This is a genomic window from Pseudonocardia sp. Ae331_Ps2, assembly GCF_001932405.1.
In the GTDB taxonomy this organism is placed as follows: domain Bacteria; phylum Actinomycetota; class Actinomycetes; order Mycobacteriales; family Pseudonocardiaceae; genus Pseudonocardia.
This window is the reverse complement of sequence record NZ_MCIM01000001.1, coordinates 1,513,531-1,570,248: the sequence shown is the minus strand read 5'-3', so window position 1 is coordinate 1,570,248 and position 56,718 is coordinate 1,513,531. Positions and strand designations below refer to the sequence as shown.

51 protein-coding genes and 2 pseudogenes (1 of these 53 only partly in view) are annotated in these 56,718 nt (G+C 74.7%); 37 read left to right on the top strand and 16 right to left on the bottom strand.

All coding sequences use genetic code 11. From position 1 onward, the window contains the following. On the bottom strand, positions 1-292 hold the start of the coding sequence (locus Ae331Ps2_RS07425; RefSeq protein ID WP_075309887.1) for a LacI family DNA-binding transcriptional regulator. Its footprint begins 686 nt before the window's first position; the window shows 292 of its 978 coding nt (coding positions 1-292); the start codon lies at positions 290-292; its stop codon lies off the left edge, out of view. Positions 293-434: 142 nt separating this feature from the next. Between Ae331Ps2_RS07425 and Ae331Ps2_RS07420 the strand changes: the two genes are divergently transcribed. From Ae331Ps2_RS07420 to Ae331Ps2_RS33085, 6 genes and pseudogenes are all read left to right on the top strand, one after another. Next, complete coding sequence (locus Ae331Ps2_RS07420) at positions 435-1,256, top strand: ABC transporter permease (RefSeq protein ID WP_075309889.1); 822 nt, start codon at positions 435-437, stop codon at positions 1,254-1,256. After that, positions 1,253-2,047 (top strand): ABC transporter permease, encoded by a 795-nt coding sequence (locus tag Ae331Ps2_RS07415; RefSeq protein ID WP_075309891.1) that lies wholly within the window; start codon positions 1,253-1,255, stop codon positions 2,045-2,047. Before Ae331Ps2_RS07420 ends, Ae331Ps2_RS07415 begins: the two co-directional genes overlap by 4 nt. Continuing rightward, positions 2,044-3,111, top strand: a complete 1,068-nt coding sequence (locus Ae331Ps2_RS07410) for an ABC transporter ATP-binding protein (RefSeq protein ID WP_139318907.1) — start codon at positions 2,044-2,046, stop codon at positions 3,109-3,111. Before Ae331Ps2_RS07415 ends, Ae331Ps2_RS07410 begins: the two co-directional genes overlap by 4 nt. Next, a complete protein-coding gene (locus tag Ae331Ps2_RS07405; protein ID WP_075309892.1) occupies positions 3,111-4,175 on the top strand; it encodes an ABC transporter substrate-binding protein in 1,065 nt (354 codons plus the stop codon). Before Ae331Ps2_RS07410 ends, Ae331Ps2_RS07405 begins: the two co-directional genes overlap by 1 nt. After that, positions 4,139-5,168: pseudogene (locus Ae331Ps2_RS07400) on the top strand (nucleoside hydrolase). Before Ae331Ps2_RS07405 ends, Ae331Ps2_RS07400 begins: the two are co-directional and overlap by 37 nt. Further along, positions 5,165-6,856 (top strand): adenine deaminase C-terminal domain-containing protein, encoded by a 1,692-nt coding sequence (locus Ae331Ps2_RS33085; protein WP_075309894.1) that lies wholly within the window; start codon positions 5,165-5,167, stop codon positions 6,854-6,856. Before Ae331Ps2_RS07400 ends, Ae331Ps2_RS33085 begins: the two are co-directional and overlap by 4 nt. A 12-nt stretch (positions 6,857-6,868) precedes the next feature. On the opposite strand, the gene Ae331Ps2_RS07390 is transcribed toward Ae331Ps2_RS33085, so the two are convergent. After that, positions 6,869-7,999 (bottom strand): alkaline phosphatase family protein, encoded by a 1,131-nt coding sequence (locus tag Ae331Ps2_RS07390; protein ID WP_075309896.1) that lies wholly within the window; start codon positions 7,997-7,999, stop codon positions 6,869-6,871. Positions 8,000-8,096: 97 nt separating this feature from the next. On the opposite strand from Ae331Ps2_RS07390, the gene mftF reads away from it, so the two are divergent. The 7 genes from mftF (at position 8,097) to Ae331Ps2_RS07355 (ending at position 16,029) form a co-directional block, all read left to right on the top strand. Further along, positions 8,097-9,590 (top strand): mycofactocin biosynthesis glycosyltransferase MftF, encoded by a 1,494-nt coding sequence (gene mftF / locus Ae331Ps2_RS07385; protein WP_075309898.1) that lies wholly within the window; start codon positions 8,097-8,099, stop codon positions 9,588-9,590. A gap of 384 nt (positions 9,591-9,974) precedes the next feature. Beyond that, positions 9,975-10,493, top strand: a complete 519-nt coding sequence (locus tag Ae331Ps2_RS07380) for a (2Fe-2S)-binding protein (protein WP_020626510.1) — start codon at positions 9,975-9,977, stop codon at positions 10,491-10,493. A 1-nt stretch (position 10,494) separates the two neighbouring features. Then, positions 10,495-12,978, top strand: a complete 2,484-nt coding sequence (locus Ae331Ps2_RS07375; protein ID WP_075329707.1) for a xanthine dehydrogenase family protein molybdopterin-binding subunit — start codon at positions 10,495-10,497, stop codon at positions 12,976-12,978. Continuing rightward, positions 12,975-13,826, top strand: coding sequence for a xanthine dehydrogenase family protein subunit M (locus tag Ae331Ps2_RS07370; protein WP_075309902.1), 852 nt, complete (start codon positions 12,975-12,977; stop codon positions 13,824-13,826). Before Ae331Ps2_RS07375 ends, Ae331Ps2_RS07370 begins: the two co-directional genes overlap by 4 nt. A gap of 85 nt (positions 13,827-13,911) precedes the next feature. Further along, a complete protein-coding gene (locus Ae331Ps2_RS07365; protein WP_075309904.1) occupies positions 13,912-14,631 on the top strand; it encodes an SRPBCC family protein in 720 nt (239 codons plus the stop codon). A 76-nt stretch (positions 14,632-14,707) separates the two neighbouring features. Continuing rightward, entirely contained in the window at positions 14,708-15,724 is a 1,017-nt protein-coding gene (locus tag Ae331Ps2_RS07360) for a P1 family peptidase (RefSeq protein ID WP_020626514.1), read from the top strand. After that, positions 15,721-16,029 carry a hypothetical protein gene (locus tag Ae331Ps2_RS07355; protein WP_020626515.1) on the top strand — a complete coding sequence of 103 codons (309 nt, stop codon included), beginning with the start codon at positions 15,721-15,723 and terminating at the stop codon, positions 16,027-16,029. The genes Ae331Ps2_RS07360 and Ae331Ps2_RS07355 overlap by 4 nt, the downstream gene beginning before the upstream one ends. Before the next feature lie 82 nt (positions 16,030-16,111). Here Ae331Ps2_RS07355 and Ae331Ps2_RS07350 read toward each other — a convergent pair whose 3' ends face one another. After that, complete coding sequence (locus tag Ae331Ps2_RS07350) at positions 16,112-16,609, bottom strand: PepSY domain-containing protein (protein WP_075309906.1); 498 nt, start codon at positions 16,607-16,609, stop codon at positions 16,112-16,114. Between the two features lie 146 nt (positions 16,610-16,755). Here Ae331Ps2_RS07350 and Ae331Ps2_RS07345 point away from each other — a divergent pair, with 146 nt between their 5' ends. The 4 genes and pseudogenes from Ae331Ps2_RS07345 (at position 16,756) to Ae331Ps2_RS07330 (ending at position 25,004) form a co-directional block, all read left to right on the top strand. Then, positions 16,756-18,216, top strand: coding sequence for a hypothetical protein (locus Ae331Ps2_RS07345; protein ID WP_075309908.1), 1,461 nt, complete (start codon positions 16,756-16,758; stop codon positions 18,214-18,216). Next, positions 18,213-18,950: pseudogene (locus tag Ae331Ps2_RS30280) on the top strand (hypothetical protein); the annotation flags it as partial. The gene Ae331Ps2_RS07345 and the pseudogene Ae331Ps2_RS30280, both read left to right, overlap by 4 nt. Before the next feature lie 490 nt (positions 18,951-19,440). Further along, positions 19,441-23,982: a hypothetical protein gene (locus Ae331Ps2_RS07335; RefSeq protein WP_075309916.1), complete on the top strand. Its 4,542-nt coding sequence runs from the start codon at positions 19,441-19,443 to the stop codon at positions 23,980-23,982. A gap of 2 nt (positions 23,983-23,984) precedes the next feature. Further along, positions 23,985-25,004 carry a hypothetical protein gene (locus Ae331Ps2_RS07330; RefSeq protein WP_083695314.1) on the top strand — a complete coding sequence of 340 codons (1,020 nt, stop codon included), beginning with the start codon at positions 23,985-23,987 and terminating at the stop codon, positions 25,002-25,004. An 87-nt stretch (positions 25,005-25,091) separates the two neighbouring features. On the opposite strand, the gene Ae331Ps2_RS07325 is transcribed toward Ae331Ps2_RS07330, so the two are convergent. Continuing rightward, on the bottom strand, positions 25,092-26,375 hold the full coding sequence (locus tag Ae331Ps2_RS07325) for a HAMP domain-containing sensor histidine kinase (protein ID WP_075309918.1): 1,284 nt from the start codon (positions 26,373-26,375) through the stop codon (positions 25,092-25,094). Beyond that, entirely contained in the window at positions 26,375-27,085 is a 711-nt protein-coding gene (locus tag Ae331Ps2_RS07320; protein ID WP_020627636.1) for a response regulator transcription factor, read from the bottom strand. The genes Ae331Ps2_RS07325 and Ae331Ps2_RS07320 overlap by 1 nt, the downstream gene beginning before the upstream one ends. A 104-nt stretch (positions 27,086-27,189) precedes the next feature. Here Ae331Ps2_RS07320 and Ae331Ps2_RS07315 point away from each other — a divergent pair, with 104 nt between their 5' ends. Then, complete coding sequence (locus Ae331Ps2_RS07315; protein WP_075309920.1) at positions 27,190-27,672, top strand: hypothetical protein; 483 nt, start codon at positions 27,190-27,192, stop codon at positions 27,670-27,672. Between the two features lie 50 nt (positions 27,673-27,722). On the opposite strand, the gene Ae331Ps2_RS07310 is transcribed toward Ae331Ps2_RS07315, so the two are convergent. The 3 genes from Ae331Ps2_RS07310 to Ae331Ps2_RS07300 all read right to left on the bottom strand — a co-directional run bounded on the left by Ae331Ps2_RS07310 (position 27,723) and on the right by Ae331Ps2_RS07300 (position 30,492). After that, positions 27,723-27,995 carry a MoaD/ThiS family protein gene (locus tag Ae331Ps2_RS07310; RefSeq protein ID WP_043281880.1) on the bottom strand — a complete coding sequence of 91 codons (273 nt, stop codon included), beginning with the start codon at positions 27,993-27,995 and terminating at the stop codon, positions 27,723-27,725. 2 nt (positions 27,996-27,997) lie between these two features. After that, positions 27,998-29,122, bottom strand: a complete 1,125-nt coding sequence (gene moaA / locus Ae331Ps2_RS07305) for a GTP 3',8-cyclase MoaA (RefSeq protein WP_020627633.1) — start codon at positions 29,120-29,122, stop codon at positions 27,998-28,000. A gap of 152 nt (positions 29,123-29,274) precedes the next feature. Further along, positions 29,275-30,492 (bottom strand): acyl-CoA dehydrogenase family protein, encoded by a 1,218-nt coding sequence (locus Ae331Ps2_RS07300; protein ID WP_075309922.1) that lies wholly within the window; start codon positions 30,490-30,492, stop codon positions 29,275-29,277. A gap of 95 nt (positions 30,493-30,587) precedes the next feature. Here Ae331Ps2_RS07300 and Ae331Ps2_RS07295 point away from each other — a divergent pair, with 95 nt between their 5' ends. From Ae331Ps2_RS07295 to Ae331Ps2_RS07280, 4 genes are all read left to right on the top strand, one after another. Then, the gene (locus Ae331Ps2_RS07295; protein ID WP_020627631.1) at positions 30,588-30,992 is read left to right on the top strand and encodes a molybdopterin-binding protein; all 405 of its coding nucleotides are present in this window, start codon (positions 30,588-30,590) and stop codon (positions 30,990-30,992) included. Positions 30,993-31,087: 95 nt separating this feature from the next. Beyond that, positions 31,088-31,861, top strand: coding sequence for an ABC transporter permease (locus Ae331Ps2_RS07290; RefSeq protein ID WP_075312735.1), 774 nt, complete (start codon positions 31,088-31,090; stop codon positions 31,859-31,861). Continuing rightward, positions 31,858-32,973: a sulfate/molybdate ABC transporter ATP-binding protein gene (locus Ae331Ps2_RS07285; RefSeq protein WP_369804856.1), complete on the top strand. Its 1,116-nt coding sequence runs from the start codon at positions 31,858-31,860 to the stop codon at positions 32,971-32,973. The genes Ae331Ps2_RS07290 and Ae331Ps2_RS07285 overlap by 4 nt, the downstream gene beginning before the upstream one ends. Positions 32,974-33,148: 175 nt before the next feature. Continuing rightward, on the top strand, positions 33,149-34,339 hold the full coding sequence (locus Ae331Ps2_RS07280; protein ID WP_083695312.1) for a S8 family peptidase: 1,191 nt from the start codon (positions 33,149-33,151) through the stop codon (positions 34,337-34,339). Here the strand turns inward: Ae331Ps2_RS07280 and Ae331Ps2_RS07275 are convergent. Next, positions 34,336-35,013: a hypothetical protein gene (locus Ae331Ps2_RS07275; protein WP_075309924.1), complete on the bottom strand. Its 678-nt coding sequence runs from the start codon at positions 35,011-35,013 to the stop codon at positions 34,336-34,338. The genes Ae331Ps2_RS07280 and Ae331Ps2_RS07275 overlap by 4 nt on opposite strands. Before the next feature lie 48 nt (positions 35,014-35,061). Here Ae331Ps2_RS07275 and Ae331Ps2_RS07270 point away from each other — a divergent pair, with 48 nt between their 5' ends. The 4 genes from Ae331Ps2_RS07270 (at position 35,062) to Ae331Ps2_RS07255 (ending at position 39,949) form a co-directional block, all read left to right on the top strand. Further along, positions 35,062-36,693, top strand: a complete 1,632-nt coding sequence (locus Ae331Ps2_RS07270; RefSeq protein ID WP_075309926.1) for a phosphatidylserine/phosphatidylglycerophosphate/cardiolipin synthase family protein — start codon at positions 35,062-35,064, stop codon at positions 36,691-36,693. Between the two features lie 90 nt (positions 36,694-36,783). Continuing rightward, on the top strand, positions 36,784-38,445 hold the full coding sequence (locus tag Ae331Ps2_RS07265; protein ID WP_233147805.1) for an AMP-binding protein: 1,662 nt from the start codon (positions 36,784-36,786) through the stop codon (positions 38,443-38,445). A gap of 105 nt (positions 38,446-38,550) precedes the next feature. Next, positions 38,551-38,937, top strand: a complete 387-nt coding sequence (locus Ae331Ps2_RS07260) for a cold-shock protein (RefSeq protein ID WP_043281879.1) — start codon at positions 38,551-38,553, stop codon at positions 38,935-38,937. An 88-nt stretch (positions 38,938-39,025) separates the two neighbouring features. Next, positions 39,026-39,949 (top strand): MsnO8 family LLM class oxidoreductase, encoded by a 924-nt coding sequence (locus tag Ae331Ps2_RS07255; RefSeq protein ID WP_233147672.1) that lies wholly within the window; start codon positions 39,026-39,028, stop codon positions 39,947-39,949. Between the two features lie 40 nt (positions 39,950-39,989). Here Ae331Ps2_RS07255 and Ae331Ps2_RS07250 read toward each other — a convergent pair whose 3' ends face one another. The 3 genes from Ae331Ps2_RS07250 to Ae331Ps2_RS07240 form a co-directional block, all read right to left on the bottom strand. Further along, complete coding sequence (locus Ae331Ps2_RS07250) at positions 39,990-40,499, bottom strand: DUF2771 family protein (protein ID WP_075309930.1); 510 nt, start codon at positions 40,497-40,499, stop codon at positions 39,990-39,992. Between the two features lie 43 nt (positions 40,500-40,542). After that, on the bottom strand, positions 40,543-42,072 hold the full coding sequence (locus Ae331Ps2_RS07245) for an MFS transporter (protein WP_075309932.1): 1,530 nt from the start codon (positions 42,070-42,072) through the stop codon (positions 40,543-40,545). A gap of 76 nt (positions 42,073-42,148) precedes the next feature. Next, on the bottom strand, positions 42,149-42,973 hold the full coding sequence (locus Ae331Ps2_RS07240; protein ID WP_233147671.1) for a glutaminyl-peptide cyclotransferase: 825 nt from the start codon (positions 42,971-42,973) through the stop codon (positions 42,149-42,151). Between the two features lie 39 nt (positions 42,974-43,012). Between Ae331Ps2_RS07240 and Ae331Ps2_RS07235 the strand changes: the two genes are divergently transcribed. Genes Ae331Ps2_RS07235 through Ae331Ps2_RS07220 form a run of 4 tightly spaced genes read left to right on the top strand, consistent with a single transcriptional unit; the run spans position 43,013 to position 48,436 of the window. Next, positions 43,013-43,846: a DUF3027 domain-containing protein gene (locus tag Ae331Ps2_RS07235; RefSeq protein WP_337819452.1), complete on the top strand. Its 834-nt coding sequence runs from the start codon at positions 43,013-43,015 to the stop codon at positions 43,844-43,846. Next, positions 43,744-46,686, top strand: a complete 2,943-nt coding sequence (locus Ae331Ps2_RS07230) for a sacsin N-terminal ATP-binding-like domain-containing protein (RefSeq protein WP_369804883.1) — start codon at positions 43,744-43,746, stop codon at positions 46,684-46,686. Before Ae331Ps2_RS07235 ends, Ae331Ps2_RS07230 begins: the two co-directional genes overlap by 103 nt. Next, positions 46,683-47,957, top strand: a complete 1,275-nt coding sequence (gene mshA / locus Ae331Ps2_RS07225) for a D-inositol-3-phosphate glycosyltransferase (RefSeq protein WP_075309936.1) — start codon at positions 46,683-46,685, stop codon at positions 47,955-47,957. The genes Ae331Ps2_RS07230 and mshA overlap by 4 nt, the downstream gene beginning before the upstream one ends. Further along, complete coding sequence (locus Ae331Ps2_RS07220) at positions 47,954-48,436, top strand: YbjN domain-containing protein (protein ID WP_020625459.1); 483 nt, start codon at positions 47,954-47,956, stop codon at positions 48,434-48,436. Before mshA ends, Ae331Ps2_RS07220 begins: the two co-directional genes overlap by 4 nt. Before the next feature lie 3 nt (positions 48,437-48,439). On the opposite strand, the gene Ae331Ps2_RS07215 is transcribed toward Ae331Ps2_RS07220, so the two are convergent. Then, positions 48,440-49,018: a helix-turn-helix domain-containing protein gene (locus tag Ae331Ps2_RS07215; RefSeq protein ID WP_075309938.1), complete on the bottom strand. Its 579-nt coding sequence runs from the start codon at positions 49,016-49,018 to the stop codon at positions 48,440-48,442. Between the two features lie 91 nt (positions 49,019-49,109). On the opposite strand from Ae331Ps2_RS07215, the gene Ae331Ps2_RS07210 reads away from it, so the two are divergent. The 4 genes from Ae331Ps2_RS07210 to Ae331Ps2_RS07195 all read left to right on the top strand — a co-directional run bounded on the left by Ae331Ps2_RS07210 (position 49,110) and on the right by Ae331Ps2_RS07195 (position 53,696). Beyond that, positions 49,110-50,228 carry an aryl-sulfate sulfotransferase gene (locus Ae331Ps2_RS07210; RefSeq protein ID WP_075309940.1) on the top strand — a complete coding sequence of 373 codons (1,119 nt, stop codon included), beginning with the start codon at positions 49,110-49,112 and terminating at the stop codon, positions 50,226-50,228. Further along, positions 50,225-51,565, top strand: a complete 1,341-nt coding sequence (locus tag Ae331Ps2_RS07205; protein WP_075309942.1) for a uracil-xanthine permease family protein — start codon at positions 50,225-50,227, stop codon at positions 51,563-51,565. Before Ae331Ps2_RS07210 ends, Ae331Ps2_RS07205 begins: the two co-directional genes overlap by 4 nt. Positions 51,566-51,761: 196 nt before the next feature. Then, positions 51,762-53,339 (top strand): AMP-binding protein, encoded by a 1,578-nt coding sequence (locus tag Ae331Ps2_RS07200; protein WP_075309944.1) that lies wholly within the window; start codon positions 51,762-51,764, stop codon positions 53,337-53,339. A gap of 168 nt (positions 53,340-53,507) precedes the next feature. Further along, a complete protein-coding gene (locus Ae331Ps2_RS07195; RefSeq protein ID WP_075309946.1) occupies positions 53,508-53,696 on the top strand; it encodes a hypothetical protein in 189 nt (62 codons plus the stop codon). Positions 53,697-53,758: 62 nt separating this feature from the next. Here the strand turns inward: Ae331Ps2_RS07195 and Ae331Ps2_RS07190 are convergent, their stop codons facing one another. Continuing rightward, complete coding sequence (locus Ae331Ps2_RS07190; RefSeq protein WP_139318911.1) at positions 53,759-53,986, bottom strand: hypothetical protein; 228 nt, start codon at positions 53,984-53,986, stop codon at positions 53,759-53,761. A gap of 108 nt (positions 53,987-54,094) precedes the next feature. On the opposite strand from Ae331Ps2_RS07190, the gene Ae331Ps2_RS07185 reads away from it, so the two are divergent. The 3 genes from Ae331Ps2_RS07185 (at position 54,095) to Ae331Ps2_RS07175 (ending at position 55,751) form a co-directional block, all read left to right on the top strand. Next, on the top strand, positions 54,095-54,373 hold the full coding sequence (locus tag Ae331Ps2_RS07185; RefSeq protein WP_020621658.1) for a metalloregulator ArsR/SmtB family transcription factor: 279 nt from the start codon (positions 54,095-54,097) through the stop codon (positions 54,371-54,373). Further along, positions 54,373-54,762 (top strand): VOC family protein, encoded by a 390-nt coding sequence (locus tag Ae331Ps2_RS07180; RefSeq protein ID WP_075312747.1) that lies wholly within the window; start codon positions 54,373-54,375, stop codon positions 54,760-54,762. The genes Ae331Ps2_RS07185 and Ae331Ps2_RS07180 overlap by 1 nt, the downstream gene beginning before the upstream one ends. Before the next feature lie 146 nt (positions 54,763-54,908). Next, positions 54,909-55,751, top strand: a complete 843-nt coding sequence (locus Ae331Ps2_RS07175) for an IS5 family transposase (RefSeq protein ID WP_075305978.1) — start codon at positions 54,909-54,911, stop codon at positions 55,749-55,751. 123 nt (positions 55,752-55,874) lie between these two features. On the opposite strand, the gene Ae331Ps2_RS07170 is transcribed toward Ae331Ps2_RS07175, so the two are convergent. Together Ae331Ps2_RS07170 and Ae331Ps2_RS32430 are read right to left on the bottom strand one after the other, a co-directional pair. After that, positions 55,875-56,312, bottom strand: a complete 438-nt coding sequence (locus Ae331Ps2_RS07170) for an SMI1/KNR4 family protein (protein ID WP_075309950.1) — start codon at positions 56,310-56,312, stop codon at positions 55,875-55,877. A gap of 30 nt (positions 56,313-56,342) precedes the next feature. Continuing rightward, positions 56,343-56,718: helix-turn-helix domain-containing protein (locus Ae331Ps2_RS32430; RefSeq protein WP_217695639.1), on the bottom strand; the 376-nt coding region annotated here is incomplete at its 5' end.

Sequence of the window (56,718 nt, the reverse complement as noted above, 5' to 3'; positions counted from 1 at the left end):
CGGCCGAGGAGATCAACGAGTGGCCGCCGGCCGTGGACAGCTCTCGCTGCGCCCCGGCCAGGATCGGGCCGAAGTAGGGGTTGGTGAGCGACGGGACGACCATCGCGATGGTCCCGGTACGCCCGGTGAACAGGGCCCGTGCCGCCGGGTTGAGGCTGAGCCCCATCTCCGTGGCGAGGCGCTGGACGCGTTCGCGGGTGCCCGCGGCGACGAGATCGGGCCGGCTGAGCGCGCGGGAAGCAGTGGACTTCGAGACGCCGGCCGCACGGGCGACATCCTCGAGCCTGATCACGCGTCGTTCCTCTCGTGCCGCGGTGTGTTTCGTCCTGATGAATCCGGGATGGATCGGATTGCGGCTCTCCCACGGCCAACTGTAGCGTCCGCTGCAACCGGTTGCTGCAACCGGTTGCAGTTGGTGAGCGAACGGAGACCCGATGCGACGACTGGCGACCGCGGCGTTGGTGCTGCCCGCGGTGGTGCTGCTCGTCGTGGGCTTCGGCTATCCGTACGTGACGATGCTGCTGGCCCCGGCCGCCGACCCCGCCCCGGACGTACCCGGCGCGTTGCTCGCGGCGGTGACCGATCCCTACGTGATCGAGATCGTGGCCCGCACCGCCCGGGTGGCCGGGCTCGCGACCCTGGCCAGCGTGCTGCTCGGGTTCCCGGTGGCGTGGCTGATCAGCCGGGTCGCGCCGCGGTGGCGGGCGCTGCTGCTGCTCGCGGTCACGTTCCCCCTGCTGCTGTCCACCGTCGTGCGGACCTTCGCCTGGATCGTGCTGCTCGGCGGGGAGGGGCTGGTCAGCCGTGCCCTGCAGGGCGTCGGGCTGGCGTCGGGACCGGTCCAGCTGCTCTACACCGAGACCGCGATGGTGCTCGGCCTCACCCAGCTGTTCATGCCGCTGCTGATCCTCACCGCCTACAGCTCGCTGGCCTCGGTCGACCCGGCCCTCGAGGACGCCGCCCGCGGCATGGGAGCCGGCAACGCGGCGGTGTTCACCCGGGTGGTGTTCCCGCTCGCCCTGCCCGGGACGGCCGTCGGCGCGATCCTCGTGTTCGCCGGCTCGGTCACCGCGTTCACCACGCCGTCGCTGCTGGGCGGCACCCGCAACCGGACCCTGGCCACCCTGCTCTACCAGGAGGCGAACACCTCGGTGAACTGGAGTGCCGCCAGCGCGGTCGCCATCATCATGACCGCGATCCTGCTGGTCGTGACGCTGGTGCTCGCCCGGGTCCCGGCGATCGGGGCCCGCCGGTGACCCGTCGTCCCGTGCTGACGGTGCTCGCCGCGGTCGCCGTGTTCTTCCTGCTGTTCCCGATCGTCGTCGTCGTCGGCATCGCGGTCACGGCCGGGACGGCGCTGGCCTTCCCGCCGGAAGGGCTGTCGCTGCGGTGGTTCACCGAGGCGGTGTCCTACGAGCCGTTCCGCTCGGCGCTCGGCACGAGCCTGGTCGTCGCGGTGTTCGCGACGGTGCTCGCGCTCGTCGTCGGCGTCCCGGCCACCTACGCGATCCACCGGCGCTCACCGCGCGGGCGCACCCTGCTGCAGACGCTGTTCCTGTCGCCGCTGATCGTGCCCGAACTGGTCCTCAGCTTCGCGCTGTTCCAGTTCTTCGTCGTGCAGGCCGGGATCGACACGTTGTCCGCGCTGGTCGTCGGGCACGCGGTGCTCCTGCTGCCCTACACGGTGCGCGTGACCGGCGCGTCGCTGCTCGCCGCCGACCCGGCGCTCGAGGAGGCCGCGACCGGGCTCGGTGCGGGCCCGCTGACCACGTTCTTCCGGATCACCCTCCCGGTGATCGCTCCCGGTGTGGTGGCCGCGTCGATCCTGTCGGTGCTCACCTCGTTCAACAACGTGCCGCTGTCGCTGATGCTCACCTCCCGACGCGTGGAGACGCTGCCGGTGGCGATGCTGTCCTACGTCCAGACGTCCTTCACCCCGATGGTCGCCGCCGCCAGCACCCTGTTGCTGGTGTTCGCGGTGGCCGTCGCGCTGGTGACCGAACGGCTGGTCGGATTCCAGAAGGTCTTCGGACGGAGTTCCTCATGACGACCCCCGCCCCGGTGCGTCCCCCGACCGCCACCGACGACGACGTGGTGGGACTGTCCGGCGTCAGTCGCGACTTCGGAGCGGGCCCGGTCGTGGACGACCTCGACCTGTCGGTGCGACGGGGCGAGTTCCTGGCGCTGCTCGGACCCAGCGGCTGTGGCAAGACCACCCTGCTGCGCATGATCGCCGGCTACCTGGAGCCCACCGCGGGTCGGGTGACGATCAACGGTACGGACGCCACCCGGATGCCGGTCCGCCGTCGCAACATCGGCATGGTCTTCCAGTCCTACGCGCTGTTCCCGCACCTGAGCGTGGCGGAGAACGTCGCGTTCGGGCTGCGGATGCGCAAGGTCGGCCGCGTCGAACGGGACCGGCGGGTGCACGAGGCGCTGGACCTGGTCGGACTCGCGCACCTCGGCGCGCGCCGCCCGGCCGAGCTGTCCGGTGGCCAGCAGCAGCGGGTCGCGCTCGCCCGCGCCGTCGTCGTGCGCCCGGACGTGCTGCTGCTCGACGAGCCGCTGTCCAACCTCGACGCCCGGCTGCGGGTGCAGCTGCGCGACGAACTCGCCAGGGTGCAGCGCGAGACCGGCCTGACCACCGTGCTGGTCACGCACGACCAGGAGGAGGCGCTGGCCGTCGCCGACCGCATCGTGCTGCTGGACCGCGGCCGGGTCGCGCAGGAGGGCACGCCACGGGAGGTCTTCGAGCGGCCCCGCACCCGGTTCGTCGCCGAGTTCCTCGGCTACCGCAACGTCCTCGACCTCCCCGGGCGCGGTCGCGTCGCGATCCGGCCCGAGCACGTGCGGGTGCACCCCGATGGCGGAGCCACCGACGCGGCCCCCGGCGACGCCCGCGACGTCGTCGTCCTCGACGGGACGATGCGCTCGTCGACCTACCGCGGGACCTACAGCACCGCCACCGCCGTCGTCCCGACGCACGGGGGCGAGGCCGAGGTGCAGGGCGTCACCGGCACGCCCGAACCGGCCCCTGGTGACCGGGTCCGGGTGGAGCTGCGGGTGTCCGCGATCGTGAGTCTGGAAGCCGACCCCGAGGAGGTCCTGTGATGGCCAGGCCCGTCATGAAGAGGAACGCCGTGTGGGTCTTCGGGGCCGTGACGGCGGTGTTGCTCGCCGGCTGCGGCGGACCCGGCGGCTCGGGCGGGGGTTCCGACGAGCTCGTCGTGTCCGGGTTCAGCTTCGGGGCGGAGGAGTTCGAGAAGACCGTCGTCGCCCCGTTCGAGGAGGAGACCGGCATCCGGGTCACCTTCGACCCGGGCTCGAACTCCGACCGGTACAACCGGCTGCTGGTCGACCGGGCCCGTCCGGACGTCGACGTCGTGCTGATCTCCGACCTGTTCGCCGCCGACGGGGAGCGGGAGGGGCTGTTCACCGACATCGACCCGGGGTCGGTGCCGAACCGGGCGGACACCGTCGAGTTCGCCCGGGACGCCCCGGGCCAGGGAATCCCGTACACCTTCACGCTGCCGGGCGTCCTCTACTCGACCGACGCCTTCCCCGACGGACCGCCGACGGTCGCGTCGCTCTGGGACCCGGAGCTGGCGGGCCGGATCGCGGTCCCCGACATCTCGGCGACGGCGGGGATCCCGTTCCTCATCGCGGTCGCAGAGACCTTCGGCAGCGGGCCGCAGGACGTCGACACCGCGTTCGCGAAGCTGGCCGAGCTCAAGCCGAACGTGCTGCAGTTCTACTCGAGCACCACCGAGCTGCTCAGCCTGCTCGAGCGGGGCGAGGTCGTCGCCGCGCCGGGCCTGGACCTGTTCGCCTACGACGCCGTCGAGGCCGGCCGGCCGGTCGCCTGGGCCCCGTTCGACCGGGGACGAGTGCTGTCCTACAACAAGGCGGAGATCGTCGAGGGGGCCGCGAACACCGACGGCGCCCAGCGGTTCGTGAACTACCTGCTGTCGCCGGAGGTGCAGACCCGCACCGCCACGGCGTTCTCCGACAAGCCGGTGAACCGGGCCGCGACCGTCCCGCCGATCATGACCGAGGTGTCCGGCGGCGCCGCGACCGACCCGGGTGCAGCCGGCTACGTCCCGCTGGACCTCGACTTCGTCGGCGCGAACCGCGGCGCGTGGATCGACCGGTTCGCCCGCGAGGTGTCGGGCTAGTGCCGGAGCCGACACCGCCGCTCCCGGTCGTGATCGACACCGATCCCGGGGTCGACGACGCGATTGCGCTGCTCCTGGCTCTGGGCTCCTCCGCACTGCGGGTGGCCGGGGTGACGACGGTGGCGGGCAACGCAGGGATCGAGCAGGTGACGGCCAACGCCACCGCCGTGCTGGACCTGGCCGGCGGACCTGCCGGTCGCGATGGGGGCGGCCGGGCCGCTCGCCGGTGGCCCCCGGGTGCCCGACGAGCCGGTGCACGGCCCGGGCGCCCTCGGCGGGGTCGTCCTGCCGCCGGGCGCCCGTTTGGTCGCCGGCACGCCCGGTACCGGGGGCCACGGCCCGGACGGCCGTGGCGACGGGACGGCCGCGGTCGACCTGATCGCCCGCCTGGCCCGGACGCACCCGGGCGAGCTCGTGCTGCTCGCGCTCGGACCGCTGACGAACGTGGCCCGGCTCCTCGAGCGCGACCCCGAGGCGGCAGGCATGCTCGCCGGCGTCGTCCACATGGGAGGCGCCGCCTTCGCCCCGGGCAACGTCACCCCCGCCGCGGAGTTCAACACCTACTGCGACCCGGAGGCGGCCCGGGTGGTGCTCACCAGCGGTCTGCCCGTCCGGCTGGTGCCACTCGACGTGACCCGCCGGGTCGTGCTGCCGGGCGCCGTCGCCGACCGGCTCGCCGGCTCCGCGGACCCGGTCACCGCCACCGCAGGCGCAATGCTGCAGGGTCTGGTGGAGGGACACGCCCGCCGGCACGGGGTCCGCGAGTGCCGGGTGCACGACGCGACGGCCGTCGTCGCGCTGCTCGATCCGGAACGGTTCTGCTGGCGGCGCCACCCCGTCGACGTCGAGTGCGTCGGCGAGCTCACCCGGGGGGCGCTGGTGACCGACGTGTACGGCCGCACCGGGCGGCCCGCCACGGTCGAGCTCGCCCTGGACCTCGACCCGGACCCCGTCCGTCACCGCCTGCTCGCCGTCCTGGAGGACGCCCGATGATGCGTGCGATCACCGGAACGCTGCTGCTGCGCGGCGGATCCGTCGTCTCCGTCCACACCGGCGAGACGTTCCGCGCGGACGTGCTGGTCGAGGGGGACCGGATCCGAGCCGTGCTCGCCCCGGACCGGGCGGAGCTGACCGCCGCGGAAGAGCTGGACGTGACCGGGCGGCTCGTCGTGCCCGGCTACATCGACGCGCACATGCACGTGGAGAGCTCGCTGGTGCCGCCGGCCGAGTTCGAGGCGCTCACCCTGCACCGGGGCACGACAACCGTGCTGGCCGACCCGCACGAGATCGTCAACGTCGCCGGTCGCGAGGGCATGGCCTGGATGATCGAGCAGGGCCGTGGCCTGCGACAGGACATCCGGTGGGCGGTGCCGTCCTGCGTGCCGTCGCTGCACGGGTTCGAGACCGCCGGGGCCGACCTCGACGCCGACGACATCGCCGAGATGCTCGGCTGGGGCGGCGTCACGACGCTCGGCGAGGTCATGGACTACCGGGCCGTGATCGGCGGGGACCCACGGACCCTGGCGATCATCGACGCGGCGTGCCGGGCCGGGGTGCGCCTGGACGGTCACTGCCCGCACATCAGTGGGGCAGACCTGAACGAGTACCTGTGGGCGGGCGTCGACTCCGACCACACGAAGAACTCGCCCGAGGTCACCGTGGAGAAGGCCCGGCTCGGGATGGTCATGATGCTGCAGGAGAAGTGCCTGCGGCCCGAGCTCGTCGAGGCGTTGCTCGCGCTGCCGGTGCTGCCGGACTTCTGCCTGGTCAGCGACGATGTCGCCCCGGACGCGGCGGTCGACCACGGGCATCTCGACCACCTGGCGGGCGTCGCCCTGGACTGCGGGCTCCCGGCCCTGGCGGCTCTGCGCGCGCTGACCCTGCACCCGGCACGCCGGCTCGGCCTCGACGATCGTGGCGTCGTCGCCCCCGGCCGGCGGGCAGACCTCGTCGTGCTGCGCGACCTGACCTCCTTCGTCCCCGAGCACGTGGTGTGCGGTGGTGTGCCGGTCGGTGAGCCCACCCCGCGCCCGACGCCGTCGCACCCGTTCGGCGGGACGGTCCGGCTGCCCGAGGCCCCGGACGGACGGTGGCGGACCGACCTGCCCGACGGCGAGTACCCGTTCCGCGCGTTGCGGGTCAACCCGGTCGACACCTACACCGAGCCGGACGAGATCGTCCTGCCGGTGCGCGACGGTGTCGTCGAGTGGGAGGGCCGCTGCGCAGTGGTGACGGTGGTCGAACGGCACACCGGGGCCGCGTCGCGGCAGACTGCACCGGTGCTGGGGTTCGCCCCCACGCCCGGAGCCTTCGCGACGACCTACGCACACGACAGTCACAACCTCACCGTCGTCGCCACGTCCGCCGGGGCACTCGCCGAGGCCGCCGGCCGGGTTCGTGCGGCCGGCGGCGGGATCGCCCTGGTGCGAGAGGACTCCGCGCCAGTGGAGCTGAGGCTGCCGATCGGGGGCGTCATGTCCGACCTCCCCGCGGACGAGGTCGCCGCGGCGGCCCGGGAGATCCGCTCCGCGGTGCGCGAGTGGGGCTGGGACCACGCCAACCCGTTCATGAGCCTGACGACCATGACGCTGCCGGTCTCGCCGCAGGTGAAGATCACCGACCGGGGGCTGGTGCGGGTCGTCGAGCGGGACTGGGAACCGGCGGTGCGCGCGGGCGGGTGAGCGCGGTGCCGCTCAGCTCGCGTGGGAGAGCAGGGGCACGAGCTGCTCGGCGGTGGTGAACGAGCCGTGCTGGCCGGGGAACGTCGACAGGAACGGCTCGGCCTCGGTCCGGACCACCGCTGCCGTCCCGTGCATCGCGACGACGACGTCGCCGATCCGGTCGAGCACCCGGTCGGCGACCGGGCCGAACCAGCCCCGGGCCACCGCCTCCTCCCGGGTGACGACGGACGCGTCGTCGCCGAGCACGGCCCGCCAGGCGGCGAGCACGTCGGCCGTCGCCCCGGGTCCGGTGTAGACGTGGCGGGCGCGCGGGTCCCCGCCGAGCAGCGCCACTCCGTCGGTCAGCGCCGGGGTGGTGTCGGCGTCGACGGTCCGGTCGACGGTGACCATGCCGTGGTCACCGGTGACGGCCAGCAGCGTGCCCGCGGGCAGCTCGGCCAGGAGCATCCCGAGCAGCGCGTCGACCTGGCGCAGCTGCCAGCGCCACGCCGGCGTCCCGGGGCCGTACAGGTGGCCGACCTTGTCGAGGTCGGCGTGGTAGCCGTAGACCAGCCGGGGTCCCGGCCCCTCGACGCCGGCGAGGATCTCGACGGCCAGGTCGCCGAGCGCGGCGACCCCGCGGTACTCGCCGCCGCGCAGCCCGGACCGGGTCAGCCCGGACGTCCGGAACTCCAGCGGTGACACCGACCGCACCGCGACGCCCGCCGCCGCGGCGCGCTCCAGCACCGTCGGTTCCGGCTGCACCCGCTCCGGGACGAGCGTCTCCCGCAGGTCCCGGCGGCCCGAGGACCAGCCCAGCGCGTCGAGCAGCTCCCCGTCGACGCGGAACCGCAGGCCCAGGGTGCCGTGCGCGCCCGGGGGCAGCCCGGTGCCGAGCGAGGTCAGGCTGATCGGCGTCGTCGAGGGGAAGCCGACGGTCAGCGGCCCGGCATCGGCGAGCCCGGCCAGCACCGGCGCGTCGTCGGCGTGGGCGCGCAGCGGCTCGTGGCCGAGGCCGTCGACCAGCAGCAGCACCGCGGCCCGGGCCTGCGGCAGCACGAACGCGGGCGGCCGCTGGTCGAGCGGGGCGCCGATCGCGTGCGTCAGGGCGGGCAGGACGTCGGCCAGCGTCGCCGAGCCGTAGCGGGGGAGGACCTCGGACATGTCCGGGAGTCTGCCCCGGCCGGGCCCGGGCGGACCACGCCGATCGGGCAGGTGCGGGTGTCGACCGGCCACGCCCGGGGATGGAAGGCTCCCGCAGGTGACCGTCGCCCGGACCGACCCCGACCGCCCGTCCACCGGGGAACCGGCCGGCCCGGCGGACCGCAGGCTCCCGGACGGCTTCCGGGTCGTGCTCGACCGGCGCACCCGACGGCTCGACGGCGGGGCGGCCCTGCTCGGCGGCGCCCCGCCCCGGCTGGTGCACCTGTCCGCGCGGGCCCGCGCGCTGCTGCCCGCCCCCGGGCGCCCGCTGGTCGTCACCGGCCCCACCGAGCGGTCCCTGGCCCGCACCCTGCTCGACGCCGGGCTCGCCCACCCCCTCACCGACGCACCGGCCGGGGTCACCGCGGCCGAGGTCACCGTCGTCGTCCCGGTGAAGGACCGCCCGCTGGACCGGCTCCTCGCCGCGCTGGCCGGGACCGGGGTGGCCGGCCCGATCGTCGTCGACGACGGGTCCGCCGACCCGGCACCGCTGCGCCGCGCCGTCGAGCGGGTCGGGGGGACCGTGCTGCGGCACGCCACCCCGCGCGGCCCGGCAGCCGCCCGCAACGCCGGCCTGGCCGCCGCGACCACCCCGTTCGTGGTGTTCCTCGACTCCGACGTCGTCCCCGAACCCGGCTGGCTGCCCCCACTGCTCGCCCACCTCGCCGACCCCGCGGTCGGCCTCGTCGCACCGCGGATCGTGGCGCTGGACCCGGAGCGGGGCGGTGGGCTGCGCGGGGCCGTCGGGCGCTACGAGGCGGTGCGGTCGTCGCTGGACCTGGGCCCCGACGCGGCGCTGGTCGTGCCGCGGTCCCGGGTCGCCTACGTGCCGAGCGCGGCGATGCTCGTGCGGGTGTCGGCGGTCGGACCGGTCGCGTTCGACCCGCGGATGCACGTCGCCGAGGACGTCGACCTCGTCCTGCGCCTGCACGACGCCGGCTGGGCGATGCGCTTCGAGCCCGTCTCCCGCGTCGCCCACGACCACCGCACGCACCCCGGGGAGTGGTTGCGGCGCAAGGCGTTCTACGGCACCGGGGCGGCGCCGCTGGCATGCAGGCACCCCGGCGCGGTCCCGCCGCTGATCCTCTCGCCGTGGACGGCGGCGGTCTGCCTGCTCCTGCTCGTCCAGCGGCGGGGGGCGACGGCGCTCGCCGCCGTCGTCACCGGCGTCGCGACCGAACGGCTGTCCCGCGCGCTGCCCCGGCTCGAGCGGCCGCGGCGCGGTGCGGCGCTGCTCACCGCGCTCGGCCTGTCCGGGGCGCTGTGGCAGACGGCGTCGGCGCTGACCCGGCACTTCTGGCCGGTCGCCGCCCTCGGCTGCCTGGTGTCGCGCCGGGCCCGCCGCGCGGTCGTCGTGGCGGCGCTGGCGGAGGGGCTGGCCGACTGGTGGCGCCACCGCGACCGTGACCCGCGGGTCCGCACCGGACCGCTGCTGCACCTGCTGGCGCACCGACTCGACGACCTCGCCTACGGGGCGGGTCTGTGGTGGGGGGCGGTCGAGCACCGGACCGCCGCCCCGCTGCGTCCGGCCGGCCCTGGCGCCCGACGTTGACACAGGTTAGGCTTCCCTGACCTGCGACGTGGAACCACTCCGTCCGGGCTGGTCTGAACGGGTGATTCGTGTTGCGTCACGGATCCGTTTCTGCGGGCGGCTCTCGCCTGCGTTCTCCGCGCCTGCGGTTGCGCGCGACAGGCTGTCGCCGTGACGTCGGCGACACGTCATCCGACCTCCGCTCCTCCCGCTCCGGGCTCCTTGCACCCCAGGAAGATCGGGAGTGTGATGTGGGCGCCGCCACACGAGACGTGCGGCAACTTTTCCGGGCGCGCCGGCGTGGTCGCGAGTCAGGCGACGGCGAACGGCGTTCCTCGGACGGAGTCCCCGGTCAGACCCCCGCGCTTCGGAGCGTGCGTGGTCGCGTACGAGGAGTGAGAGTTCATGACAGAGGTCCGGGTCACCGTCGACGGCGTGAACTACGCCGACGACGTCGAGCCCCGCATGTTGCTCGCGCAGTACCTGAGGGAGACGCTGGGCAAGACGGGGACGCTGATCGGCTGCGACACCAGCAACTGCGGTGCCTGCACGGTTCATCTCAACGGACAGAGCGTGAAGTCCTGTTCGGTGCTCGCGGTCCAGGCCGACGGCGCCGAGGTCACCACCATCGAGGGCCTCGCCCGCGACGGTCAGCTGCACCCGGTGCAGGAGGCCTTCCGCGAGTGTCACGGTCTGCAGTGCGGGTACTGCACGCCGGGAATGATCATGGCTGCGGTGGACCTGCTCGGGGACAACCCCGACCCGTCCGAGCAGGAGGTCCGCGAGGGCATCGAGGGCAACCTCTGCCGCTGCACGGGCTACCAGAACATCGTGCGCGCCGTGCAGACCGCGGCGAAGAACATGAAGCCGGGAGTCGCCGCTGCGCCCTCCGGCCAGGCCGCCCCGGTCGCGGGAGGTAACTGACGTGACGACGACCGCCGAACCCACCACGACCGGCGAGATCGGCAAGGCCCGGGTCCGCAAGGAGGACCAGCGCCTCATCACCGGCCGGTCCCGCTACACCGACTCCATCACCCCTCCGGGCACCGTCCACATCGCCGTCGTCCGCTCGACGATCGCGCGGGCGACCATCACCTCGATCGACAAGTCCGAGGCCGAGAAGGCCCCGGGTGTGTTCGGCGTCTACACCGCGGCCGACCTCGGTGCGGAGGAGGTCGGCATGCCCTGCGCGTGGCCGATCACCCCGGACCAGAAGGCCCCGCAGCGCCCGGTGCTCGCCGTCGGCCGCGTCAACTTCTCCGGTGAGGGCGTCGCCGTCGTCGTCGCCCGGTCGGCCGCCGCCGCGCGCGACGCCGCCGAACTCGTCGAGGTCGACTACGAGCCGCTCGAGCCGGTCCTCGACATGGAGACCGCCGCGCAGGACGGCGCCGAGCTGGTCCACCCGGACCTCGGCACCAACGTCTCCGCGACCTGGGTGTTCGACTCCGCCGCGGCCGGCACCGGTGCCGACGTGGCCGAGGCCATCAAGGCCGCCGAGGCCGACAGCGACTCCGTCGTCGTCCGTCGCCGCTTCCGTCAGCAGCGCCTGATCCCCGCGTTCATGGAGCCCCGCTCCTGCGTCGTGGACCCGACCGGCGAGCAGCTGACGATCTGGGCTGCGACCCAGGTGCCGCACATCCTGCGCACCATGACCACGGTGACCCTCGGGGTGCCGGAGTCCAAGCTGCGCGTCATCGCCCCCGACGTGGGCGGCGGCTTCGGCGGCAAGATCGGTGTGCTGCCCGAGGAGATGCTCTGCGTCCTGCTGGCGCAGAAGCTGGGCAAGCCGGTCAAGTGGACCGAGACCCGCAGCGAGTGCATGCTCACCGCGCACCACGCCCGGGACCAGATCCAGGACCTCGTGATGACCGCCAAGAAGGACGGCACCATCACCGGGTTCGACGTCCACCTCTACGCCGACATGGGTGCCTACCTGGGCCTGGTCGGGCCGGGTGTGCCGATCCTCGGCGCGTTCATGTTCAACGCGATCTACAAGATCCCCGCGCTGAAGTTCACCTGCTCCAACGTCTTCACCAACAAGACGCTGACCGACGCCTACCGCGGTGCCGGCCGTCCCGAGGCGACCTTCGCCGTCGAGCGCATGCTCGACGAGCTGGCCGTCGAGCTCGGCCGCGACCCGATGGAGCTGCGCGAGCAGAACTGGATCAAGCACGAGGAGTTCCCGTTCACGACGGTCGTGGGCCTGACCTACGACACCGGCAACTACGAGCAGGCCACCCAGCGCGCGATGGAGCTGTTCGACTACGCCGGTCTGCGCCGTGAGCAGGAGGAGCGCCGGAAGAACAACGACCCGGTCCAGCTGGGCATCGGCATCTCGACCTTCACCGAGATGTGCGGTCTCGCCCCGTCCCGGGTGCTCGGCTCGCTGGACTACGGCGCCGGCGGCTGGGAGGCCGCGAGCATCCGGATGCTCGCCACCGGCAAGGTCGAGGTCACCACCGGTGCCTCCGCCCACGGCCAGGGCCACGAGACGGCGTTCTCGCAGATCGTCGCGGACAAGCTGGGCGTCGCGTTCGAGGACGTCGAGATCCTGCACGGCGACACCCAGGTGGCGCCGAAGGGCCTCGACACCTACGGCTCGCGCTCGCTGGTCGTCGGCGGTGTCGCGATCGTCAACGCCGCGGACAAGGTCATCGAGAAGGCGAAGAAGATCGCCGCGCACCTGCTCGAGGCCTCCGAGGACGACCTGGAGTTCGCGAACGGCCAGTTCACGGTCAAGGGCACCGACAAGGGCAAGGCCATCCAGGAGATCGCGTTCGCCGCGTTCATGGCGCACGACTACCCGGAGGGCATGGAGCCGTCGCTGGACTCCGACGCCGTGTTCGACCCGGAGAACTTCTCCTACCCGCACGGCACGCACCTGGCGGCCATCGAGGTCGACACCGACACCGGCCGGGTCACGCTGCGCAAGTACGTCTGCGTCGACGACATCGGCAACGTCATCAACCCGCTGATCGTCGAGGGGCAGGTGCACGGCGGTCTCGCCCAGGGCATCGCGCAGGCCCTGTTCGAGGAGGCGAACTACGACGACCAGGGCACCCTGGTCAACGCCACGTTCGTCGACTACACGATCCCGTCCGCGGCGGACCTGCCGAGCTTCACCACCGAGACGGTCTCCACCCCGGCGACGTCCAACCCGCTCGGTGTGAAGGGCGTCGGCGAGGCGGGCACCATCGCCTCGACCCCGGCCATCCTCAACGGTGTGCTGGACGCGGTGCGCCACCTCGGCGTCGACGAGATCGAGATGCTGACCACCTCGCAGCGCGTATGGCGGGCCCTGCAGGTCGCCAAGGGCAGGAACCCGCAGGAGACCCCGAGCGACGTCCACGCCCCCGGCGCCGGCCTCGGCTCCATCGACCCGAACAACCCCAAGGGAGAGGTCCAGTGATCCCGGCGAAGTTCGACTACGTCCGGCCCTCCTCGGTCGAGGAGGCCGTGACGGCCCTGCAGTCGGCCGGTGAGGACGCCAAGATCCTCGCGGGCGGCCAGAGCCTGCTGCCGGTGCTGCGTCTGCGGATGGCCGCGCCGAGCACGATCATCGACCTCGGGGGCATCCCCGAGCTCAAGCGGATCGGCGAGGACGACCAGTACGTCATGGTCGGCGCGATGGCCACCCACCACGAGGTCATGCGCAACGACCTGGTGAACACCCACGTCGAGCTGATCGCCCGGGCCACCGAGACCGTCGCGGACCCGCAGGTCCGCCACCGCGGCACGCTGGGCGGTGCGCTCGCGCACGCCGACCCGGCCGGTGACCTCGGTGCGGCCGCGCTGGCCCTGGACGCCGAGTTCGTCATCCTCGGCTCCGGCGGGACCCGCCTGGTCACGGCGAAGGACTTCTTCCAGGACTACTTCACGACCGCCATCGGCGAGGGCGAGATCCTCACCATGATCCGGTTCCCGAAGTACACCGGCTGGAAGAGCCACTACGAGAAGTTCAACCGGGTCGCCCAGGCGTGGTCGATGGTGGCCGTCGCCGTCGCGCTGAAGGTGGACGGCGGGACCATCACCGAGGCCCGCGTCGGACTCACCAACATGGGCAGCACGCCGATCCGGGCGACCGGTGTCGAGCAGGCCCTGGTGGGCAAGTCCGCCGGTCCGGACGTCGCGAAGGCCGCGGCGGAGCACGCCCTGGAGGGCACCTCCGCTCCGAGTGACGCCGACGCCGCCGCCGACTACCGTGAGCACCTGGCGAAGGTGCTCACCGGTCGTGCGGTGCTGGCCGCCGCCGGCTGACGAACCAGAAGCACGCCGACGCCGGCGCCGGTTCCGGGGTTCCCGGACCGGCGCCGGTGTTCGTTCGAGGAGGCTTGGAAGACACATGCAGCTGGAGAACAAGTTCACGATCGCCGCGCCGATCGAGGACGCCTGGAAGGCGCTCAACGACCCGGAGCTCATCGCGCCGTGCTTCCCCGGGGCGACCCTCACCGAGTACGAGGGCGACTCGTTCCAGGGCACCGTCAAGGTCAAGCTCGGCCCGATCTCGCTCACCTACAAGGGCAAGGGCACCTACATCGAGCGGGACGACGCCAACCACAAGGTCGTCATCGACGCGTCCGGCCGCGACGCCCGCGGCAACGGCACGGCCAAGGCCATCGTGACCGGCACGATGGTCGCCGACGGCCCGGACAAGACCTCGGTCACGATGGTCACCGACATGACCGTCACCGGTCGTCCGGCGCAGTTCGGCCGGGGTGTCATCTCCGACGTCGCCGACAAGATCATCGGCCAGTTCTCGAGCTGCGTCGCGGACAAGCTGACCGGGCCCGGCGGGGCGTCGTCCAACGGTGCCGGCCCGAAGCACGCGGCCGACGAGACCAGCCCGATCCCGGCGGTCCCGCCGGCTCCGGGTGAGCAGGCCGCTCCCACACCGGTGAAGCGCCCCTACCAGCCGCAGAGCAGCCCGGTCGAGGCCATCGACCTGCTCGACTCGGCGGGTGCCCCGGTGCTCAAGCGCCTCGCGCCCGTGCTGGGCGGCATCGGTGCGCTCGTGCTGCTGTTCGTGCTGGTCAAGCGCCTGCGCGGCGACTCGAAGGGCTGAGTCCTCCGCAGGTTCTTCCGGGCCGGTGCCGCGTTCCGCGGTGCCGGCCCGTGGCGTTGCGGGGCAGGATGGTGCCGTGCGAGCGGGTGAGCGGAACGGGCTGACCGACGTCGAGGGCCTGCGGGTCGGGCACGCGGCGGTGAGCGGGCCGGGCGCCCGCAGCGGGACGACGGTGGTGCTGGCCCCGCCGGGCGGCGCGGTCGCGGGTGTCGACGTGCGCGGCGCCGCGCCCGGCACCCGGGAGACCGACCTGCTCGACCCGGTCGCGACGGTCCAGCGGGTGCACGCCGTCACCCTGTCCGGGGGCAGCGCGTTCGGTCTCGACGCCGCCTCCGGGGTGATGGCCCGGCTGGAGCGCGACGGCGAGGGCTTCCCCGTGCCCGGCGCCGTCGTGCCGATCGTGCCGGCCGCGGTGGTGTTCGACCTCGGCCGCGGTGGCGACGTCCGCGTCCGCCCGACCGCCGACACCGGTGCGGCCGCCTACGACGATGCGCACGCCGGGCCGGTCGTCCAGGGCTCGGTCGGGGCGGGCACCGGCGCGGTGTCCGGCGGGCTGCGCGGCGGCGTCGGCTCGGCGTCGGCGGTGCTGACCGAGGGCTCCGCCGCCGGGACGACGATCGCGGCCCTGGTCGTGCTCAACTCGGGCGGTGCGGCTGCGGACCCGGCCACCGGTGCGGTGTACGGCGCCCGGCACGGTCTTCCCGGCGAGTTCACCGTCGGGGTGGCTCCGGCCCTCGCTCCGCCGGAGCGGCTCGCGGAGCTGTACGCGGGGCACGAGAGCCCGCTGGGGACGGCGACGACGTTGGTCGTCGTCGGCACCGACGCCGCCCTGGACAAGGTCGGCTGCACCCGGCTGGCCACGATGGCGCACGACGGCCTGGCCCGGTCGATCTCCCCGGTGCACACGATCCGCGACGGCGACTGCGCGTTCGCGCTGGCCACGGGAACGCGGTCCGCGCCGGACGCGACCGGGGTGTTCGCGTTGCAGGCGGCCGCGGCGGAGGTGACGGCGCGGGCCGTGGCGCACGCCCTGCTCGCGGCGGAGGCGGCGCCGGACCGGCCGTCGTACTCGTCGCTCGTGGCGGGTCGGTGAGCGCGCCGAACCCGTGGCTGGGCCGCCCGCGTGCGCCGCGCCCGCCTCCCGCGCCGGACCCGGACGCGGTGCGTCTGGTGGGGCTGCCCCGGCGGCGGGCCGCGGCCCGGGCGGTGAACGACGTGGTGCGGGGCGTGGACGTGCGCGCGTTCGGCGAAGGCTGGACCGTGTCGTTCCTCAGCGGCTACTACACGCTGTGCCACACCCTCGACGAGCTGCTCGACGCCGTCGCCCCGTCCGGGGAGCGGGAGCTGCTGCGGTCGACCGTGCTGGCCGCGGCCGACGGGAGCGCGGGCCGGGACTGACCGGCCCGGCGCTCGGACGCCGCCACCCCGGCCGGCGGTGCGGTCGGGACGGCGGCACCGTGCCGCGCCGGGTGCGGTCGGGTCAGTCGTCGTCGCGGTCGTCGTTCCGGTGGTCGTCGGACTGGTCGTCGCGGTCGTGGTCGAGGACCTGGCCGGTGGCGGCGTCGATGTCGATGTCGTGCTCGATGGTGCCGTTCAGGACCTCGACCTCCCAGTGGTCCCGGTCGTCGTCGCCGGCGTCGCGGTCGTCGTCCCGGTCGTCCCGGTCGTCCCGGTCGTCGCTGTCGAACTCGACCTTCGTGACACGGCCCCCGCCCGCGGCGGCCAGGGCGGCACGCTCGGCGGCGGCGCGGTCGACCGCTGGCGCGGGGGGCGCAGGAGCGGCGGTCGTCGGCGCGGTGGCGTCGGTGCGGGGCAGCTCCGGGGGCAGCAGGTCGGCGGTGCGCGCGATCGCGGCGCCGGTCGGGACGACGGCGAGCTCGTCGGGGGCACCACCCGCCCCGAATGCGAGGGCGGTGCCCCCGCCGACGAGCAGGAGGCCGGTGGCGGCGACGGCGGCAACGGTGAGCGGGGTACGCACGATGATCTTCCTCCGGGGGTTTCGGCTGGTCCGGGTCGGTGCGACCCGGTGACGGTGGGAACTGTGCCGTCGCCGTCCCCAAGGTCGCGCTGCGTGAGCCCTAAGGCGGCGTTAGGGCCCGGAGCGGTCGAACTACAGTCGTCGGGGTGTCGACCATCAGCCCGGACGAGGGAGTGGCGCGCCGGCTGAAGGCCCTGGCCTGCACGGCGCCGCTGCACGACCTCGACGCCCGCAAGGGGCGGCTCGACTGGGACGCGACCGGCTACCAGATGGCCGAGATCGGGCTGCAGGCGATCGACCAGGTCACCCTGGCCATGGACTTCGACCACGGTGCGGACCACGCGGAGGTCGTCCGGCGGCTGCTGCCGTTCGTCGGCGCGCAGGTGCCGGGGGCCCCGCGGTCGGAGTACGTCCGCGTCGCACAGTGGGTGATCGACAACCTGATCAACGTGGGGTCGATCGACCGCGGGTTCGCCGTGGAGTACGGAACGACCGACGACGAGGGGCACTACGTGCGTCGCCGGTTCGACTTCAAGCTGCTCGTCGAGGTCGCCGCCCCGGACGGCGGGATCTACCTGCGTGCCTCGGACGAGGCGATCAACGTGCTGGTCGGGGCGCTGGACACCGACGTCGAGTCGGCCCAGGAGGCGGCCGAGACGAAGCTGGAGACGCTGATCGTCCGCGGTCGTCTCGGCGACGCCCGGCTGGCGGCCGAGCAGGCCCGCTACCGGACCGTGCAGTACGCGGAGTCGTTGCGGCGCAAGCTGGAGGCCACCCGCCGCGACGTCCGGTCGGTGGACTGGCTGGACGCGGTCCCGCAGCTGCTCGACGAGGCACTGACCCACATCGAGTCCCGCTACCGCGCCGAGACGATGATCAAGGCGAACATCGCCGACGCCCGCGACGAGGCCACCGAGCCGGGGCGCCGCCGGCAGGCCGCGGAGCTGGTGACCGTCGTCGACGACTGCATCCAGCGGCACACCCAGCTGCAGGCGCGGTTGCAGGAGGCGGGGGCCGCGTTCCGCGCCGAGCAGGATCGCCAGCAGTTCTCCGGGAAGCCGAAGCGGGCCGCCGTCGACGTGTTCGGGCAGCTCCTGCGGCCGTCGTTGGCGCTGACCGTCGAGGCGGCGCACGACCCGGTGACCGGCTACTTCGCGGCCGGGGCCGGTGTGCGCAACCCGTCGGTGCCGAGCCTGGGCGGGCTGGTCGAGACGTTGCTGACGCCGCCGAGCGACCGGGACCCGTTCGGCGCCGAGGTGCCCGAGCCGGAGCTCGCCCCGCAGCCGCGCGAGCGGTTCGGGGTGGAGACGTGGGCTGCCGCCGACGCCGTGCTGCCCGACGAGATCGAGCACCCGGTGCGGCTGTCCGCGGCGCTCGCGGCGGCCCGCGCCGCCGGGGCGGACCTGCCGCAGCTGGTCGCGCTGCGGGCGGTGCACGCCGTCGGGACGGCGGTGGCCACGGCCCGGACCCAGGGCGACCCGTCGGTGCTGGTCGCCGTCGACGACGGGACGGTCCTCGACGACCCCGAGTTCGGCGGCGCCGACCTGCTGCTGGCGCGGGCCGGTGTGCTGGGTGGACAGACGAACCGACGGACGGCGCAGACATGAGTGACACCGAGACCGCGGCCCGCCTGGTCGGCTACGGCATGCGACCCAAGGCGCTGCCCGGACGCGACCCCGACTACGCCGACCTGGTCCGCCGCTACCGGGAGGACGACGAGTTCCGCACGACCGTGCAGCGCGTAGCCTCCGGCCTCGGCCTGGTCGTGCTCGCCGTCGACACCGGACCGGGCATCGTCCTCGCCGCGACCGAGGGCTCGGTCTTCGAGATCCGGATGGACGAGTACGCCCGCCGCGCCGCCCTGGCCAACCGCGGCGCGGACAAGGTCCTGCACGGCATCGCGCACCTCGCCGTCGCCGCGCTGGCCTTCCCCCGCCCCGACGACCTCGGCGACGACTCCTACGTCGGCCGGGTCTCGGTGGAGCTCGTCGACGGCGCCGTCCGCGAGGCCTGCCGGGTGCTGAACGAGCGTGCCGCGGGTCCCGCCGACCCCGAGTCCGACGCCCCGCAGCTCGAGGAGGTCTGGCGGGTCTGGCAGCGCCGTCCGGAGGCCACCGCGACCAAGGACGGCCGGGTCGGGGAGTCCACCACCCGCGGGATCGTCGGCAAGGCCCTGCGGTTCCTCGCCGACCAGGGCTTCCTCGTGCCGGTCGGGGCGGAGGGCGCCTACCGGACGACGCCGCGCTACCAGGTGCAGGTGCGGGAGCTCGCCGCCCAGCGGGCCTTCGACGAGCTGCTGGCCCTGAACGTCCTGCCCGCCGCGACCGCCGCCGGGACCCTGGTGACCGAGCACGACGGGGTGTTCGACCCGCCGGGCGCCGGTGCGGAGGGCACGGCCGGGCCGTCCGGGCCGGCGGAGTCCGCCGAACCGTCGCCCGCTGCACGGGGTGGCGGCCCGGCCGGTGCCTTCGACGGCGCCGGTGGCCCCGAACGCGCCGGTGGCGCCGAACGGGCCGGTGTCCTCGACGGCGCCGGTGATCCCGACGGCTTCGACGGAACGGGTGTCCCGCAGGAATTCGCTTACCGGGTAAGCGAATTCGGCCGGGAGGGTGCCGGGGGAGACGGAGTGGTGGCGGATGGCGCACCGGGAGGTGCCGATGCGGGAGGTGCCGGTGCGGAACTCGCTTACCCGGTAAGCGACTCCGCACAGGAGGGGGTCCCGGTCGGGGACACGGATGCCGGCCCGACAGCGCATGCCGGCGCGACGGACGAGCCCGGCCCGACGGATCGGGCGGACCCTCCGGCGACCGACGAACCCACGGAGGAACGCGATGTATGAGCTGACCCGCGTCCGCCTGTTCTCCGTCGGGCCGACCGCCGCGCGCTACCAGGACGTCGCGCTCGACCTGCGGGGCGTCGGAGCCCCGGTGAAGGTCGCCGTGCAGGAGGACCTGTTCGCCCCGGACGCGCTGGACCGCACGACACCGCGGCGGCCGTCGCCGGCGTCGGTGCTGTTCCTGGAGAACGGTGGCGGCAAGTCCGTCCTGCTCAAGCTGATCTTCTCGGTGCTGCTGCCGGGGCGGCGTCAGGTCGTCGGCACCACCAGCACCACGGTGCTGGAGAACTTCGTGCTCGCCGAGGACGTGGCGCACGTCGTCTGCGAGTGGATGCACGTCGGCACCGGGCGGCTCCTGGTCACCGGGAAGGTGTCGGAGTGGCGCGGGCACGTCGCCTCCACCGATCCGGAGAAGCTGGCCGACGCGTGGTACTCCTTCCGGCCGGTCCCCGGGATGGGGCTCGACGACCTGCCGTTCACCCACGACGGCCGCCGGGTCACCCTGGCCGCGTTCCGGGAGCGTCTGCAGACCGCGCACCGCGAGTACCCCGACGCCGAGCTCGCCTGGGAGACCGGGCACCGGGACTGGACGCGTCACCTCGTCGACGTCGGGCTGGACCCGGAGCTGTTCCGCTACCAGCGCGCCATGAACGCCGGCGAGGGCGAGGCCGCCGAGGCGTTCTCGTTCTCCTCCGACGAGGCGTTCGTCGACTTCCTCCTGCGGGCGGTGCTCGACCCGGCGGAGCCGCAGAACGTCGCCGAGCTCGTCGCCGGGTACGCCGACCGGCTCGCCCAGCGCGAGGAGCTGGAGACCGAGCGGGAGTTCGTCGACGGCACGCTGTCCCGGCTGGAGCCGATGGTCGAGGCCGAGGCCACCGCGACCGCGGCCCGCGACACCGAGACCGCAGCGCGCGCCGAGCTGGCGGCGACCGCGTCGCGGATCGCGGCCCGCCGGGTCGCCGAGGAGGCCCGCTCGGTGACCGCCGCCGAGGAGGCCGCCGGCGCCGTCGAGGCCGAGCAGTCCGCGGCCCGTGCGGCGGAGCGGCTGCAGGACACCGTCGGTGAGCTGCGCAGACTCACCGCGGTGCTCACCGTCGAGGCCGCGGAGCGGATCGCGGCCGAGGCGACCCGCGAGCGCGACGACGCGTCGGCCGTGTCGATGGCCCGCGACGCCGTCGAACCGGTGCTGGCGCACCGCGTCGCCGCCGCCGAGGCCGCGCGGCTGCGCGCCCGCGTCGAGGAGGAGGAGCAGAAGTCCCGGCCCGCGCTCGCGGCCCGGCAGGACGCGGCCCGTGCCCTCGCGGCCGCGCTGGCCCGCGTCGCCGCGGAGGCCGACGCCGCCGCGGACGCCGCGGAGACCCGCCGCGCCGACGCCGAGGAGCGCGCGGCGGCCGCCCGTCGCGAGCAGGTCACCCGCACCGCGGACGCCGCCCGTGCCGAGAGCGCGGCCGGCGCCGCCCGCGAGGCCCTCGACGAGCTCGAGACCCGGGTCGCGGCCGCCGTCGAGGCGGGGCACCTGAAGGCGGGCTCGACCGCCGCCGACGTCGAGGACGAGGCGGCGGCTGCCCGGATCGACGCCGAGCGGTGCGCCGCCGCGCTCGCCGAGGCCGACACCGCCGCCGCGGCGATCCGCGAGGAGCGCCGGGCCGCCGAGACCCGCCGCACCGCGGCACAGGACGCGGCGGCCGCCGCCCGCGCCGACGCCGCGACCGCCGAGGCCGCACGATCCGCGGCGGAGGCCGAGGCCGTCGCGCTCGCCGGGGAGACCCGACCCGCGGAGCTGCTCGGGCTCGACGAGATCCGTCCGGACACCGACGCGGGCCTCGTCGTCGACACCCTGACCACCGCGATCCGCGGCGCCGAGCGGGAACGGACGACCCTGCACGGCGACCAGCGCCGCGACGAACGCGCGCTCGCCGCGCTCGGCGACGGCGGCCTGCTGCCCGACCCGCCCGAGATCGAGGACGTCCTCGCGGTGCTGGAGTCCGCCGGGATCACGGCCTGGTCCGGGCGTCGCTACCTGGCGAAGCTGCCCGCCCCCGACCGGGAGACCGTGCTGGCGCGGCTGCCGCACCTGGCCGGCGGAGTACTGCTCAACGACGCGCGCGACGCCGAGCGGGCCCGCACCCGGCTGGACTCCGCGCGGCTGCTGCCGGCCTGCCTGGTCGCGGTCGGCACCACCGCCGCGCTGCGCGCCGACGCCGACCCGGCGCCCGGGATCGACTTCGTCGTGCCGCCCAACCCGGCCCTGCACGACGAGGAGGCCGCCGAGCAGGTCCGGGTCCGCCTCGTCGCCGAGACCACCGAGCGCGCCGCCCGGCTCGCCGAGCTGGAGACCGTCCTCGACGACGACCGCAGGCTGCGGGACCGGTTCGCCGCGCTGCGCGACCGTCGTCCCACCCTCGCCGACCTCACCGAGGCCGCCGAGATCGCCGAGGCCGCACGGGCCGCGGCCGTCGCCGAGCACGAGGCGACCCGCGCCGCGGTCGAGGACCTCGACGAGCGCGCCGACCGGCTCGCCGCCGACCGGCCCGGCCTGGAACGGACCGCCGGGGACACGCGTCGCCGGGCGGACGCGCTGGCCGCGCTGCGCACCGAGCTCTCCCGCCGGGCGACGCACGAGGAGCGGATCCGCACCGGGGAGGCCGACGCCCCGCGGGCCCGCGAGGAGGCCGACGCCGCCGGGACCACCGCCGACCGCGCCGCTCGCGAGGCCGCCGACGCCCAGCAGACCCGCGATCGGCAGCGCGGCATCGGCACCACCCTGCGCGACGAGGCCGCGGCGCTCCCGGTCTCCCCCGAGGAGATCGGCGACCCGACCGCGGAGCCGGACGGGGCCCCCGAGGGATCGCTGGCCGAGCTGCGCGAGGAGTTCCAGCGGGCCCGCGACGCCTACGCCTCGGCCGCCGTCGACACCGACCTGCACGGTGCGCTGGAGCGGGCCGAGGCCGACGCGCGGGAGCGCCGGATCGCCGTCGACGGGCTGCCGCGCACCGTCGTCGAGGCCGCGACGGCGTTCCTGCACACCCCCGACGGCGCCGACGCCGCCAGCCGTCGCGCCGCCGCGGAGCAGGCCAGGGCCGCCTACGACGAGGCCGAACGCCGCCGCGCCGACGCCGCGACGGAGCTGGCCGTCGCCCGTCGCGAGCTGGAGCGGTTCACCGGCGGCGAGCGGCCGATCGACCACGGTGCCGAGAGGCGCTCCGCGGACTGCGCGCCCTACGACGCGCCCCGCGACGCCGAGCACGGCCGTGAGCTGGTCGCCCGCGCCGCGGCGGACCTGGACGCGGCGGGCACGGAGCTGGAACGCCGTCGTCGGGCCCGGGCCGCCGCCGAGGACGCCCACCGCACCGCCACCGACCTCGCCCGCGGGTTCGGGCTGGTCGTGTCCTCGTTGGACGAGACGCCCGAGCCGTCCGGGGTGCCGTTCGACGGCGACGTCGAAGCCGCGCAGGCCGCGCTCAAGCGCCACCAGAACGCCGTCCGGGACGCGGCGGGGGAGCGGACGCGGGCCGAGAAGAAGGTCCGCGAGGGGGTCGACGCCGTCGCCCGCTTCGCGCAGGACCCGCGGTTCGCGACCCTCACCTCCCCGGTGCACCGTCACATCGCCGGCGTCGACCGGTCGGAGATGCCGGGCCTCGCCGCGGAGTGGATCGCGGCGCTGCGCCCGCGGCTGCGGTCCCTCGACGACGACCTCGGCAACATCGAGCGGCACCGCTCCGGGATCGTCACCCGGCTGTCCGGGATGGTCGGCGAGGCGCTGCGCACGGTGCGCCTCGCCCAGCGGCTGTCCCAGCTGCCCGAGGGCCTCGGCGACTGGTCGGGCCAGCAGTTCCTGCGGATCCGGTTCGAGGAGCTGCCCGACGCGGCGCTGCGCCACGAGCTCGGCGCCGTCGTCGACCGCACCGCGACCGGCATGGCGGGCGGCAAGGCCAAGGACCGGCGCGACGGCATGTCCATGCTGCTGCGCGGGGTCAGGGCGGCGATGCCGAAGGGTGTCCGGGTCGAGATGCTCAAGCCCGACGCCGTGCTGCGAACCGAGCGGCTGCGCGTCTCCGCGATCAAGGACGTGTTCTCCGGCGGGCAGCAGCTGACCGCGGCGATCGTCCTGTACTGCACGATGGCGGCGCTGCGGGCGCACCAGCGCGGGCAGGGCAGGCGGGCGCACGCGGGCGTGCTGTTCCTCGACAACCCGATCGGGCGCGCGTCGGCGGGCTACCTGCTGGAGCTGCAGTTCGGCGTCGCGCAGGCACTCGGGGTGCAGCTGGTCTACACGACCGGGCTGTTCGACGCGGGCGCGCTGTCGTCGTTCCCGCTGCTCGTGCGGCTCCGCAACGACGCCGACCTGCGCGCGGGACGCAAGTACCTGTCCGTCGACGAGCGGGTCACCCGGTCGGTGCCCGACGCCGACGCCCCCGGCGGCCGGATCACCGCGGCGCGGGTCTACCGGCGCCCCGAGGCCGTGGTCCCCGCCGGCGCACGCAACGGCGGGGCAGGCCGCGCCGGCGCAGGCGACGGCGCGGGATCGGCAGGATGACCGTGCCCGGGGACGCAGGGGCTGCGCTCGGGCCGGTCGCGGAACGGCTCGCGGAGCTGCTGCGGGCCTCCGGGCGGACCCGGATCCCGCGCTCGGCGGTGCGCGCGGCCTTCCTGCGGGCCGACCCCACGATGGTCGGCAGCGTCGACACCCGGCGGAACCTGGCCGCGGTCCTGGCCGAGCTGACCGCCGCCGGGGTGATCGAGCCGACCGACCGCGCCGACGACGGCAGCCCGCCGCTGCCGAACTCGGTCCGGCTGCTGCGTACCGCCCCGGCCCCGGCGCCGCAGGACCGCACCCCGTGGCACGCCGAGCTGTCCTGGGCGGCGGACCTGCCCCGGCCGTCGCCGACGCTGCTGCAGGTCAACGAGTGGCTGTTCCGGCACGCGGCGCGGGCGGTCGAGGTCCCGCTGCGGGAGCGCGCACTGGAGATCACCGGCGACGAGAAGGCGTTCGACGGCCGCCTGCCCGGCGCGCTCTCCCTGGCGATCCTGCGGGCGCGCCGGGTCGTCCCGCCGCTGCACCGCGAGCCGCTGCCCGGGGGTGGGCCGGTGCTGCTCGTCGTCGAGAACGCCGACACGATGGACTCGCTGCTCCGGGCGCTGCGACCCGAGCCGGGTGCGGTCGGCGGGGTCGCCTGGGGCGCCGGGGACGCGTTCACCGCGTCGGTGCTCGCGCTGCGGGAGGCCCCGCCGTCGGAGGTCCGGTACTCCGCGATCCGGTACTTCGGCGACCTCGACGCGGCGGGGCTGCGGATCCCGCGCCGCGCGGGCGAGCTGGCCGTCGCCGAGGGGTTGCCGCCGGTGTGGCCAGCGACCGGGCTGTACCGGGCGCTGCTGGAGCACGGCCGTCCGGCGGCCGCGTCGAGCGTCGACCACGCCGACGTCGAGTGGCTCGATCCCGCGCTGCGCGGCCCCGTCCGCGACCTGTTCGCGTCAGGTGCACGCCTGGCCCAGGAAGCCGTCGGCGCCACCCACCTGGCCGCCACCCCGACCTGGCGCGCCGGGCTCGCCCCCGACTGAGCGCTCCCACACGGGTTCCGGTGTCCCACACGGGACCCGAACCCGTGTGGGACGCACGACCCCCTGTGGGAGCGGGTGACTTCGTCGTCAGGGGGGTGGTGGTGGGGCGAGGGTCAGGTCTACTCGGAGGCCGTTGGTGGGGGGTGAGGTCACGGTCAGGGATCCGCCGGCCTGTTCGGCGGTGCGTCGGGCGATGTCGAGGCCCAGGCCCGTCGAGCCGCCTCCGCTGACCCCGCGCGAGGTGGGGTCGGTGCCCGGTGGCAGGCCGGGACCGTCGTCGTGCACGACGATCCGGGCGCCCCCGCCCGGGCGCGCCGTCAGCTCCACGCCGAAGGCCGTCCCGTCCGGGGTGTGCGCGAACACGTTGCCCAGCAGCGCGTCCACACACGCCTCCAGGTCACCCGGCGCGCAGGCCACGGGCAGCGGGCCGTCGGCCAGGTGCAGGGTCACCGAGCGGTCGGTGTCCTCGGCCAGCACCCGCCAGAACTCCACCCGCTCCCGGACGACGGCCGCCGCGTCCGTGCTGCGGGTCGTGCCGCCGCCGCGTCGCCGGGCCTGCTCGATCGCGCCGGTGACCGCCCGCGCGACGCCGTCGACCCCGGCCGAGATGCGGGCGACGTCGTCCGGGTCGCGCAGGGCCTCGGCGTCCAGGCGCAGCGCGGTGAGTGGGGTGCGGACCCGGTGCGCGAGGTCCGCGACGTTCTCCCGCTCCTCGCGCAGCAGCTCCGAGATCCGCCCGGCCAGCCCGTTCAACGCCCCCGCAACGACGCCGAGCTCGGCCGGGGCACCGGGGTTGGCGCGCGCGGACAGGTCCCCGGCCGCGAGCCGCTCCGACACCCCGGACAGGTCGGTGGCGGCGTCGACGAGGGTGCGGGCCAGCCGGTCCGCGACCAGCAGCCCGCCGGCGAGCAGCACCAGCGAGAGCCCGCCCAGCAGCAGCCAGGAGCGGGTCACACCGCGGGTGAGCTCGGCGTCGGGGACGAACACCCGGATCGCGGCGTTGCCGCCGGCGGCACCGGTCACCGCGAACACCAGCTCGCGCCCGCCGGGCGCCTCGGTCGACGCGCTCGTCCCGAGCAGCCCCAGCCGGACCACCGGGCTGCGCGGTGCCGGCGCGCCGAGGACGGTGCCGTCGGGCAGGAACACCGACACGTCGGAGGCGTCGCGGCCGTCGGCGTTCTGGACGGCGGGGGCCAGCACCGACCGGTCGCCGCCCGCGACGGCCGGGGTCAGCACCTGGGCCTGGACGGTCGCGGCGGACACCGCCGAGCTCTCCGCGACCGAGCGGATCAGCGTCGCGAGCGGGATCGCGAACGCGACCAGCACCAGCAGCACGGTCGCCCCGACGAGGACGAGGATGCGCCGCCGCATCAGGCGGTGCCCGGCCCGGTTCCCGACGGCGCCGACGGCGCGGACAGCCGGACCCCGACGCCGCGCACCGAGTGCAGGTAGCGCGGGGCCTGCGCGGTCTCGCCGAGCTTGCGGCGCAGCCACGACAGGTGCACGTCGACGGTCTTGTCGGCGCCGCCGTAGGGCTGCTGCCACACCTCGGTCATCAGCTCCCGCTTGCCGACGACCTGGTCGGCGCGGGCGGCGAGGTGGTGCAGCAGGTCGAACTCGCGCGGGGTCAGCTCCAGCTCGGCGCCGTCGAGCACCGCGCGCCGCGACCGCGGGTCCACCGACAGCCCGCCGACGACGACCGTCGGGTCGCCGGCCCCGTCGCCGAGCCGGCGCAGCACCGCCCGGATCCGGGCGTCGAGCTGGGCGGCCGCGAACGGCTTGACCAGGTAGTCGTCGGCGCCCGCGTCGAGCACGGAGACGATCTCGGTCTCGTCGTCGCGGGCGGTCGCGACGATCACCGGCACCGTGCTGGCACCGCGAAGCATGCGCAGCATGGTGGTGCCGTCCATGTCGGGCAGGCCGAGGTCGAGCACCACGAGGTCGGGCCGCTTCCCGACGGCGTGCTCCAACCCCGCCATCGCGGTCGGCGCGGAGTCGACGGCGTGCCCCCGCTCGGTCAGCCCGCGGATGAGGGCACCGCGGATGCCGGGGTCGTCCTCGACGATCAGGATCTGGGCCACGGGGGGAGAACCTATCCGCCGTGACCGCGCCCGCGGTGGGTCCCAGCCGTCGCTTGTGTCCCGTTTAGGGATCCGTTAACCGGGGTCCGGGGCATGCTGTGCGCGTGGAACGACCGACCCGCCCCGTCCTGCAGATCGCGCTCTGGACCGCCGCGGCCGCCGGCGCCCTGCTCCTGGGCCTGACGGCCGTCGGGAGCATCGGCAGCGACCTCGCGGGCACCCAGACACAGCCGCTGAGCGCCGAGCAGGTGGACGCCCGGCTGGCCCAGCACTCCGCCACCGCCGCAGCCACCCCCACCGCGCCTGCTGCACCGGCACCCGTACCGGCCCCGACGACGGCGCCGGTGGCGGCCCCGCCCGCGGTGGTGCAGGCCGGGGCCGCGGGGAACGTCCTGGCCCGCTGCGACGGCGCGACCCCGCGGATCGTCTCGGTCAACCCCGCGCAGGGCTGGGAGCGCGAGGACGACAAGGACATCGGCCCGGCCGAGGTCGTCTTCGACGGCGACGACGTACCGGACGTCCGGGTCACCCTGAGCTGCGCCGGCGGGGTTCCGACCGGACGGGTCGCGACCGTCCCCGAGGACTGAGCGGCCCGGGCGAACGCCCTCGGGGGACACCGCGGCGGGACGCGTCGGGCTCAGCCGCCGGCGAACGGCGGGAGCACGTCGAGGGTGGCCGCCCCGCCCACCACGGCGGAGCGGTCGCGCACCGCCACCTCGTCGAGCAGGAAGCTGCAGCGCAGCAGGACCCGCTCCAGCTCCGGGCCGTGCGCGGTGCCGAGCGCGGCGACGGCGTCGGCCACCGTCGCGCCGGCGGGGAGCTCCACGGTCTCCTCGCCGGTCCCCGCGGCGGCCTTGGCCGCGGCGAAGTACCGGACGGTGAGGGTCCTGGTCTCCAGGGACAGAGTCATGGTCATCCTCCGATCGCGCTCATCGGGCGCGCAGGCTGCAGGAATCCGGGGTCGTCGATGCCGTGGCCGGCCTTCTTGCCCCACATCGCGTCGCGCCAGACGTCGGCGATCTCGGCATCGGTCGCGCCGCCGCGGAGCATGGCGCGCAGGTCGGTCTCGCCGGTGGCGAACAGACAGGTGCGGACCTGGCCGTCGGCGGTGAGCCGGGTCCGGTCGCAGGCCCCGCAGAACGGGCGGGTCACCGAGGCGATCACACCGACGGTGGCCGGGCCCCCGGCGGTGCCGATGCTCGTTCCGTCGAGCCTGCTCTCGGTGCCGATGCTCGTTCCGTCCAGCCTGCTCTCGACCACGAACTTCTCGGCGGGTGCCCCGCCGCGGTCCTCGTCGGACGGGGTGAGCACGAAGCGCTCCTCGAGCCGCGCCAGGATCTCGTCGGCGGTGATCATCTCGGTGCGACGCCAGCCGTGCTGGGCGTCCAGCGGCATCTGCTCGATGAACCGCAGCTGGTAGCCGTGGGCCAGCGCGAACTCCAGCAGGTCCGCGGCCTCGTCGTCGTTGACGCCGCGCAGCAGCACCGCGTTGATCTTCACCGGGGCCAGGCCCGCGGCCTGCGCGGCGGCCATCCCGTCGATGACGTCCGACAGCCGGTCGCGCCGGGTGATCTGCGCGAACCGCTCCGGGCGCAGGGTGTCCATCGAGACGTTGAGCCGGTTCACCCCGGCCGCCGCGAGGGCCTCGGCACGACGGGCGAGTCCGATGCCGTTGGTCGTCAGCGAGATGTCCGGACGGGGCTCCAGCGCCGACGCGGCGGCGAAGATGTCCTCCAGGCCCTTGCGCAGCAGCGGCTCGCCGCCGGTGAACCGCAGCTCCTCGACACCGAGGTCCCGCACGGCGAGCGCGATCAGCCGGTTCAGCTCCGCGTCGGTCAGCTGCTCGGAGCGAGGCATCCAGTCCAGGCCCTCGGCGGGCATGCAGTAGGTGCAGCGCAGGTTGCAGCGGTCGGTGAGCGAGATCCGCAGGTCGGTCGCGACCCGTCCGAACCCGTCGACGAGACGGGGGTCGGCCGGGCGGGACGGGTCCCGGGACGTGCCGCCCCGCAGCGACGGCAGGCCGAGCTGGGTGGTCATGGGGCCGAGGCTAGCCGCCGACGGCGACGCTCGCCCAGAGCGGGTTTCCGCAGCTCAGACCGGTATTCCGCACCCGCGGACGTGGCTGCGGCCACGTCGTCGCAGGTGCGGAACTAGTCACCGTGTACCTAGTCGAAGAACTAGTCACATAGTTACGTCCGGTGGGCCTTCAGCTCCTGCCGGGCGACGGAGCGGACGTGCACCTCGTCCGGTCCGTCGGCGAAGCGCAGGGCGCGCGCCCACGCGTAGAAGTAGGCCAGCGGGGTGTCGTCGCTCATCGCCGCGCCGCCGTGCACCTGCATCGCCCGGTCGATCACCGTGCAGGCCATCCGGGGCACCACGACCTTGATCGAGGCGATCTCGGTCGCCGCGCCCTTGGCGCCGTGCGCGTCGATCAGCCAGGCCGTCTTCAGGGTGAGCAGCCGGGCCTGCTCGATCTCCATCCGGGACAGCGCGATCTGCTCGCGCACCACGCCCTGGTCGGCCAGCGGCCCGCCGAAGGCCACCCGGGACCGTGCGCGCTCGGTCATCAGGTGCAGGGCACGCTCGGCCATGCCGATCAGCCGCATGCAGTGGTGGATCCGGCCGGGGCCCAGGCGGGCCTGGGCGATCGCGAAGCCGCCGCCCTCCTCGCCGAGCAGGTTCGACGCGGGCACCCGCACGCCGTCGAACCGCAGCTCGGAGTGCCCGTGCTGGTCCTGGTAGCCGAAGGTCGGCAGGTGCCGCTCGATGGTGAGGCCCGGCGTGTCGCGCGGGACCAGGATCATCGACTGGCGGCGGTGGTTCGACACGGTGTCGTCGTCCGCGGCGGTCTTGCCCATGACGATGAAGATCCGGCAGCGCTCGTCGGCGGCACCGGAGATCCACCACTTGCGGCCGTCGATGACGTAGTCGTCGCCGTCGCGCCGGATCCGGGTCTGGATGTTGGTGGCGTCGGAGGAGGCGACGTCCGGCTCGGTCATCGCGAACGCCGAGCGGATCTCGCCCGCCAGCAGCGGTTCCAGCCACTCCTGCTTCTGCGCGGGGGTGCCGAACAGGTGCAGGGTCTCCATGTTCCCGGTGTCGGGGGCCTGGCAGTTGATGACCTCGGGGGCGATCACCGGAGACCAGCCGGACACCTCGGCCACCGCGGCGTAGTCCACGTTGGACAGGCCCGAGACGTCGGGCAGGAACAGGTTCCACAGGCCCCGCTCGCGGGCCTCGGCCTTCAGCTCCTCCACCACCGGTGGCAGGTCCCACTCCTGCGGCGTGCCGCGCCGCTGCGCACGGAAGGCGTCGTAGGCGGCCTCGGACGGCAGGATGCGCTCGTCGAGGAAGGCGCGCATGCGCCCGGTGTAGTCGGCGGCCACGGCGCTGGGTGCGAAGTCCACGCCGAGGATCAGACCACACGCCGTCGTCGGGTGGCAGGTCGTGCGTCGACGGTCCGCCGTGGCCTCGCCGCAGGCGCGACCCTAGTATCGCGACCGTGCCGCACTTCAGGATCTCCGAGGCCGCCCGACTGCTCGGCGTCAGCGACGACACCGTCCGCCGCTGGGTGGACGCGGGGACGCTGCCGGTGCAGGCCGACGCGTCGAACCGCAAGGTCATCGACGGTGCCGCGCTCGCCGCGTTCGCCCGCGACCACGCGACCGCCCCGCCGGACCCCTCGGTGGTGCAGCGCTCGGCCCGCAACCGGATGGTCGGTCTGGTCACCTCGGTGCTGGCCGACACGGTGATGGCCCAGGTGGAGATGCAGTGCGGGCCGCACCGCGTGGTGTCGCTGATGAGCAGCGAGGCCGTGCGCGAGCTCGGTCTCGAGCCCGGTGCGCTCGCCGTGGCGGTGATCAAGTCGACGAACGTGGTGGTGGAGACGCCGGGCGGACACCTGTGATCCCGGGGGCCGGCACCGCCGCCGCGCCGGCCCCGACCCGGCGACGCGAGGGCGCAGCCGACCGCCACGGCACCGGCGTCGGCCTGCCGGTCTGGATGTGGATCCCGGCCGGCATCGGCTTCGCCGTGATCGCGCTGCCCGTGCTCGGCCTGCTCTGGGAGGCCGACTGGGCCGAGACCCCCCGCCTGCTCACCAGCGAGGCCGCGCTGTCGGCGCTGCGCCTGTCGCTGCTGACCGCGGCGATCTCCACGACGCTGTGCCTGCTGCTCGGCGGGCCGCTCGCGGTGGTCCTGGCCCGCGGCCGGATCAACCGGCTGCCCCGCCTGATGCGCGGGATCCGCTCGGTCGTGCTGCTCCCGCTGGTGCTGCCGCCGGTCGTCGGCGGACTCTCGCTGCTGTTCCTGCTCGGCGCCAACGGCCTGGTCGGGCAGGGTCTGGACACCGCGTTCGGGATCTTCATCCCGTTCTCGACGGCCGCCGTGGTCCTGGCCCAGACCTTCGTCGCGATGCCGTTCCTGATCGTGTCGCTGGAGGGTGCGCTGCGGACCGCGGGGGAGCGCTACGAGGCGACGGCGGCCACCCTCGGCGCGTCGCCGGGGCTGGCGTTCCGCCGGGTCACCGTGCCGCTGGTGCTGCCCGGCCTGGCGTCCGGGCTGGTCCTGGCCTTCGCCCGCTGCATGGGTGAGTTCGGTGCGACGATCGCGTTCGCCGGCAGTCTGGAGGGCACCACCCGGACCCTGCCGCTGCTGGTCTACCTGCAGGGCGAGACCGACGTCGCGGGGGCCGTCGCGCTGTCGCTGCTGCTGGTGGTCGTGTCGCTGGTGGTGATCGTCGTCGGGCGACCGCGGGGTCTGGACGGCCGCGGATGAGCAGCGGCGGCGACACGGTGGAGCCCGGTGTGGACATGAGGGCGCGGCTGGACCGGGACGGGTTCGCCCTGGACCTGGAGCTGTCGGTCGCCGCGGGCGAGGTGCTCGCGGTGCTCGGCCCGAACGGGGCGGGCAAGTCCACGATGCTCGGCATCCTGTCCGGGCTGCTGCGTCCGGACGCCGGGCACCTGCGCGTCGACGGCCGGACGCTGCTCGACACCGCCGACGGGACCTTCGTGCCGCCGCACCGGCGCGGCGTCGGGCTGCTGGCCCAGGAACCGCTGCTGTTCCCGCACCTGTCGGCGCTGGCGAACGTCGCGTTCGGGCCGCGGGCCCAGGGCACGCCCCGTGCCGCGGCCGAGTCCCGGGCCCGTGACCTGCTCGACGCCGTCGGTGTCGGCGGGCTCGCCGCTCGCCGGCCCGCGCAGCTCTCCGGCGGGCAGCAGCAGCGGGTCGCGCTGGCCCGTGCGCTGGCCCCCCGCCCGGGGCTGCTGCTGCTCGACGAGCCGCTCGCCGCTCTCGACGTCGACGCCACCCCCGCCATGCGCACCCTGCTGCGCCGGGTCATCGCCGACGGCAAGCAGACCGCCCTGCTGGTCACCCACGACGCGCTCGACGCGCTCGTGCTCGCCGACCGCGTCGTCGTGCTGGACCGGGGCCGGATCGTCGAGTCCGGTCCCGCCCGGGACGTCCTGGCCCGTCCGCGGAGCGCGTTCTCCGCCCGGATCGCGGGGCTGGACCTGGTGCCGGGCACCGCCGAGGGCTCGGGGGTGCGCACCGCCGACGGGACCGAGATCCAGGGCCGCGCGGTCGAGGTCACCGCGGGCGAGCCCGCGGTCGCGGTGTTCCCGCCGTCGGCGGTGGCGGTGCACGGCAGCAGGCCCGGGGGCAGTCCGCGCAACGTCTTCCCGGTCCGGATCGCCGCGCTGGAGCCGCGCGGGGACACCGTGCGGCTGCGGGCCGCACCGGTCGCCGGGGGGCCGGACTGGGTGGCCGGGCTGGCCGCCGACGTCACCCCGGCCGCCGTCGCCGAACTGGGTGTCGAACCCGGTCACGAGGTGTGGTTCGCGGTGAAGGCGACCGAGGTCGCCGTGCACGGCCGGCACGCCTGAGAGCAGCGACCGATCCGCTGATCGCGCAGCTCGGCGCCCTGCCGGACCCCGGTCGGCAGGCGTGCCCGGCACCCCCGGTGCCGAAACACTCCGTCACCCGGGTGGTCCCATGTGTCACCCGGACCACCATCGTGTCTCTCGCATCAGGCGTCACAGGCGCATACCGTCGCTGTCTGTGAGTCCCCTGCGTCCCCGCGCCGCCCGACTGGTCACTGCCGGTGTCCTGGCGGTCGCGCTCGGTGTTCCTCTCGCACCGACGGCGTCCGCCACCGAGACGGCGGCGTCGGCGCCTGCCGGATACCTGGTGCAGACGGCGACCGACGGACAGCCCCGGGACGCCGCCGAGTCCGTCGGCGTCGAACCCACGGCCACCTTCGACAGCGTGGTGCACGGCTTCGCCGCGGACCTCACCCCCGCCCAGGCGACCGAGCTGCGCGACCGGCCCGGCGTCGTCGGGGTGGAGGAGGACCGCACGATCTCCCCGCTCGCCCCGCAGGCCGTCCACCAGGACGCGCCGGTCGTCCCGCTCGCCACTGCCGAGCAGGCGCCGGGCAACTGGGGGCTCGACCGCATCGACCAGCCGAACCTGCCGTTGGACGGGCAGTACCGGCACACCGCGACCGGCGCCGGGGTGGACGTCTTCGTCCTCGACACCGGTGTCGACGCGAGCCACCCGCAGTTCGGCGGCCGGGCGAAGCTCGAGCTCAACACCATCGACCGGACCGACACCGACTGCGACGGGCACGGCACGGTCGTCGCGGGGATCGCCGCGTCGACGGACTACGGCGTGGCACCGGGCGCGAACGTGCGCGCGGTGAAGGTGCTCGACTGCAACGGCACCGGGACGCTGTCGTCGCTGATCGCCGGTCTGGACTGGGTGTCGAAGAACAAGCGCGGCCCCGCGGTCGCGGTGATGTCGTGGAGCTACGGCGGCTCGCCGATGCTCCAGCAGGCCGTCCAGCGCATGATCGACTCCGGGGTGTTCGCGGCGTCCTCGGCGGGCAACACCGGCGGCGACGACTGCACCGCGCTGCCCCGCGCGATCGACGACGTGCTGGTCGTCGCGAACTCGACGATCGACGACAAGCGCGCCTCGAACTCCTCGACCGGCCGCTGTGTCGCGCTCTACGCGCCGGGCACCCGGATCGTCGCGCCGGTCCCCGGTGGCGGCACCGCCTCCTACAGCGGGACCTCGATGGCCGCGCCGTTCGCGGCCGGTGTCGCGGCGCTCTACAAGCAGGCCCGCGGGGACGCCCCGGCCACCACCGTCAAGAAGTGGATCGTCGACAACGCGGTCCTGGGGAAGATCGACGGCGGCGACACCGGCGGCACCCCGAACCGGCTGCTGCAGACCGGCGGGCTCTAGCTCCGGGCCCCGTCGATCCGGGCCTCGTCGGCCCACTCCCACAGCTCGTACGCGGGCTGGTCGAGCAGGTCGTTCAGCTCGGCCGGGTCGTTCGACGGGGCCGCGACCCACACCGTCCGGTCGGTCCACAGCCACGCGAGGCGAGGTCCGCGGTTTCCGGAGAGGTCGGGCGCGCCGTCCCGCGCCGGACGGCGGTCCAGCAACCCGTCCCAGCCGTCCGGGCCCGCCTCGTCGAGTGCGTCGAGCACGGTCCCGCTGGTCACCGGCTCGCCCCGGTCGGCGACCGACGCCGCGATCCGGTCCGGGTCCACCACCCCGGCCGGCAGCACCGCGGCCGCGACCAGTACGTCCACCACCCGGTCCAGCCGCTCCCGGCCCTCCGCCGACAGCGCGGGCACCACCCGCACCGCGTCCGGCAGCGTCGAGGCCGCACCACCCGCGCCGGGTACCACGACCTCCGTCGCCGGCACCGCGGGCGCGAACTCGGCCTGTCGCGCGAGCCGCCACGACCGCCGGGCCAGGAACCCGAACACCGTGACGGCCACCGCGGCCGCCACGAACGGGATCGCCCGCCCGGCCTGCACGCCGGCCACGACGAACCAGCCGCCGACCACCACCGCCCCCGCCGCCGAGATCGCTGCGGAGACCCGGTCGACCGTGCCAGGGCGTGCCATGTCCGCAGGATAGGCGCGACCCCCGGTGACCCCGATAGCGTCCGGCGCATGCCCGGCACGCCCCCCGCCGACCTCGCGTCCCTCGCTCGTCGCTACCTCGCCCCCGCCACCGCCGAGTGCCCCACGTTCGTCGAGGACACCGAGTGGGAGCCGATCGTCGACGGCGTGGACTACTTCGCCCGGCTGCGGGACCTGTTCGACCGGGCGGGGCCCGGCGACACGGTGCTGGTCACCGGCCTGAACCTCGAACCCGACATGGACCTGCGCGGCCTGGCTCCGGACGAGGAGGGCTACGAAGCGCTCGCCGACCGCTTCGCGCGCCTCGTCGACGCCGGGGTCGACCTGCGCGTGCTGCTCACCGCGGCGGTGTTCTCCGGCTCGGTGCCCGGGGTGGCGATCGGGCCGTTCCGGGCGAACGCGTTCGCCGCGCTGGAGCTGCGCCGCCGCCCGCAGCTGGCCGGACGGGTGCTGCTCGACTGGTCGGGCTCCGGGATCGGCTGCCACCACCAGAAGGTGGTGCTCACCCACGTCGGCGGCGAGCTGACGGCGTTCGTCGGCGGGCTGGATTTGTCCGCCAACCGGTTCGACGCCGAGCCGCACGACCGGCTGTCCATCGGCGAGGAGCGCTGGGGCTGGCACGACGGTGCCGCCGCGCTGCGCGGGCCCGGTGCCGCCCGGGTGTGGGAGGTCTACCGCGGCCGGTGGACCGAGGCCGCCACGCTCCCGCCGCGCCGGTTCATGGTCGGCCCCACCGACTGGGAGCCGATGAACCCCGAGCCGTTCGTCGCCGACCTGCCGCCGTCGCCGCCGGCCCCGCCGTACCCCTCCCCGGGCACCGCGGTGCAGGTCCTGCGCTCGCTGCGGCCGTGGAAGATCGACCACTTCGGGATGCTCTACCGGCGGCACTGGACGGTGCTCCCGCGGCACGGCGTGCAGGAGGTCTTCCACACGCTGTCCGCGGCGATCCGCGGCGCCCGGCGCTACGTCTACCTGGAGGACCAGTACTTCTTCGAGGTCCCGGGCGGGCGACGGGCGTTCCGGCTCTACGGGCTGCTGCGCGACGCCGCCGCCCGCGGGGTGAAGGTCGTGCTCGTCTGCTCGGGACGCAAGGACCCGGTCGACGCCGGGGTGAACAAGTTCCGCCGCCGCGTCACCGGCGACGTCCAGCGCGGCGTGATCGACCAGCTCGCCCCGGGCGACCGCGGCAACGTGATCATGCACCGGATCGAGGACCTCACCGTCCACACCAAGCTCGCGCTGGTCGACGACGTCTTCGCCTCCATCGGGTCGGCCAACTTCTTCTCCTGCTCGATGCGCGGCACCGACACCGAGCTGTCGACGGCGTTCGTCACCTCCGGCCACCAGGTGCGTGACCTGCGGGTACGGCTGTGGGCCGAGCACCTGCGCACCGAGCTGACCGACGAGCTCGCCCCCCGGCTGGCCGACCTGGACCTCGCCCTGGGCATGTGGCGGCCGGAGTGGCTGCCGCCGGACGCGCCGGCCGGGACCTGGCGGGTGCCCGGCTACCCCGCCGGGTTCGCCCCGGCCGAACGGGTACTGGTGCCGGTCGGGCCCTGGCCCGAGCCCTCCCCGCGGCCGCTGCGCCGCGCGGCCCACGGGGCACGGCGCGGGGCGGCGAAGGTCGCCGAGTCCGGGAGGCGCCGCCTGTCCTCGTCGTGACGTCGCGTGATGCCGACGGGTGTTGGCAACCGCGTCGTCCGGGGTGAGGATGTGACGACCAGCACTGAGCCACCCGAGGAGTACGACGTCGTGATCCCCGCCGGAACCCCCGCCGTCCCGTCCTATGCGTCCGGGATCTCGGACACCCCGCTGCTCGGCGACACCATCGGCGACAACCTCGACCGCACGGTCGCCCGGGTCCCGGACAACGACGCGCTCGTCGAGGTGCAGACCGGGCGCCGCTGGACCTACCGCGAGCTGCGGGCCGCCGTCGACGACCTGGCCACCGGCCTGCTCGCGACCGGGCTCACCGTGGGGGACCGGCTCGGGATCTGGTCGCCGAACACCGCGGAGTGGACGCTGACCCAGTTCGCGACGGCCAAGATCGGCGTCGTCCTGGTCAACATCAACCCGTCCTACCGGACCCACGAGCTGGAGTTCGTGCTCAAGCAGGCCGGGATCTCGACGCTGGTGTCAGCGTCGTCGTTCAAGACCTCCGACTACGAGAAGATGATCGCCGAGGTCCGGCCGGACTGCCCCGAGCTGACGCAGGTCGTGATCACCGGATCGCCCGAGTGGGACGCGTTGGCCGCGGGCGACGCCTCCCGCCGCGACGAGCTGGCGCAGGTCCAGGCGTCGCTGACGGCCGACGACCCGATCAACATCCAGTACACGTCCGGGACGACCGGGTTCCCGAAGGGCGCGACGCTGTCGCACCACAACATCCTCAACAACGGCTACTACGTCGGCCGGACCTGCGGCTACACCGAGGCCGACCGGGTCGCCATCCCGGTGCCCTTCTACCACTGCTTCGGCATGGTCATGGGCAACCTCGCCTGCTCCACCAGCGGCGCGACGATGGTCGTCCCGGCGCAGGGCTTCGACCCGAAGGCGACCCTGCACGCCGTGCAGCAGGAGCGCTGCACCTCGCTCTACGGGGTGCCGACGATGTTCATCGCCGAGCTCAACGACCCGGACTTCGGCTCCTACGACCTGTCCACCCTGCGCACCGGGATCATGGCCGGCTCGCCGTGCCCGGTCGAGGTGATGAAGCAGGTCGTCGACCGGATGGGCATGACCGAGGTGACCATCGCCTACGGCATGACCGAGACCAGCCCGGTGTCGACCCAGACCCGCGCCGACGACACCCTCGAACGGCGGGTGTCCACGGTCGGGCGGGTGCACCCGCACCTGGAGGTCAAGGTCGTCGACCCGGAGACGGGCCGGACACTGCCGCGCGGCGAGCCCGGCGAGCTGTGCACCCGCGGCTACTCGGTGATGCTGGGCTACTGGGAGCAGCCGGAGAAGACCGCCGAGGTCATCGACCGCGCCCGCTGGATGCACACCGGCGATCTCGCCGTGATGGACGACGAGGGCTACCTCAACATCACCGGCCGGATCAAGGACATGGTCATCCGCGGCGGGGAGAACGTGTACCCGCGCGAGATCGAGGAGTTCCTCTACACCCACCCCGACGTCGTCGACGCCCAGGTCATCGGGGTCCCCGACGAGCGCTACGGCGAGGAGCTCTGCGCCTGGGTGGTGCTGCGCGACGGTGCGGCGACCATGACCGCCGACACGCTGCGCGAGTTCGCCACGGGGAAGCTGGCGCACTACAAGATCCCGCGCTACGTGCTCGTCGTCGACGAGTTCCCGATGACGGTCACCGGCAAGGTCCGCAAGGTCGAGATGCGCGAGAAGTCGGTGGGGCTGCTGGACCTGGAGGGTGCGGCGAACGTCCGAAACGCCTGACCCCGGACGGGTTCCCAGGCGTACCATCGGGGACGGCGCGTCCGGGGAGCCCGGGCGCGTTTGTCGTGCACGCAGCAACACAGCAAGCAGGAATCGAGGACGACGGTGCCCACCGGCAGGGTGAAGTGGTACGACGCGGAGAAGGGCTTCGGGTTCCTCTCCCAGGACGGCGGTGAGGACGTCTACGTGCGCAAGGCGGCGCTGCCGTCCGGCGTGGAGGCGCTCAAGTCCGGTCAGCGGGTCGAGTTCGGGATGGCCGAGGGCCGCCGCGGTCCGCAGGCGCTGTCCGTGCGCATCGTCGAGAAGCAGGCGTCCGCGGTGGAGAACACCCGCCGCCCGGCCGAGGAGCTGCACGGCCTCATCGAGGACATGATGGGGCTGCTGGAGAACAAGATCCAGCCGGCGCTGCGGCACGGGCGCTACCCCGACCGCAAGACCTGCAAGCTGGCCGCCGAGGCCGTGCGGGCCGTGGCCCGCGACCTGGACGGCTGACCCACCCGCCCCGCCGGGCCGCAGCGGGGCGGGGCGGGGCGGAATGGTCGCGGGGGCGGGCGGTGTTGGGGCGGGTGTGCGCCTGTCGATGTTGGACCGCTCGCGGACGCGGGCCGGGGAGCCCGACGCCGCCGCGGTCCGCGGGACGGTGGCGCGCGCGGTGCGCGCCGAGCAGCTCGGCTACCACCGGTTCTGGGTGGCCGAGCACCACGCCGTGCCCGGGATCGCGTCGGGCAGCCCGCCGGTCCTGATGGCCGCGGTGGGCGCGGCGACGTCGCGGATCCGGGTCGGCTCGGGCGGGATCATGCTGCCCAACCACCAGCCGCTCGTCGTCGCGGAGCAGGTCGCGTTGCTGGAGGCGCTGCACCCCGGGCGGATCGACCTCGGGATCGGGCGCTCGCCCGGGTTCACCGAGCCGGTGCGCCGTGCCCTGCGTGCCGGGGCCGCGGACGACGCCGCGTTCCGCGCCGCCCTCGACGAGCTGCGCGCCTACCTCGACGGCAGCGGCCCGGTCACCGCCCGGCCGCGGCTGGAGCACGCCGTGCCGCTGTTCCTGCTCGCGACCGGGGCGGGCCTGGCCATGGCCGGTGACCTGGGCCTGCCCGTCGTCGTCGGCGGCCCGGTGCTCGACGACCCGGCGACGCTGGCGGACTACCGCGAGCGGGCCGGGGACGCGGCGCACCTCGTGGTGTCCGTCGACGTGCTCGTCGGGGACCCGCAGCTGGCGCTGTCCGAGGCGTGGGCGCACGCCGCGGCCCGCACCACCGGCGAGTTCCCGCCGCTGGAACCGCCGGACCCGCGGCGGGTGACGACCCGGCGCCAGCGGGAGACCGTGGACCGGGCGCTGGCCCGCTCCGTCGTCGGCGACGAGGACACGGTCGCCGAGCGCCTCGACGACCTGGTGACCCGCACCGGCGCCGACGAGCTGTTGGTGTTCTCCTCGACCCACGACCGCGACGCGCAGGCCGACTCCGACGCCGCGTTGGCCCGGCTGCTCGGCGCGGGCCGCTGAGACCCGGATCGGTGCCGCTGGGACCGGTGTCCGTGCCCGCTCAGCCCTGCTCGCCGACCAGGACCCAGGTCGCGCGGACCGGGAACTGGATGTCGGTGCTCTCCGGGTCGATCGACGGCGGCGCCCCGAACACCTGCACCTGCGCGGTGACGAGCCGGTCGCCCGGCTCGGGCAGGGACAGCGTGAAGTCGGTGCGGGTGCCCGGCGCGGCGATCGCGCTGCGCTGCTGGACCGGGGTCGGGTCGGTGCCGCGGGTGAACGCGTAGGCGACCTGCCAGGGCGCGGAGGAGACCTCCTCGGGCACCGTGATGCGGACCTCCGTCCCGGGCGGGACCGGCGCGGTCACCCGGGCGTTCGGGGCGTCCTGGCAGTTCTGCAGGCTGGTGTCGCAGAACTGGGTGGGTGCGGCGACCAGCGCGGTGCCGCCGACGTCGAACGTGACGGTCGGGGCCGCGCCACCGCACCCGGCGAGGACGAGGGTGGCCGCGGCCAGGGTCCCGGCCAGCACACCGGCGGACCGGCGGGGGCGCGGTCGGGGGCGGGTGATCACGCCGACCAGCGTACGGACCGGGGCCCGGCGGGCGGGCCGGCCCTCAGCGGGCGACGGCGGCCGGGCGCGGACCCAGCCCCGGCACCAGCGAGGTGCCGCGGCGCACCAGGGCGGCCTGCAGCGCGAACACCGCCACCACCCCGGTCACGATCACGAACCCGGTGCGGAACGTGTCGTGCGGGGCGAGCACCCCGATCGCGCCGCCCAGCACCCAGGCCAGCTGCAACACGGTCTCCGACCGCCCGAACGCCGACGCCCGCGCGTGCTCGGGCAGGTCGCGCTGCACCACCGCGTCGAGGCAGACCTTCGCCAGCGCGCTCGCCGTGGACGCGACCAGCGCCGCGACCACCGCCGTCGGCACGCCCGGCAGCAGCGCCACCGTCGCCGCGGCCAGTACCGCCGCCGCGGCCGCGGCCAGCACCACCGGCTCGACCCGGGAGAAGCGGCTGCGCGCGCCCACCGCGTTGCCGACGAACAGCCCGACGCCGGCGGCCGCACCGACCATCCCGATCACCATCAGCTGGCCGGCGGGGTCGCCGTCGGGTGACCGTTCGGCCCCGGCCTTCACCACGAAGGCGACGAACAGCGTGAGGAACCCGGTCAGCACCCGCACCGTGCTCGTGCCCCACAGCGCGACGAGCACCGCCCGGGTGGCGGGGACGCGGGAGCGGCGCGAGCCCGGGCGGGCGGCGGGCACCGCGGCTGTCACCTCGCCCGCGGTCGACTCGACCCACCGGGGGATCCGCAGGCAGAGCACCGCGCCGGCGACCCCGAGCAGCGCCGTCCACCACAGCGGCCCGGCCCCGCCCGCGACCAGCGCAGCCCCGCCGGCGACGGCCCCGGCGACCCCGCCCGCGGCCATCCCGAACGTGGTGAGCCGGGAGTTCGTCGTCGCCAGGGTGATCGTCGAGGGCAGCACCCGCGGGGTCACGGCCGCCTTGAGCACCAGGAACGACTTGGACAGCACCATGATCCCCAGCGCGGCCGGGTAGAGCAGCCAGTCGTCGAGGTGGAACACCAGCACCACGGCGAGCACCGCGCGCCCGGCGCAGGACACCGCCATCGCGATCCGCCTGCCCCGCTGCAACCGGTCCAGCGCGGGACCGATCACCGGCGCCACCAGCGCGAACGGTGCGACGGTGATCGCCAGGTAGAGCGCGACGTTCGCGGTGGACTCCGCCGTCGCCGCCGCGAAGAACAGCGTGTTCGCCAGCGCGACGGCGACCGCGGCGTCGAGCGCGTAGGTCAGCATCGTGGCGTAGGTGAGCGCGGTCAGCCCGGACCGGTCGGCGCCGTCGGCGGTCGCGGCGCGCCGGAACAGCGCGACCGCGCGCCCGCCCAGCTCGCGGGTGCGGTGCACGGCGACCCGGGTGACCGTCGGCCTGCGGGGGACGGAGGCCGGGCCGGGGCGGGGCAGCTCGTCGGTGGCGGCACCGGCGGGGCGCCCGCGGCGCAGCGCCGGGTCCGAGGCGATCGGGGTCGTGGCCGGAGCCCTGACCGGGGTGGTGCGCGGATCCCGGCCACGTCTCGACGCGGCCGCCCGGCGGCGGCTGCGGAACGGGTTCGGTGCCACCCGGTCATTGTGCAGGCGGGCACCGACGGTTCAGGCGATCCCGGCGGGTGGTGTCACCCGGCCGGCGCAGCGTGCGTCAGGCCGGGGGCACCGGGAGCCGCACCCGGAACGTCGTCGGCCACAGCTTGCCGGTGAGCAGGTACTCGTCGCCGTCGACGTGGGCGATGCCGTTGAGCACGTCGGCCCCGGCCCGCTGCCCGGCCGGCAGCAGCCCGGTCGCGTCGACGACGGCGTCGACGACCCCGGTCGCCGGGTCGATCCGCACGATGTCGTCGGTCTGCCAGACGTTGGCCCACACCCGGTCCCCGACGCACTCCAGCTCGTTGAGCCGGGTCACCGGGACGCCGTCCAGGGTGACGGCCACCGAGCCGGTCGGCGCCAGGTCGGCCGGATCGTGGAAGAACAGGCGGTCACCGCCGTCCGAGCGCACCACCCGGTCGCCGAGCAGGCACAGCCCCCAGCCCTCGCCGTCGACGGGCACCTCGCGCAGCGGCCGCAGCGTCGCGCGGTCCCACTCGACCGCCACCCCGTCCTGCCAGGTCAGCTGCCAGATCCGATCCCCGACGACGGTGATGCCCTCCCCGAAGTAGGCCGGCGGCAGCGGGCTGGCCGCCCGCACCGCACCCGTCGCCGGGTCCAGCGCGCGCAGCTGCGAGCGCCCCACCCGGCCGGTCCCCTCGTAGAGCGTGCCGTCGCGCAGCTCCAGGCCCTGGGTGAACGCCTGCGGGTCGTGCGGGATCTCGGCCAGGACCTGCGGGCGGACCACCGGTACCGGGCCCGGGGCGGGCAGCCCGGGCGCCGGGGCGGCGGCGCCGCATGCCACCAGGGCCAGCACGAGGGCCGGCAGGAGGGTGAGCAGGCCCGTCACGGACGGGCGGCGGAGCAGCGCGCGGGCGGGCACCCGCCCAGGATGCCCGGGCGCGGGTGGCACACTGGTGAGGTGAGCACTGGTGAGGTGGGTGTCGAGGTCGGCGACTGCGGTGACGAGCGGGCGGAGACGCCGCAGCCCAGGGTGACTCCCGCGCCGTCGCACCTGTTCGACGCGGTGGACGAGGCGCGGGCCGCGGCCGTCGAGGAGGCGGCCGACGAGCTGGGGGCCGACGCGGCCGTGGCCGCCGTCGGCGCGCACCTGGGCACGACCGTCGAGGACGACGGCTCGGTCACCCACTCCTTCGCCGCGCACCTGCCCGGCTACCGCGGCTGGCGCTGGGCGGTCACCGTCGCCGCCGCGGCCGACGACGGGCCGGTGACGGTCTCGGAGTCGGTGCTGCTGCCCGGCTCGACCGCGCTCGTCGCCCCCGACTGGGTGCCGTGGGACCAGCGCGTGCGTCCCGGCGACCTCAAGCCCGGTGACCTGCTGCCCACCCCGGCCGACGACCCGCGCCTGGTGCCGGGCTACGTCGACTCCGGGGCCCCGGCCGTCGACGCGCTCGCCCGCGAGGTCGGGCTCGGCCGCGAACGGGTGCTGTCCTACGAGGGCCGCATCGCCGCCGCCGAACGCTGGCAGGACGGGGAGCGCGGCCCGGGCGCCGACCTCGCCCGGTCCGCGCCCGCGTCCTGCGGGACCTGCGGGTTCCTGGTGCCGCTCGCCGGGTCGCTGCACGGCGTGTTCGGGGTCTGCGCGAACGGCTCCTCCCCGGCCGACGCCCAGGTCGTCGCCGTCGAGTTCGGCTGTGGCGCGCACTCCTCGGTCACCGAGCCGTCCGGCTCCCCGGTCCACGTCTCGGCGCTGGTCTACGACGACGGCGTCGACCTCGAGCCGGTCGGGTCCTGAGCTCCACCGGCGTCGCGGGCGGCACCGACCCGTTCGGCACGGCGGCGCTGCGGGACGGGGTCCTGACGGCCTGGTCGTCGTCGCCGACCCGGTTCCGGGAGGACGTCAACGCCGAGGACGACCTGCGCCGCGGTGGCTACGCCGACACCTGGGTCGCCGAGCTGCTCCAGAACGCCGCCGACGCCGCGCTCGCCGCGGACCTGCCCGGCCGGGTCCGGGCGGTCGTGGTGGACGGTGAGCTGCGCGTCGCCAACACCGGGGCCCCGCTCGACGCCGCCGGGGTCGCCGCGCTCGCCGCGCTGCGGGCCTCGGCCAAGCGGGACACCGCCGGCACCACCGGCCGCTTCGGCGTCGGGTTCGCCGCGGTCCTCGCCGTCTGCACCGCGCCGCGCCTGGTGACCGCCGCGGGCGGCGTCGCGTTCTCCGCCGCCCGGACCGCGGTCGAGGTGGCCGCACTGGGCGGTGAGGCGGCCGCCGAGCTGGCCCGCGACGCCCGGGTGCCGGTGCTGCGGCTGGCCTGGCCCGCGCCGGAGGAGGAGCCGCCGCCGCCCGGGTTCGCCACCGAGGTCCGGCTGCGTCCGGTACCCGGCATCGACCCGCGCGACCTGCTCGACGAACTCGCCCGCACCGCCGGTGACCTGCTGCTGGCGCTCCCGGGGCTGGAGTCGGTGACCGCGGGCCCGGTGACCGTCGCCCGCACCGACCTCGGCGACGGCCGGGTGCGGGTCGGGGACACCGGGTACCTGCTGGTCACCGGGGACGCGGGCGTCCGCTGGGCGCTGCGACTGCGCGGCGACCGGCCCGCCCCGTACGGACCCGACGACGGCGAGGTCCTGCACGCCCCCACCCGCAGCGCCGAGCAGCTGTCGCTGCCCGCCCGGCTGATCGCGCCGTTCCCGCTCGACCCGGACCGCCGCCGGATCCGTGCCGACGACCCGGCCGTCGACGTGCTGGTCGACGCCGCGGCGGCCGCCTACGCCGACCTCGTCCGGCGGGTCGACCCCGCCGAGCGCGCCGGGCTGGTGCCGGAGCCGGGCTTCCCGCGCTCGCCGCTCGACGGCCGACTCCGCGACGCCCTCCTCACCACCCTCACCCACACCCCGTGGCTCCCCGCCGCCGCATCCCCCACCGGCACCGCACCGGGGGTGGGGGAGGACGACGCGGGACTGTTCGCGCCGAGTCGGGCGGAGTGGCTCGACGTCCCGGGCGACGGCGTGGCGGAGCTGCTCGCCGCGTGCGACCCGGCGTTCTCCCGGCTCGTCGCGTCCGGGGTCGTCCCGCCCGCCGCGCTCGGCGTGGACCGGATCGGCGCGGCCGCGCTGGCCGAGCGGCTGACCGGCGTCGAAGCGGCTCCCGGCTGGTGGCGGGAGCTGTACGCGGCCCTCGCCCCGGCCGTCGACACCGTCCCGGGGCTGGCGGCCGAGCTGGGCGCGCTGCCCGTCCCGCTCGTCGACGGTCGTCTGGTGCCCGGGCCCGCCTCGGTGCTGCTCCCCGACGGCGACGCCCCGGCCGCCGTGACGGCGCTCCCCGAGCTGCGGATCGCCCACCCCGACGCCGTCCACCCGCTGCTGCGCCGTCTCGGTGCCGCCGACGCCGACCGCGACACCCTGCTCGACGCCCCAGCCCTGCACGCGGCCGTCGAGCGGTCCGTCGACGACGCCGAGGCCGGCCTGGACACCACCGCGGCGGCCCGTGCCGTCCTCGCTCTGCTCGACACCCCCGCCGCCGCGCCGGACCCCCGGTTCGGGTCCCTGGCGCTCACCGACGACGACGGCCGCCCCGCCCGCGCCGACGAGCTCGTCCTGCCCGACGCCGCCGTCCGGGACCTGCTCGACCCGGACGCCCCGGTCGGCGTGCTGGGGCCGGAGTGGGCCGACGTGTCCCGCGACGCCCTGGTCGCCGCGGGCGTGCTGGACCGGTTCACGGTCGTCCCGTTCGACCCCGACGTACTGCACGACGGCGAGCACTACCCCGACGACGGTGACACCCCGCCCGCCGTGCGCGACCTCGACCTCGTCGCCGACGACCGCTGGCCCGCGGCGCTGGCCCTGCTCGCCGCCGACCGCGACACCCGGGCTGCGCTGCTCACCGGCTACACCGCCTGGTGGCTGTCGCGCCACGTCCGCCTCGACGGCCGGCTCCCCAGCACGTGGCGGCTGCGCTCGGCGACCGGCCTGGCCGGGCTCTACGACGAGGTCGCGGCCCTGCCCGGCGTCGACGACGCGGTGCTCACCGCGGTCGGGGTCCGGGACCGGGTCGTCGTCGACGGGCCGGACGAGGTCGTCGAACTGCTCGACCGGCTGGCCGACCCGGCCCGCACGGTGAGCGGGGAGGTCGCCGCGGCCGCCTACGCCGCGCTCGCCGCGGCCGTCGCCGACGGGCGGGTGGACCTCGACGACGTCGACCCGCCGGACCGGGTCCGCACGGTGACCGGGCAGGTCGCGCCGACCGACCGCGCCGTCGTCCTCGACGCGCCCTGGGTGCTGCCCGCGCTGGACGCGGTGCCCGCGGTCCCCGGCGGGCCCGATCCGGCCGCGCTCGCGGAGCTGCTCGACGTGCCGCTGGCCTCGGACCGGGTCGCCGGGACGGCCCGCGGCACCGGCACCTCCGGCCCGTGGACGGCCGACCCCGAGGTCGCCGCGGCGCTGGCCGCGCTGGGGGAACCCGCGCCCCCGGGGCGGCTGCACCGGCACGAGGAGCTGGTCGTCGACCTCCACGACGGCGGGACGGTGACCGTCCCGGCGTGGCCCGGCCGCGGCGACGACTGGCACGCCGCCGACCCGCTGCGGGCGCTGGTGGCTGCGCTGGCGCTCCGGCGCCGTGTCAGGATGCTCGGGTGAGTGAACGACTGCCCCGACGTGTCGCGGTGCTGTCGGTGCACACCTCCCCGACCGAGCAGCCCGGCACCGGCGACGCCGGCGGGATGAACGTCTACGTCGCACAGACGGCGATCCGGATGGCCCGCCGCGGCGTCGAGGCGGAGATCTTCACCCGCGCCACGTCGTCGGAGCAGCCGTCGACGGTCGAGCTGGAGCCGGGCGCGACGGTCCGGTTCGTCGCCGCGGGCCCCTTCGAGGGGCTCGGCAAGGACGACCTGCCGAGCCAGCTGTGCGCGTTCACCGCCGGGGTGCTGCGGGCAGAGGCCCGCCACGACCCGGGCTGGTACGACGTCGTGCACTCCCACTACTGGCTGTCCGGCCAGGTCGGGTGGCTGGCCCGGGACCGCTGGGGGGTGCCGCTGGTGCACTCCGCGCACACCCTGGCCAAGGTCAAGAACGCCGCGCTCGCCGCCGGGGACACCCCCGAGCCGCGGGTCCGGGTGATCGGCGAGGACCAGGTCGTCGCGGAGGCGGACCGGCTGGTGGCGAACACCGAGATCGAGTCCAAGCAGCTGCTCGACCTCTACGACGCCGACCCCCACCGCACCGTCACCATCCCGCCGGGGGTGGACACCGACCGTTTCCGGCCCGGCGACCGGGCCGCGGCCCGCGCCGAGCTGGGACTCCCGGCCGGGGCCGTGGTGCTGGCGTTCGTCGGGCGCATCCAGCGCCTGAAGGCCCCCGACGTGCTGTTGCGCGCCGCCGCCGAGCTGGTCGCGCGGGTACCGGGGCTGCGTGAACGCCTCGTCGTGCTCGTCGCGGGCGGGCCGTCGGGGTCCGGGCTGGCCGAGCCGACCTCGCTGCACGAGCTGGCCGCCGAGCTGGGGATCACCGATCTGGTCCGGTTCCTGCCGCCGCGGGCCGGCGACGAGCTGGTGACGGTCTACCGGGCGGCCGACGTCGTCGCCGTCCCGAGCCACAACGAGTCGTTCGGGCTGGTCGCGCTGGAGGCCCAGGCCTGCGGGACGCCGGTGGTGGCGACCCGGGTGGGCGGGCTGCCGGTCGCCGTCGCCGAGGGCCGGTCCGGGCTGCTCGTCACCGGGCACGACATCTCCGACTGGGCCGACGCGCTGGGCGAGCTCGCGCTCGACCCGGGCCGTCGCGAGCAGATGGGGCGGACCGCGGCGACGCACGCGCACCGCTTCTCCTGGGACCGGACGACCGACGCCCTGCTGGGCGCCTACGACGAGGCCCGCACCGAGTTCGCGGCGCGGCGACGGGGGGACGCATGAGCGAGCTGGAGCAGCGGATCGGGGCCGCGCTCGCCGACTCCGGGGCCGAGTACGTCCACCGTGGACCAGGGCAGTGGCTGGTCACCCTCCCCGGCGAGGCCCGGCTCCAGACCCAGACCTGGCTGATCCTGCGCGAACAGACCCTCGCGGTGCAGGCGTTCGTGTGCCGCAGGCCCGACGAGAACCACGAGGGCGTCTACCGGTTCATGCTGCTGCGCAACGCCAAGCTCTACGGCGTGCACTACTGCCTGGACCGGGTCGGGGACATCCACCTCGTCGGGCGGCTGGCGCGGCACGCCGTCACCGCGGACGAGCTCGACCGCGTCCTCGGATCGGTGCTGGAGGCCGCCGACGGCGACTTCAACACCTTCCTGGAGCTGGGCTTCGCCTCCTCCATCCGCCGCGAGTACGCCTGGCGTACCGAACACGGCGAGTCCACGGCGAACCTCACGGCGTTCGAGCACCTGTTCGACGACTGACCCTCACGGGCGGTCCGTCGCCCGCGGCGGGCCGGCCGGCAGCGACACCCTGGCCCGATCGTTGATGCCCACGAGCAGCACGGTGGTCTCATCGGTCAGGGCGGTCCAGCGGTGGTCCACACCGGCGGAGCAGTACAACGCGGCGCCCGCGGCGAGCTCGAACTCCTCGTCGCCGGCCCAGACCCGCGCGGTCCCGCGCACGACGTAGAGCAGCTCGTCGTGCGGGTGGCGGAAGGAGTCCCCGGCGCGGCCCGTGCTGCCGGTGAACTCCAGCGCGTGCAGGTGCCGATCCCCGCGGACGAGGGTGCGGACCCGGCCCGCCCCGTCGGCGATGGCGTTGTCCTCCGGTGCGACGACGTCGACCCGGCCCGCCTCCTCCGCGGCCGAGAGCAGCGCGACGGCGGTGGTGTCCAGGGCCGCGGCCAGTGCCTGCAGCGACCGCATGCTGGGCGCGGCCCTGCCGTTCTCCACCTGGGACAGGAAGGGGACGGACAGGCCGCTGGCCGCGGCCACGTCGGCGAGGGTGGCACGGCGCTCCCTGCGCAGCGCGCGGACGACGGCGCCCACCTGAGGCCCTGACATGTCACACACCTTTCACACACGGGCCTGGTCTCCCGGCCCGGACTGGATCAAACTTTTGATGTCAAAAGTTTGATCCCTGATGGAGGTTCTCATGGACCAGCGGACGCTGGCACGGCGGCGCACCGGACTGATCGAGCACGACCCGGAGCACGCGTTCCCCGGGTACACCCTGTACACGCCGCTGGCGGCGGGTGGCGCGGAGACCGGCCTGGTGCGGCTGGTGGACATGGCGGGCACCGTCGTTCACGAGTGGCGGCCACCGTGGCGGGCGGGCAGACACGCGCGGATCCTCCCGAACGGGAACCTGGCGTACAACGGTGTGCATCCCGACGGCCCGGAGCTCTTCCCGTTCTGGGAGAAGTACCGCGGCGGGGTGATGGCCGAGCTCGCCCCCGACGGCACCGTCGTGCGCGAGCACCGCGACCCGCTCGCCCACCACGACGCGCACCACCTCGGCGACGGCCGCGTGCTCTACACGGTGCTGGAGGAGCTCGGGCCGGCCGCCTCGGCGGCGGTCCGCGGGGGCGTCCCCGGCACCGAGTACGCGGGCGCGGTGTACGCCGACGTGATCACCGAGGTCGACGCCGACGGGACCGAGACGTGGCGCTGGCACGCCGCCGAGCACCTCGACCCCGACGAGTACCCGCTCGGGGCGCACTACCCGCGCGAGCACTGGCCCTTGATCAACAGCGTCGTGCCGATGGCCGACGGCACCGTGCTCGCCAGCCTGCGGTCGGTCTCCGCGGTGATCGTGATCGACCGGGCCAGCGGGAAGGTCCTGCGCCGGTCGGCGCCCGGGACGGTGTCCCAGCAGCACCACGCCCAGGAGCTCCCGGACGGCAACGTCCTGGTCTTCGACAATGGCGTGTTCCGGCCGGGGGAGAGCGTCCCCTTCAGCAGGGTGGTCGAGCTGGACCCCGAGCTGCACGAGGTCGTGTGGAGCTGGCGGGACCCGCAGCCCGAGGCGTTCTTCACCCCGTTCATGGGAGCCGTCCAGCGGCTGCCGGGCGGCAACACCCTGATCACCGAGTCCGGGTTCGGCAGGCTGTTCGAGGTGACGGGGGAGGGCCGGGTCTGCTGGGAGTACGTGCTCCCCGAGATCGGCACCTACGCCGACGAACGGGTCCGGCGGAACTTCCCCGGGCCGTCGAACGCGTTGTTCCGGGCCTACCGGTACGCCCCCGACGAGCTGCCCTGGCTGGACCGGTGAGCGCGCCGACGGTCGACCCGACCGGGCAGCGGGTGCCGCTGCGGGTGCTGGCGCCGCTGTCCGTGCAGCACCTGCTGGTGATGGTGGCCGGGCCGGTCTCGTCGGCCTTCCTGCTGTCCGCCGCGCTGGAGCTCGACGCCGCCGCCGGGGCCCGGTTGCTCGCCGCGCTGCTGCTGGTGTCGGGGATCGGCACGGCACTGCAGTCCATCGGTCCGTTCGGGATCGGGGCCCGGCTGCCCTTCGTGATGCTGCCCGGTGGGGCGGCGGTGGCCCTGTTCGCGCAGATCGCGCGGGAAGCGGGACCGGCCGCGGCGAGTGGCGCGGTCGTGGTCACCGGGCTGGCCGTCGTCGTGCTGGCGCCGGTGTTCACCCGGCTCATGCGGTTCTTCCCGCCGGTGGTGCTGGGGACGATGATCGTCGTCGTCGGCGTCAACCTGGTGAAGATCAACGCTGGGCTCGTGTCGGACACCCCGACGGGGCCGTCGCCGTGGGCGCTCGCGCTGGTCGCGGTCACGGTGGGCACGATCGTCGTCGCCCATCGGGTCTTGCCCGGTGGCCTGAGCCGGCTCGCGGTCCTGCTCGGCATCCTCGCCGGGGCCGTGGTGGCCGCGGTCGCGGGGCGGATCACCCCGCCGGCGCCCGGTCCGCTGCTGGCGCTGCCCGAGCCGTTCCCGTTCGGCGCGCCGGAGCTCCTGCTGCCCGCGATGGTGCCGCTGCTGTTGTTCTCGATCGGCGCGATGGCCGAGGCGGCCGGACAGACGGTGCTCACCGCCGAGGCGGTGGACCGGCCGGTGGGCCGGCACGACGTCACCCGGACCGTGCGGGGCGACGGGGTCACCTCGGTGCTCGCCGGGCTCCTCGGAGGACCGCTGATGGTCACCAGCGGCGAGAACATCGGCATCGTCCGGCTGTCGCGGGTGCGCAGCCGGTACGTCACCGTCGGCACGGCCGTGCTGCTCGTGGTGCTGTCCGTGTGTGCCCCGGTCGCCCGCTGGGTCGCGGCCGTGCCGAGCGCGGTGGTCGGCGCCGCGGGTGTGGTGGTCTTCGCGATGGTCGCCGCGCTCGGCGTCGGCATGGTCGCCCGGAGCGGGCTCGGCGACGACCGGGCGCTGATGACGGCGACGCTCGCGCTGGCGGCCGGGCTGCTGCCGGTCCTGATGCCGACGGTCTACCAGGCGCTCCCGGTCACGCTGCGGCTCGTCCTGGGCAGCGGCGTGACGATGGCCGCGCTGGTCGGGGCCCTGGCCCACCACCTGCTGCGTCGCACGGAGCCACGGCCGGAGACGCGGCCGGAGGCGCAGGCGGAGCCACGGACGGAGCCACGACCGGAGGGGTGAGCGGCGGGGTCACCCGGCCCGACGGGGCCCCGCACGGCACCTCGCCACCGGCCTTCCGGTCCGGCAGCGGTCCCGGCCCGTTCCGCGGGACCGGACCGCCCCGGCCGGTCCCGCGGTGCGGTCCTGGCACGGCCGCCCCTCATGGGCGATGATCGGCGTCGCCTCTGTTCCGTAGGACCTCGCGAAGGAGCGACCCTTGTCGTTGCGCAGCCCGTACCCGGACGTCGAGATCCCCGACGTCTCGCTCACCGAGTTCTTGTTCGCCGACGGCTTCGGCGACCGGGCGGATGCGCCGGCGATCGTCGACGGCACCACCGGCGACCAGCTGACCTACACCGAGTTCCACGGCCTGGTCGAGAAGATCGCCGGTGGGCTCGCCGCCCGCGGCATCGGGAAGGGCGACGTCGTCGCGCTGTTCGCGCCCAACCTGCCGCAGTGGGCGGCACTGTTCCACGGCATCCTGCGTGCCAACGGGATCGTGACCAGCGCGAACTCGATGTACACCGGCGGCGAGCTGGCCCACCAGCTCAAGGACTCTGGCGCGAAGATGGTGATCACCGTCTCGCCGTTCCTCGACCGCGCCGTGGTGGGGGCGAAGGAGGCCGGGCTGTCCGAGGACGTCGTCCTCACCATCGACGCCACCGAGGGCCACGACTCGCTGCGCGACCTCGTGAGCTCCGGCGCCCCGGCGCCCGAGCTGACGACCTCCGCGACCGACACCGCGGTGCTGCCCTACTCCTCCGGCACCACCGGCCTGGCCAAGGGCGTGGTGCTGACCCACCGCAACCTGGTGGCGAACCTGCTCCAGATCCAGGTCATGGGCAACGTGACCAGCGAGACCAAGATCATGGCGTTCCTGCCGTTCTTCCACATCTACGGCATGACCGTGATGATGAACCAGGGGCTGCACGCGCGCGCCACCGTCGTCACCATGCCGAAGTTCGACCTCGAACAGTTCCTGACCATCACCCAGGACCTGCAGGTCGACCGGCTCTACATCGCCCCGCCGGTCGCCGTCGCGCTGGCCAAGCACCCGATCGTCGAGAAGTTCGACCTGTCCTGCGTGAAGACGATCTTCTCCGGTGCCGCCCCGCTGGGCGGCGAGCTCGGCCGCGCCGTCGCCAAGCGGCTGAACTGCACCGTGCTGCAGGGCTACGGCATGACCGAGCTGTCCCCGGTCAGCCACTGCATGCCCGACGACCGCGGCGACCTCGACCTGAACTCGTCCGGTTTCGCGCTGCCGAACATCGAGTGCAAGCTGGTCGACCCGGAGTCCGGCGAGGAGGTCGGTGTCGGCGAGCGCGGCGAGCTGTGGGTGAAGGGCCCGAACGTGATGGTCGGGTACCTCAACAACGACTCCGCGACCGACGCCACCAAGGACGCCGACGGCTACCTGCACACCGGCGACATCGCCGTCGTCGACGACGAGGGCGTCTACTCGATCGTCGACCGGGTCAAGGAGCTCATCAAGTACAAGGGCTACCAGGTGCCGCCCGCCGAGCTGGAGGCGCTGCTGCTGACCCACGACAAGATCGCCGACACCGCGGTCATCGGGGTCAAGGACGCCGACGGCGAGGAGGTCCCGAAGGCGTTCGTGGTGAAGCAGTCCTCGGGTGGGGACCTGACCGAGGACGAGGTCATGACCTTCGTCGCGGAGAGGGTCGCGCCGCACAAGAAGGTGCGCGTGGTCGAGTTCATCGACCAGATCCCGAAGTCGGCCGCGGGGAAGATCCTGCGGAAGGACCTGCGGGCTCGGGAGACCGAGCAGGCCTGACCCTTCTGAACGGCCGGGACGGCGTTGTCACCTGCGGGGACGCGGGGACGGCGCCGTCCCGTCGTCTGTGGCGGTGCGGGGCGCCCCGGGGGTGTCCAGAACGGTGCAGTCTGGTGTGGACGGACGAAACCGCTGGCCGTTCCGCCGCTCGCGCTCCACACTCTCACGGTGGCCACGCACACCGCGGACGAGTTCCTGGGGCTCACGCCTCGTGAGGCACGGGCGTGGGCCGGGGCGCTCGGGTGGGCGTTCCGCGACGTCACCCGGGACGCGTGGCGGGAGGACGACTGCCGGTTCGACCGCATCAACGTCGTCTTCGGCACGAGCGGTTTCGTCGTCTGGGCCGACATCGAGTAGCGCTTCACCGATCCGGCGCTCCTGAGATCCGGCCGTGCCTGTGCGGCGCGCTCCCGACCGGCTCAGGCGGTCGCCTCCTGTACGATCGCGGTAATCGTCTTCTCCGCGTCGGCGGAGATCCCGTTCACGAACCACCCCGACCCGACCAGCGGCGACGACGTCGAGAACGCCGCCTTCTCGGTGAATGCGAACGAGATCAGACCCTCGTCGTTCCGGAAGAACACCAGGACCGGGCCGCCACGGGCGTAGCCGGGCTGGCCGTAGTACAGCTTGGGCTGCAGGTCGGGCACCGCCGCCACGATAGGACGCCGCCGCCGTGCTCGACGTGGGTGGAGTCGCCGGGCATGGCCCGCCGCCGCTCTAGACAGGCAAGTTGCTACTTGCCTATAGTCCCGGACGTGGGTGACATCTACCGGGCTCTCGCCGATCCCACTCGGCGCGCGCTGCTCGATGCACTCACGGCGACCGATGGACAGACGTTGTTCGCGCTCTGTGGCGCGCTACTCGAACGGGGCTTTTCTCCGACCCGGCAGGCCGTCTCCCAGCATCTCGCAGTTCTGGAGGACGCCGGACTGGTCACCGTCCGACGGCAGGGCCGCTACAAGTTCCACGACATCGATACCCGCCCGCTGCGTGAGATAGCGCAGCGTTGGCCAGAGCCTCCAGGAGCGACGTGATGGCGAAGGTGTCCTACTGCAATGTCTATGTCGACGACCAAGACCAGGCGAAGCGGTTCTACTGCGATGTGATGGGATTTGAGATCAAGCACGACATTCCGATCGGGGAGCATCGCTGGCTCACCGTCACCGCCCCCGGTGACCCGGAGGGGCCGCAGCTGCTGCTCGAGCCCGATGTGCACCCGGCCGTGAAGACCTACAAGACGGCGCTGGTCGAGGACGGCATCCCGCTGGCGGCCTTCGAGGTCGACGACGTGCAGACCGAGGTGGACCGGCTCGTCTCGGAGCACGCCACGACCGTCGTCCAACGACCTACTCCCGCCGGTGAGGTGACGATCGCGGTCGTGGACGACACCTGCGGGAACCTGATCCAGTTGTTCTCCTACTGACGGCCGTGATCCGGCACGTCGAGAAGTACCTTAGAGGTCGCGCGGATTGATCACAGCTGGGTCGCGGCCGGGTGTCGATGGTGAGGGGCGGGCACGGGCCTGTCGATCATGAAGTTGTTGACTCTTCGTGATCGTCTGGAGGCCGCGTGCCCGCCCTGCCATCATGGTTGACCGAGCCGTTGTGGGACCAGTTCGCCGCGCTGCTGCCGCCCCGGGGCGAGTTCGATCCCACTCATCCGTGGGGCTGTCACCGCCGCCGGATCGCGGATCGGGTCGTGTTCGACAAGCTCCTGCAGGTGCTGCGGTTCGGCTGCCCGTATCAGGGCGTCTCCGACAGCACCTGCTCGGCGACCACCATCCGCGATCGCCGTGACGAGTGGATCCGGCTCGGGGTCTTCGCCCAGCTACGCCGGATCGCCCTGGACGCCTACGACCGCATCGTCGGCCTGTTGCTTGACGACGTTGCCGTCGACGGCGCCATCACCAAGGCCCCCGGCGGCGGTGAGGTCGCCGGACCGTCACCGGTTGACCGGCGTAAACAGGGCATGAAGCGATCGGTGCTCGTCGAGGGCCATGGCATCCCACTGGGCCGGGTCCTGGCCGGGGCACACCGCCACGACTCCCCGCTACTGGGCCCCACTCTCGACCACCTCGACGCTCTCGGCCCGCTGCCCGACGACATCACCGTGCACCTCGACGCCGGCTATGACTCCGGTAAGACCCGCGACACACTCACCGAACGGGGCCTGCACAGCGAGATCGCGCGCAAGGGCGAGAAAGCACCGATCCAGGCCACCCAACGCTGGCACATCGAGCGCACCAACGCCTGGCACAACAGCTTCAACCGGCTGCAGCGCTGCTACGAACGCCGCGAAACCGTCGTCGACGCGTTCTTCGACCTCGCCGACACCATCATCACACTCCGTAGCCTGATCCGGCAGGCCTGGACCACGCACCGCTGGGACAGCCGACCACACCGCCGCCCATGATCATCCATCAATCCGCGCGACCTCTTAGTGCTGTCGAGGGCTGCCCGGACAGCGCTCATGTACTGATCGACGTCGTCCGGGCGGTCGGGGCGGCGGGTGACCACTTCTCCGAGGGGTGGTGGGTCAGCGGCGGTACCAGTCGTCGCCGTCGCCGCCCGCCCGACGGGTGAGGTAGTCCCGCAGCGATCCGGCGACCCGGTGGCGCGAGTCGGTCTCGTGGTCCCACACGACCACCTCCGGGCGGTTCGGCAGTGCCGGGAAGCCGAACAGGTCGCCCCCGCCGTTGTCGGCGAAGAAGATCAGCTGGTCGAAGGGCAGGTAGAGTTCGGCGAGGCCGGGGTCGCGGCGCAGGGCCAGGTTGTCGTCGACGATCCGACGGGCCGGATGGACCAGGGCGGCGCCGTGGCGGCCGTGCAGTCCGTCGGTCTCGAGGAGCAGTGCCCGCAGGTCCGGGGGCACCTCGTGGCCCAGCTCGGTGCCGATGGCATCGACGTCGTCCGGGGAGGCCGGCCGGGCAGGCTCGACGACGTCGAACAGCCGCTGCGCCAGCTCGATCCACACCCGGCGACCGTACCGGTGCGACGGGGCGGGTCAGCGGCCCGCGGTCTCCTCCGGGGTCTCGCCGAAGGCGCGGGTGTATGCCACCCGGAACCCGCCGGGCCGGACGAAGCCCCACCGGCCCGCGATGCGCTCCACCGCCGTCGCGTCGCCCGTCGCGCGCAGGTCGTCGCGCACGCCGTGGAGCCGGGCGCGCCACAGCACGGTGGCCGGGTCGGTCCCGGCCCGGCGCAGCCCGGCCAGCACGGTCCGGGCCGGGGCCCCGGTCAGCCGGGCCAGCTCCGTCGGGTCGACGGGACGGTGCGCGTGCGCGCGCAGGTGCTCGGTGACGCGGCGGACCAGGCGGGCGGGCAGCGCCGGGGTGCGGGCCGGCCCGCGGCGGGTGACCTCGTCGAGCACGGTGTTCGGG

Bases quoted from the DNA above. Each gene is read 5' to 3' on its own strand.
- Ae331Ps2_RS07420 (WP_075309889.1), top strand. From the start codon at position 435: ATGCGACGACTGGCGACCGCGGCGTTGGTGCTGCCCGCGGTGGTGCTG.
- Ae331Ps2_RS07410 (WP_139318907.1), top strand. From the start codon at position 2,044: ATGACGACCCCCGCCCCGGTGCGTCCCCCGACCGCCACCGACGACGAC.
- Ae331Ps2_RS07405 (WP_075309892.1), top strand. From the start codon at position 3,111: ATGGCCAGGCCCGTCATGAAGAGGAACGCCGTGTGGGTCTTCGGGGCC.
- Ae331Ps2_RS33085 (WP_075309894.1), top strand. From the start codon at position 5,165: ATGATGCGTGCGATCACCGGAACGCTGCTGCTGCGCGGCGGATCCGTC.
- Ae331Ps2_RS07390 (WP_075309896.1), bottom strand. From the start codon at position 7,999: ATGTCCGAGGTCCTCCCCCGCTACGGCTCGGCGACGCTGGCCGACGTC.
- Ae331Ps2_RS07380 (WP_020626510.1), top strand. From the start codon at position 9,975: ATGACAGAGGTCCGGGTCACCGTCGACGGCGTGAACTACGCCGACGAC.
- Ae331Ps2_RS07365 (WP_075309904.1), top strand. From the start codon at position 13,912: ATGCAGCTGGAGAACAAGTTCACGATCGCCGCGCCGATCGAGGACGCC.
- Ae331Ps2_RS07335 (WP_075309916.1), top strand. From the start codon at position 19,441: ATGTATGAGCTGACCCGCGTCCGCCTGTTCTCCGTCGGGCCGACCGCC.
- Ae331Ps2_RS07325 (WP_075309918.1), bottom strand. From the start codon at position 26,375: ATGCGGCGGCGCATCCTCGTCCTCGTCGGGGCGACCGTGCTGCTGGTG.
- Ae331Ps2_RS07310 (WP_043281880.1), bottom strand. From the start codon at position 27,995: ATGACTCTGTCCCTGGAGACCAGGACCCTCACCGTCCGGTACTTCGCC.
- moaA (WP_020627633.1), bottom strand. From the start codon at position 29,122: ATGACCACCCAGCTCGGCCTGCCGTCGCTGCGGGGCGGCACGTCCCGG.
- Ae331Ps2_RS07290 (WP_075312735.1), top strand. From the start codon at position 31,088: ATGTGGATCCCGGCCGGCATCGGCTTCGCCGTGATCGCGCTGCCCGTG.
- Ae331Ps2_RS07285 (WP_369804856.1), top strand. From the start codon at position 31,858: ATGAGCAGCGGCGGCGACACGGTGGAGCCCGGTGTGGACATGAGGGCG.
- Ae331Ps2_RS07275 (WP_075309924.1), bottom strand. From the start codon at position 35,013: ATGGCACGCCCTGGCACGGTCGACCGGGTCTCCGCAGCGATCTCGGCG.
- Ae331Ps2_RS07270 (WP_075309926.1), top strand. From the start codon at position 35,062: ATGCCCGGCACGCCCCCCGCCGACCTCGCGTCCCTCGCTCGTCGCTAC.
- Ae331Ps2_RS07255 (WP_233147672.1), top strand. From the start codon at position 39,026: ATGTTGGACCGCTCGCGGACGCGGGCCGGGGAGCCCGACGCCGCCGCG.
- Ae331Ps2_RS07220 (WP_020625459.1), top strand. From the start codon at position 47,954: ATGAGCGAGCTGGAGCAGCGGATCGGGGCCGCGCTCGCCGACTCCGGG.
- Ae331Ps2_RS07215 (WP_075309938.1), bottom strand. From the start codon at position 49,018: ATGTCAGGGCCTCAGGTGGGCGCCGTCGTCCGCGCGCTGCGCAGGGAG.
- Ae331Ps2_RS07210 (WP_075309940.1), top strand. From the start codon at position 49,110: ATGGACCAGCGGACGCTGGCACGGCGGCGCACCGGACTGATCGAGCAC.
- Ae331Ps2_RS07180 (WP_075312747.1), top strand. From the start codon at position 54,373: ATGGCGAAGGTGTCCTACTGCAATGTCTATGTCGACGACCAAGACCAG.